We start from the raw sequence: 56,101 nt of genomic DNA, 5'->3' as shown, positions 1-56,101 counted from the left end.
GCGCGGCGAGGTCACACTTCGACAAGTCGAAGAGTGACGGGTCGTCGCAGTCGACGACGGTGCCCCGCACCGGAGTGAACGAGCAGGGTGCGTAGGGGCCTCGGTCGACCCAGTCCGTGGGCTCGACGAGTGGCGTGTACGTCCCGTCCCACGGCTCCGCGGGAGGAGGAGGCGGCTCCGTGGGCCCCGGCTTGTCAGAGCAGGCGAAGCACAGCCAGGCACAGCCAATGACAACACCACGGAGGGACGGTGAGCCGAGGGCCATGGCCAGTCTCCTGTCGCGAGGCGCGGTCCGGAAGGGACGGCGCATCCAAAGGGAGCGATTAGCGCAGGGTTTCGCTCCGGGCTTGTATGGCAATGCCCTTAGCCCCACGGGATGGGATTCACCGGACAAGGATTGTTTGCGCATTGGCAAGGTTGCCCGGGTTCATCGCCATCGGGCACGCAGTCGCAGCGAGCGCACCCTCCCACTTCAGGCCCCTGGCCACGTCAGGTGCGGCGCTTCGTCCCCGGATGACAGTCAGGCAGGGAAGCACCTCCAACCGACGCGCCGTGCCTCTCGGGGAGTGCCCCGAATCGTCTCGGCACTCCTCTGGGGATTCAGGTACGGTCGCCCCGTTTTTGGCAATGGCGTGGCCGTCGACGGACGGCCCGGAGGGCGGAACGCGATGGTGGTGCGAAGCCAGGGGGAAGCGACGGACTCAACCCGACAGGGGCGCCGGTTGCCGCCAGGGACGGGCCTGGTCTCGCTGGCCCTGCTCGCGGGCGGCATCGTGTTCGGTGCCATGCGCCTGACCTGGCCGTCAGCTCCCATCCCGCGGCTCGAGCGACACCTGCTCCAGACGAGCGACATGGTGCTCGCGCTCCTGGTGGCGGTGAGCACCTTCATGGTCGCCTGGTCCTTCAGCCAGGGCGCCCGACGGGAGGACCCGGTATCCATCCGCCATCGGTGGCGCCTCTTTCTCGGGTTGTGGGCCGTGCTCGCCACTCCCCTGCTGCTGTGGTGGGTGGGCGAGTGGCCCGGCCATTTCCACAGCGATGCACGCCAATCCCTGCTCGTCTCGTCCGAGCTCCGCGTGGAGCCCTGGCTGAGCACGCTGTGGGGCATCTGGGCGCATGCGATTCACCGCGCCACCGGCCAGTTCCCCTTCCTCTCCCTCTTCAATGTCGTGGTCCTCGCCGCGCTGCTCGCGGACTTCTTCTCCCTGCTGCTGCACCTGGGCTTGTCGCGCCGCGTGGGAGGCCTCTTCATCGCGCTCGTGGTGACGTCCGTCCCCCTGGGCCTCTTGGCCATCAACCTCTCCCACGACACCATCAACGCGCTGTTGCGGCTGGGCATCGCGCTCATCCTGCTGCGGGTCATGTCGCGGCGGGCGCTCACCGGGCAGCCCGGCCTCACACCCGTGACGCTGCCATCGCTGGTGCTCCTCACCGCCCTGGCCACGTTGCTGCGCGGCGACAGCCTCGCCCTGCTGCTCTATGTCCCCGCCGTGCTGCTGCTGACGCGGCAGGTGCGCGTCGGTGTCGCGGTGGCGGTGTTGCTGGGAACGATGGCCCTCAATCAGGGGGTCCGCCGCGGCATCGAGCCTCGGCTGGTGGAGCCCCAGCCCGAGAGGGCGGAGCGCTATGGGCTGTCACTGTTGCTCAACCCGCTCGGGTTCATGGTGGCCAACAACTACGTCACCGCCACCCCCGAGGAAGACAAGGCAACCATCCAGGCCCTGGTGGCCTACTCCTGCCTGCGGGAGCGCTACGTCCTCGAGGAGTCCCCCTGCTACTGGTTTGATTTGCAGCCCCCCATCACCGCCGAGAAGATGGCCCGTCTGCGCTCCCTCGTCTTCCGCATGGCGCGAGACAACCCGGCGCTGATGCTCTCCAACCGGCTCGTCACCTTCGCGGGCATCCTGGGCCTCAGCTCACGCGCCACCTTCCCCGTCATGGGCCAACGGGAGACGACCCCGCCCGAGCACGTCTACTCCGCCAACGGCGCGGAGCTGCTGCGGCGGCATGGGCTGGAGCCCTCTCGGGCGCCCCAGGCCCTGGCGCGTGTCACCCACTGGCTGCGTGAAGCGAGCATCCCCTACAAGCAGGGACGCTGGCTCTACTTCCCCTGGAATGGCCTGCCCGCGTTGCTGCTCACCGCGTGGCTGGTGTCGCGCTGGCGCACCCTGCCCCTGTCGGCGGTGGTGGCGGGCGCCATCCTGGCCCCCGCCGCGCTCGTCTTCGTCGCCGCGCCCGCCAGTCACCCCTCCTACGTCACGGACCTCTGGGTGTTTGGCTATCTCGCCGTGCCACTGGCCTGGTTCGAGGCCCGCGTCCTGCGCGCGCGGACCTCTTCCCGGAACTCCTCAGCGGGTGGGGAAGGCGGGAGCGCGGGTGCGGTCGACGCTGCCCCCGCTCACCTGAGCCACCACGGTTGAGGTGTACGGCCGTCCCGGACGGCTGCTCCAGTCCTTCGCGAGGAAGGCCTCCGGGCTCCTCGCGAACTCCAGCGCGATGCGGCCCGTCTGGAGCGACTGGCGCACCATCCGCACGTTGCTCACCTGGTCCTCCTCGCGCCAGCTCAGCGGAAAGAAGCCGAAGCGCGAGCGCCGGTGGATGCCCGCCAGCAGCATGTGGATGTTGAAGGTGAGGCTGTCCGGGAAGCCCAGGTAGAAGCGTGGCTCCAGATAGCGGGTCGAGTACAGGTTGAGACCCGAGCCCAGGTCATGGACGCGGTGGCGCGCCGCCGCGGAGAACAGCAGGTTGAAGACGTGGTTGCCCAGGGTGCGCACGTGGGAGTAGCCCTGGAGCCGCGAGCCGCGCATGAAGCGGCTGCCCAGCAGCGAGTCCTGCTCCCGGTACTCCCCCGCGTCCAGGTGGGGCAACAAGTCATTGATGTCCGCCTGGTCGTCGCCGTGGAGGACCACCACCTGGTCGAAGCCGTGCGCGAGCGCGTACTCGAAGGCCACCTTGTGGGAGCCGCCCAGGTTGTAGTTGTCGTCGTTGACGAGCACCTTGCCCGGCAGGTGGGCCAGCTTCGACAGCCCCGTCACGGCGGCCTCCACGCCGTTGTCGCGGCTGCCATTGTCCACCACGATGATTTCGGCGAAGCGGCGCTGGAGGGCTTCGCCGAAGCGGGCGAGCACCCGGGGAATCTGCCGCTCGCAGTTGTACATGGGGATGAAGACGAGCATGCGTTCGGCGGCCAAGAGAGTCTCCTTCGAGAGATGAGGTGCTGCGACGCGGGGACTCCTACCGAGCCCCTTCGCGCCATTCAAGGCACGGTGGGGCCCTGGGCCTCGTACTGGCGCAGCTCCTCCGGAGTGCCAAAGGAGGCATACCGGGAGACGCGCGCGGAGCGCACCGTGCCTCCCGCCTCCAGGAGCAGGTTGTAGAGCAATGACAGGTAATACTCCCGCATCCCCTCGGCGATGGGGCGCTCCATCAGGTGCTGGCCCACGGTGAGGAAGTGGCGCTCGGTGGCGAAGAAGTACGCGCCCATGATGGCCGCGTCGGAGATGACCACCTTCTCCGCCGTGCGCACCACCTGGCCCGCCTCGCTCTTCGCATAGCTGTAGCGGGGAAGCTGTGAGGGAAAGGTGAGCAGGCCCCCCGTCAACGTCGGGTCCTCCCCGGAGAGCGAGCCGCGCACCAGCTCGCGGTAGGCGGGGCTGTCGAACCACAAATCACAGTCCATCACCAGCAGGCCGCGCTCGCCCGTCATGCGCCCGGAGGCCGCGAGCGCCGTCTCCACCGCGCCTCGGGTCATCTCCTCCAGAATCACCACGTCCAGTCCAGGGACGGCCTCGCGCAGCAGCGTGGCCAACTGGAACTGCTCCTCGTGGGGCCTGCGCACCACGGCGGTGTGCACCACATCCAGCCCCCAGTCCGACAGGCTGGAGAGGGCCTTGAGCACCATGGGGATTCCGTCCACGGGGATGAGGGGCTTGGGCGTGGTGAAGCCCGCATCGGCGAAGCGAGAGCCGAGGCCCGCCATGGGCAGCAGGACGTGGAGCGGACGCATGGGGGCAGGGACCTTTCCGGAAAAGTGACTCAGGCCAGACGCTGACGCGAGGGGTCCTCGCCCTGGAGCGGCCTGGCGGACGGCTCCGACGCGTACTGGTCATTGAACTGGTTGAACAGACGCACGGCGGTGGCGAAGAAGGCGGGCAGGCTGCTCGGGTTGATGCGGGCCCGGTAGGTGAGCATGCGGCAGTAGTGCACGGCCTCGTGGAAGAGGACCGCGCGGCGCACCTCGGGCGGCAGCGTGGTCTCGAAGCGTCGCTGGAGGTGGAGATACAGCTCCGCGTAGCGCGACGACATGGACTCCTCGTACTCCACCACCGAGCCCTCCACCTTCGCGCGGGAGACCTGACAGAGGAACTCGTAGCCGGAGTGCAATGACTGGCACAGCTTGCCCAGGTCCACCACCGGGTCACTGATGGCGTTCTCGTTGTTGGGGTCCAACACCAGGAAGTCGCCGTCTTCCTTGCGGACGATGAGGTTGTCCACCGTCAGGTCGCCGTGGATGGGGGTCTGCCGCATGCTGGCCAGCTCCGCCAGGGCGCGCGGGTTGGCTCTCAACCGCGCGAGGGCCGGGCCTATGTTCTCGTAGCGCTGACCGTTGATGGAGAGCGTGTCGTGCGTGAGCAGCTCGGCCAGCGTCGGGCTCAGGGCCGCGGCGTCGTGCACCTTGGCCACGACCTTCTCCCGAAGGTAGCGGTCCAACATGTCCGGCTCGTCGCGGCGCTCGGCGTGCTCGTAGAGGTGCTGGTCCACGAAGTCGAGGACCCGGTCCAGCACCTGCTTGCTGCGCTCCACGTCCTCGGAGTGGATGAACTGGAAGAAGGGGACGTACTCCTTCCGGTACTCCAGGTCGAACGCGTAGTAGCCCTCCGTGCGCACCTCCCTCAGGGGGCGCGGCAGGTGGGGCAGGTGGCGACGGGACTCCAGCCAGTCGTGCTGCGCCTTCAGCTTCTCCAGGTGCTGGGGCAGCGTCACCTTGCGCACGCGCAGCCCTTCGCCGTCCCAGACCAGCAGGGTGCTCGCGTTGGAGCCACCCTTGAAGGTGTGCACCATGCGGAAGTCGCCGCGCAGCTCTCCGGTGGACAGCACGTGGCTGAGCGCCTGCCCGGAGAAGTACTCGTCCAGGAAGTGGCTGAACTCGCGGCTGATATCCGAGTCGCGGTGCAGCTTGTTCTTCAAGGGCTCCAGGGCGACGGGGACATCGGCGGCCTGCTCACGGCCGCGCCGCAGCAGGAAGTAGAGCCCCACCGCGGAGAAGGGGCCGATGAGCACCGCCCAGGACACCAGCGACAGGCCCAGCGGGACGCCGTCGATGCCCAGCATCCCGCGCGCCAGCTCGGAGAAGTAGTAGTGGAAGGTCCCCAGGAAGCCCGGCCCCGACGGCACGCCCACGGCGAGGTAGGCGGAGACGGCCGTGCCCAGGATGGCCAGGGGGCCGTGGCCCGGCGCGAAGCCATGGGCCAGCGCGGCCATGGAGCCCAGGTAGAGCACCCACATGCCCATGGACGTGACGACGAAGCGGCCCAGGCGCGCGGAGCGGAAGATGACGTGGGTGCCGTAGATGAGCGACCAGAGCACGAAGCGCGTCCGGTCCTTCAGTCTGTCATTGAGCAGCGCCGTGAAGGCGCCGACCGCGCGCAACATGCGGCGGTTCTGCGTATAGAGCAGCCAGGCGAGGACCGCGACCGCGAGGCTCGCCGCGCCCACGCCCAGCGCCAGGCGCAGCATCAGCGCCGCTGCTTCAGGCGCCTGCTCGCGCGCCGCGAGTCCGACACCCACCGCGCACAGCGCCAACACCAGGCCATCCACCGCGCGCTCGAAGAGGATGGTGAAGAACACCACCGCGCGGCTGATGCGCATCTGCCGGCCGATGAGGTGCGCGCGCACCAGCTCGCCGAGCCGGAAGGGGAGCAGGGCGTTGAAGAGGAAGCCCACGGAGAGGCCGGAGAAGAGGATGCGCCAGGTGGTGGGCCTCACCACGCGCAAGAGCCTCTGGGCGTTCTTCGCGCGCAGGACGTGGGCCAACCCCTGGCAGAGCACGGCGAGGGGAATGACCCACACCGCCATGCGGCTGTCGGGCACCCACCGGCCGGACTGGTGCGACCCGTCGACGAAGCGGGAGAGGAAGGCGGCGCTGACGAGCAGCCCCACCGCCACCAGGGCCAGGCCCCATCCACGCGCGTGCTTCAAGGGGCCTCCTGGACGCGGACCACGGAGATTCCCGCGGCCTCGGCCGCCGCCACGCCGCTGGCGCTGTCCTCGAAGGCGAGGCACTGCGCCGGAGGTACACCGAGCAGCCGCGCCGCGCGGAGGTAGCCCTCCGGATGGGGCTTGGGGTGCTCCACGTCCTCGCCGAAGACGGTGACGTCGAAGAGGTGGACCAGGTCGAAATGTTCAATCAGCGCGCGCGCGTTGGTGGTCGCCGCCGTCGTCACCAGCCCGGTGGCGTGGTGGGCGCGCGCCGAGCGCAGGAAGCCGATGAGCGGCAGGTTGGGGCGCACCTGGTCGAAGGACTCCGGATAGAAGCGGGCCTTGGCGTCGCGGACCCGCGCGGCCGACGGGGCGTCCAGCTTCGCGCCCACCTCGCGCACCATGGCGTCGAAGCGCAGGCCGAAGGCGCGCTGGTAGGCTGCTCGCTCCAGCGTGAAGCCTTCCTCCGCGAAGGCTCGCCGGTACGCGACGAAGTTGGCCTCCTCCGTGAAGAGGAGGGTCCCATCCATGTCGAACAGCATGCAGCGGATCATCGACTCCCCGGTTGCGGGGCCCTGGCCTTCGGGCACGCAATGCAAGGCCAGATACCGGGCCCCTGGCGTGAAGGCAAGGTTGGGCCCATGGACAGCGGGCGCCGGGGCGGGGCGCGAGTGGAGGAGGCGAGCGGACGTGTTCGTGCGAAGCGGGGTGCACGAGGGGCCCGGGGCAGGGTAGAGAGGGGGCTCGGAGGCGTGAACAGCGATGGACGCGAATGCAGTGGCGGAGCTGGAGAAGGCGGGCGTGAGGGTGGACGCTCCGGACCGGCTGTTTGTCGCCGTGGAGTGGGAAGAGCAGAAGCGCGTGATGCCCGTCGGCGCTCGCGCCCTGGTGCGGGCCGGCGAGGTGACGACGCACGTCAGCCTCCAGCCCGTCTCCAAGCTGTGGACCGGTGACAAGAAGCCCCCCAACCTCACCAAGGCCCCGCCTCCCGAGTACCACCCCTTCTTCATCCTCATCGAGGCGACCGCCGCCGGCTACTGCCGCGCCGTGCGCAACACGGAGACCGACCAGGAGTTCGAGCGGCTCTACCGCCACCTCGGCCGGCGCCCGGACGGCACGGACCGCAACCCCCTGTTCTCGTACCTCCAGGGCGCCGCGCGCCTCTACATGTCCCTGCGCGACGTGAGCCAGGCCGAGTTCGAGGCCGTCGTCGACCGGCTCCAACGGTCCGCCAAGCACCACCATACGCACACCGGAAGCATCAACTACTTCCAGGACGTGCTCCGCGGCGTGCTCGGGGCCTGAGCTGGAGGAGGGGCGCTCCTGGACGGACGTGGGGCGCCCTGGCGTGGCTCAATCGATGAAGCGGCGTTCCCAGCGGCGCAGCTCCTCGGCGTGCTCAGCGCCCGCGAGTTGCTGCTCGTGAAAGAGCCAGGGCTCCAGTGTCGTAGCGAGCCTCCGATACGCAGCCGGCACGGCGCCGTGCTCCGCGCCTCCTGCCTCGGGCTTTGGAGCGAGCACGATGGCGACTCGCTCGTTGCTCAGTTCCAACACGGTGCCTCCCATCGAGCGCAGCTGCTCACGGAGTTCCACCGCGCCTCCTGAGGCGCTCAGCACCGGCTCTCCCAGGAGTGTCATCCAGGAAACCGTGCTGACCTTTGTTCCGAGCTGAGATGCACGCCGGTCCATTCGAGGGAGGTCCATCCCCGGATACTTGCGACACCACTCCCAGACCTCGGCCTCGACTCCGACAAGGTCGAGGTCGCAGTTGAAGGCAAGCCCCGCGTGCCCGGAGTTGAAGGGGAGCGCCTCGGCCAGCCCCAGCACCAGCTTGCCCAGTGCTTCGGGGCCTTGTTCCTCCAGGTACTCCGTGGGAAGCCAGAAGCCCACCGCGCAGACCGTGTCCGACGTGACACGGGTTGCTGGGCGACGACCGCGATAGGCGAAGCGATACCGCTTCTCACCCGTGGCGTCCCGAAGGTCCAGGATTGCGCCATGGGGCTCGAGGAGTTCGTCTCGAATGCGGTTCCAGCCCGCCTGGTCAATGGGCTCCCAGTCTCCTGTCTCCTCGACGTAGCTGCTCAGCGCGTCCTCGGGAACCACGCGCCGATAGCACTCCAATGCACGCAGGACGGCGGGGGCCACCTCCGCGTGTGGATGGCGCATGTAGAAGTGGATGCAGAGCGAGTCCCGAATCAGGAGGGCACCGCTTGCCGCGCGAACGCGGATGCGGGGTGGATGCTCGGTCATCGGACGATTCCAAGTCGAGGGACGATGCGCAAGGCGGGCACTCCTAGCGCCTGCTCATACAGGTCCCCTTGGTGGAGGCCTTGGCTGCAGTGCCCCTTCGGATATTTGCGCCAGGGGGGAGCTTCATCGACATTGGCGCATGGGAACTTGAAGTCGTAGACGGCTTGCGCCTGGCCGGGCTGGCCCGCATGGATGACGACATCGGGAACGAGCGTCCCATGAAGCTCGCCGCCATTCCCAGACTGCTTCAGTGCCTGGACATCCGCCTCGGTGATCACCTTCGTCGCGCCGGTATCCGTGTCGTGGCGGTAGCAGGGCTCCAGGCTGAAGCCACCCGGGCGCAAATGCGTCAGCGCGCTCTCGGCACAGCGCAGCGCCGCTTCGTGCATCTCCACCCCAAGCAGCATGGCCCGGCTCAGACTCCTGCCCGAGGCGTCTCGCACCAGTTGCTTGCACTCCTCTCGCGTGGGTATCGGACCCGCGAAGTCCTCGCGATGCGCCAGAAGGACTTGCGAGCGTGACAAATCCGCACACCTCACGAGTGCCTCTTCAATGCGGGCCTTCGTTCCTCCGTCCAGAATCCGAAGCGCTTCATGAAGCGAGGCTCCCAGCGTGGCCGCGGCATGTCCTGGTGCCTGGACGAGGTCCTTCCCGACTGCGGTACAGGTCTCCATCCGTTGGCGGCAGGTGTTCGAGACCGTGTCGAAACGATAGCTGCTTGCTTGCCGCGCGGGGGGCGTCACACATCCCGCGAGGAGCAGGGAGAAGGATGCCACGAGCAGCCACCAGGAAGAGGGCGGCCCGAGGGTGGGGAGGACGCGGCTTGTCGAGGGCATGAGGCGTGAAGGAAACCTTGGACCGCGTGGCGAGGACTCCTGCACGGTGGGTGCGTGCGAAGGTAGCTCATGCCCAGCGTCGGTGGACGCGCCGCGGCGTGCTCGGGGCCTGAGCTTCACCTGTCTTCCGAGGTAGGTACGGGGGGCTGAAACTGGAATATCGTGCGCCGCCGCCCGTTCCTGGGCGTCTTCCTCTTCGACAGGAGCACGGATGTTCCGTCAGTCCCTCCTCTGGACATCGTGCCTGGCGCTGCTGGTGGCTCCCGCCGCCGATGCCCAGGCGCAAGGCAAGGCGGCCTCCAAGCCCGCCGCCACGTCCACCCAGAAGCTCGGCGCCAATGTCGAGACCCGAACCTTCAAGAACGGCCTCAAGGTCATCGTCTGGCCCGACCACGACATCCCCAACGTCGCCCTCTACAACTGGTTCCGCGTTGGCAGCCGCAACGAATACCCAGGCATCACCGGCCTGTCCCACTTCTTCGAACACATGATGTTCAACGGCGCCAAGAAGTTCGGCCCCGGTGAGTTCGACCGCGTCATGGAGGCCAACGGCGGCTCCAACAACGCCTTCACCTCCGAGGATGTCACCGTCTACCAGGACTGGTTCCCTCGCTCCGCGCTCGACATCATCTTCCAGCTCGAGGCCGACCGGCTCCAGCACCTCGCCTTCGACCCCAAGGTCATCGAGTCCGAGCGCGGTGTCGTCTACTCGGAGCGTCGCTCCGGCGTCGACAACAACAACATGGGCGCGCTCATCGAACAGGTCCAGGCCACCGCCTTCGTCGCCCACCCGTACCAGTTCCCCGTCATCGGCTGGCCCTCCGACATCGAGTCGTGGCGAATCGAAGACCTGCAGCGCTACTTCAAGACCTACTACGCCCCCAACAACGCCACGCTCATCTTCACCGGCGCCGTCACGCCCGCTGAAATCTTCACGCTCGTCGAGAAGCACCTCGAGCCCATCCCCGCCCAGCCCGCTCCCGAGCCCGTCCGCACCAAGGAGCCCGAGCAGCAGGGAGAGCGCCGCGTCGTCGTGAAGAAGATCTCCCAGTCCCCGCTGCTCCAAATCGCCTACCACGGCATGTCCGGCAAGGACGCCGACGTCGAGGCGCTCACCCTCCTGCTCAACATCCTGGGCGACGGTGACTCCTCCCGCCTCCACCGCCGCCTCGTCGAGGAAGAGCGCGTCGCCATCCGCGCCGGCACCATGTACACGCCCGGCTTCGACCCGGGCCTCGTCTGGTTCACCGCCGACCTGCCCACCGGCGGCGACCTGGCGCGCGCCGAAGCCCTCATCACCGAGGAGCTGGCCCGCGTCGTGAAGGACGGCGTCACCGACGCCGAGCTGCGCAAGGCCCGCAACATCACCCTCGCCAACTTCTGGCGCTCGCTGGAGACCATCAACGGCCGCGCCTACGCGCTCGGCTCGTCCGAGGTCTTCCGCGGCGACTACCGCCAGGTCTTCGACTCCCCCGCCCGCTTCGAGCGCGTCACCCGCGACGACATCCGCAAGGTCGCCGCTCGCATCTTCGTTCCCCAGCGGCGCACCGTCGGCTGGCTCGTCCCCACCGAGGCCGCTGACGCCGCCACCCCCGCCACCCGCAAGGAGGCCGCGCGATGATTGCCCCCCCTACCTGGAAGACCGTCCTCGCCGCCCTCCTGCTCTCCTCGGGCCCCGCCGCCGCCGAGAGCGCCACCCCATCCAAGCCCCCGTCCACCGCGCCGTCGGCGCCCCAGGGCGTCACGCTCCCCAAGCCCACCACCGTCACGCTGAAGAACGGCGCGCGCGTGCTGCTGGTGGAGCGCAAGGACGTGCCGCTCGTCGCCTTCAGCGCGTGGCTGCGCGGCGGCGCGCTCGCGGACCCCTCGGGCAAGGAGGGCCTGGCCGCCCTCACCGCGGAGCTGCTCCAGAAGGGCGCGGGCTCCCGTGACGCGCGCCAGTTCGCCGAGGCCGTGGATGGCGTCGGTGGCGTGCTGGAGACGCGCGCGGAGCTGGAGAACCTGGTCGTCAACGGCCAGTTCATGTCCCGCGACAGCGCGCTGATGGTGGAGCTGCTCGCGGACCTGCTCACCCGCCCGCGCTTCGCCCAGGAGGAGCTGGAGAAGACGCGCTCGCGCATGGCCTCCGAAATCACCGCCGCCAAGGACGGTGACCCGCGCGCCCTCATCAACACCTACTTCGAGGCCTTCCAGTTCGCCGGCCACCCCTACGGCACCCCCGTGGACGGCACCGAGGCCTCCCTGCCGGGCCTGTCCCGCGACGACGTGCTCGCCTACGCCAAGAGCCAGCTCGGCGGAGACAGGCTCATCCTCTCCGTCGTCGGTGACTTCGACAGCAAGGCGCTCGCCGCGAAGCTGGAGGCCGCGCTCGGCGGCTGGGCCCGCGCGGCCAGCCCTGCCCCGGAGGTCGCCGCCACCACCGTCTCCAAGGGCCGCCGCGTCCTGCTGGTGGACAAGCCCGACGCCACCCAGACGTACTTCTCCATCGGCAACACCGGCATCGCCCGGAACGACCCGGACCGCGTCACCGCCAGTCTGGCGAACACGGTGCTCGGCGGACGCTTCACCTCGCTGCTCAACACGGAGCTGCGCGTGAAGTCCGGCCTCACCTACGGCGCTCGCTCCGGCTTCTCCCCCAGCGCCCACCCCGGCCCGTTCGTCATCAGCTCCTTCACCCAGACGGACAAGACAGACAAGGCCATCGACATGGCGCTGGATGTCTTCACCCGCTACCGCAAGTCCAGTATGGATGACGCCATGCTGGCGTCCGCCAAGTCCTACGTGCTGGGCCAGTTCCCGCCCCGGCTGGAGACGGGCGCCCAGGTGGCCGAGAAGCTGGCGGAGCTGGCCTTCTATGGCCTGGACGCCACCGACGTGGACGGCTTCGCCACCGCCGTCACCGCCACCACCCGTGAGGGCGTGGGCACCGTCATCCAGCGCGTGCTGCCCGCTCCGGAGAACCTCACCTTCGTCCTCATCGGCAAGGCCTCCGCCATCCGGGAGCTGGCTCGCAAGTACGGCACCGTCACGGAGATGAAGATTTCAGACAAGCGCTTCTCCCCGCCGCCCGCGCCCGCCAAGCGCTGACTCTGGCTCCCACGTCCTCCGGGCCCGACACACTCCAACACCTGTCGGGCCCGGGTGACGCACATCGCGCGCAATACCTCACGCCGCAAGCACTTGAGCACCCCAGTGGGCCTCCCCGATGCCATCGGCTAGGGTTGACTGGCTTTTCTCTGACTGGGGGGCTTCACGTGAAGATGCTGCGTCTTTCTTTCCTGCTGGGCGCGACGTGTGTCGCGGCGCTGGCGGGGTGTGGCAGTGATTCGTCCGCGCCAGGGGGACTTCAGGAGGGCTTGTCCCCCGTGGACACGGACTCCAGCGCCTCGGGTGACGGGACGTGGATGGGCGAGCCCGTCGCGGAGGGCTGCGGGCCGGATGGCGGCTCGGCCGATGCTGGCTCGCCCGACGCCGGTGTGGATGGAGGGCCGGCGAATCAGGGCGTGGTGCTGGTGAAGCAGACCACCCGCTTCCACACGTCGGTGGGCGTCGCCGAGCGCGAGGAGGACCTGTCGGCGAATCCTCCCGAGTTGCTCGTGTTCAACGGGTCCACCTTCACGCTGTTCCTGGGCTCGCCGGCGAATGGCGGGTGGAGGTTCACGGGCGTGCCCCAGGGGCCGTTCTACCTGCGCACGGGGAGCACCTACTTCGTGACGTCCTCGCGCTACGTGGACCTCGGCCGCAATCGCCTGGGTCGGCCGGATGCCGAGTACGTGGACATCATCGACATGCCCCTTCAGCTCAACCTGCTGAACCTGGCGCCGTGGCAGCCCTGGTTGAGCAGCTACCAGCCAGGCACCGACCTTCAGCTCACCTCCGGGCAGGTGGACCTGTTCGCGACTCCCTTTCTCCATGAGACCCCTCCCGACGGAGCCACCTCCGTCGTCACCGCCGAGGCCTCGCTGGGCTCGAGCCTGGGCAACTTCCCCGTCTTCGAGGCGGACCGCGGGGACCGGCTGTACATCAATCAGCTCGGTTCGTTCAGCGCGGGCACTCTGCCCAATGGGCAGCCGCTGGGGTACAGCGCCGTGGAGCGCTCCGTGCAAGCGGGGGCGCTCGACTTCAGGCCCGACGGCGTCACGCCGATGCCCGTCACGGGATTGCTCCAGCCAGCGAGGATGCGGGAGTTCCCGCTGGAGTGGCGGCTGCCGGAATTCGCCCGGTTCGCCTCGGAGGCCCATCCCAACGCGCTGCCCGGTTTGCCCCGGCTGGATGTCGTCCCTGGCGCGCATGGGCTGAGTGACGGGTGGATTGGCTATACCGGTGAGCTGCTCACGCTGAGCCTGCCTCGCGGGTCCTCGTATGACTTCACGTCCCGCTTGAAGTTCGGCAATCCCTATCCTTCGAACTGGGGGCTGGTCGGCGTGGTGTCCTACTCCTTCCGGAACCAGGAACGGCTGCCGGATGGCTCGGGGCGGCTTGGCAGCCTGACGGCGAGCTACACCGCCTGGGACGAGTTCGACCGCCTCATCGCGGGGCCCGTGACGCCGCAGGTGTCGCCGCCCCGGTCCTTCACCATCGACGGCGTGCCCGCGAGCGTTCCGCGCAAGGTGGGCACCGCCAGTCCCGTGTTCGCCTGGGCACCGCCGACGCTCGGCACGCCCACGGCCTACCGGGTGACCATCTCGCGACTCGACCTGGACTTCGGCTTCTCGATGACGTGGAGGTCGCTCTACCTGCCCGGCTCGGCCACCCAGGTGCGGCTGCCTCCGGACATCCTGGAGCCGGGCACCACGTACCACGCCACGGTGAACGCCATCGACAGCCCCCAGCTCGATATCCAGACCTACCCCTTCAGGACCCTGGAGCGGTTGCCCTACCGCTCCGCAGGCACCGTGAGCTCGTACTTCACCACGCCGTGAATCGTGCGTGACGGTCGAGGGTGCTTCGCCCAAGGCCCCGGCGCTCCTCGTGACGCCGGGGCCTTCGTGTGTCTGGTGTTGCGAGAGCCACGCGTCCTGCTCGTGCTCAACGCACGGGCCCCTGGGGGGTATCGGAGGGGCCGTGAATGCTTGCGCGGTGAGGGCCTGTCAGCCGGCCTGGGGAGGGCGCCGTGGTAACGCTCCTGGCGCATCACTTCTCATGCGACCGGGAGTCTCTCATGAAGCCGCTGCGGATATCCGCCCTGCTGGGCACGACGTGTGTCGTGTGGCTTTCGGGGTGTGGAAGTGGAACGTCCTCCGGTGAGAGGGATTCCCAGGCGACGGGCCAGGCGTTGCTCGCCGAGGACACGGTGCTGGTGACGAAGACCACGCGCTTCTACACCTCGGTGGGCATGGCCGAGCGCGCCGAGGACCTGTCGGAGAACCCTCCTGAAATCCATGTGTACGACGGGGCCCGCTTCTCGCGCATCACCGGCTCCTCGGTGCCGGGAGGCTGGCGCTTCACGGGGGTGCCGCGAGGGGAGTACTACCTGCGCGCGGACGCCAGCGCCATGGTCGACATCCTCACGTCCGAGCGTCACGTGGACCTCGGCGTCGGAAGTCGGGGGCGGCTGGATGCCGTCTCCCCGGGAGTCGACGTGTCACCTGCCCACCTCGAGCTGCGAAACCTGTCGCCCTGGGTGCGGTGGACAGGCGACTACCAGCGGGGCTCCACCTTCCAGATGGTCTCCTCGCAGATGGAGCTGACGGGTGCGCTGTTCCCCTCCAACGACCCCCCCGATGGGGCGACCTCCGTCACCGATGACGCGCTGATGGTGAGCGTCACCCCGCGCGGGCTCCCCGTCTTCCAGTCGGACCGCGGGGACCGGCTGTACGTCAACCAGCTCAGTGAGCTCATCGCGAATGGGGCGCCCGATGGGACGCGGGTGGGGTACTCCGCCGTGGACCGCTCCGTGCAATTGGAGCCCTTCGACTTCGTGCCGGACTGGGAGACGCCCATGAGCATCACCGCGGAGCTCCAGCCGCTGGAGCTGCGGGAGGTCACCATCGATTGGCGCCTGTCCGAGCTCGCCCGTCTGGCCGTGGAGGCGCACCCGCGCGCCACGCCCTTCAGCCCCTATTTCGAGGTCCGCCCCGCTCCGCATCGCCCGGCGGATGGCTGGTCTGGCTATGCGGGTGAGCTGCTCTCGATGAGCCTGCCCGACGGGTTGACGACGGACTACACGAGCCGTTTGCGATTCGGCAATCCGTACCCGTCGGACTGGGGCGTGGTCGGTCGGTTGGCCCAGAGCTACGCCCTCGCGACACCCCTGCCGAGCAACCCGGCGCGTTCCGTCAATCTGACAGGGCACTATTTCGCCATCGACGTGCTCGAGAGGTTCCTCTCAGGCCCGGTGGTCCCGAAGCTGTCGCCGCCACGCTCCCTGCGCATCGACCAGAGGCACGCCAGTGAGCTGCACGCGGTGGGCTCGCTCCATCCCGTGATTTCCTGGGCCCCTCCGTCGGTCGGCAAGCCCACGGGCTATGAGGTGAGGGTGATGCGAATCCATCCGCAGGCGGGGAGCATGATGAACAGGGGGTCCATCTACGTGCCCGGCTCGGTCAGGGAGTTGCGGTTGCCGCCCGGCAAGCTGGTGCCGGGGTCTCTCAACTATGTGAGGGTGACCGCCATCGAGGCTCCCCACTGGGACCTGGAGCATGCTCCGCTTCGCACGCTGGAGACGGTGCCGTACCACTCCGCCACCGCCTTCAGTTCCGCCTTCTTCGCGCCGTGAGGCATGACGGCTGAGGGCGTGTCTGGGCCCCGGCGTTCGTCGTGACGCTGGGGCTGTCACTTGGGGCGGGCGGTGTCGCGGGGCGGGGCGGGCGGCTTCGTCAGCGCGCGGTAGCGGCCCTGGCACTTCTGGAAGCGGGCATCCACCGAGCGCGCGAACCACGCCGTGGTTCGCTCTCCCTTCAGCTTGGGACTCTGGAGCGTCACCTGCGGGAGATGGGCGTAGGCGGGAGACTCCCCCGTCTGGTTTGCGTACACGCGCTTCACCGCGCGGAAGGTCTCCGTGGACTCGAAGGCTTCTTCCTTCTCCTTCTTCACGTCGCGACGGACCTGTCGCTCGCTGAGCTCCGGGGCGTGGTCCCGACGGAAGGCGAGCAGTGCCGCCAGGGACTTGCTGTCTTCGGAGCGAGGGTCGCCGTTCTTGTCATAGAGTTGCAGGTCTCCGTCCAGGACGAGTGACACGCGGGTGAGCTGGCTCACCTGGGCCTGGAGCGCGGCGTTGCGCGAGGCGTAGATGCCCGCGTTGTAGTCGGCGAAGCGGAAGAGGGGCTGGGGATAGGCGGCCTCGAAGCCGAGCAGCCGCGCGGTGCCGAAGCGCACGCCTCCCGCGCGCGTGTACAGCGACTCGCGCACCTTCACCGGGTCCGCGTCCTCGCCTTGCTTCTCCACCGCGTACCGGACGCTCACCTGCATGGAGCCCGCGGTGGTGACGGGGTTGAGGTCCTCCAGACGCCGCGAGGAGAACAGGGCGCTGGCCAGGTTCATCGTCGCGAAGGTCGTGGGGTACTCGTCCTCGTAGTACGCGAGCATGTCGCGGAAGAGGCGGTCGAGGTCTCGTTCCGTGCGCACGGTGCGCAGCCTCTCGTCGAAGGTGCGCTTCTGGCCGGCTGTCTTGCCCGCGAGCACCGAGGCCAGCGCCTTGTGGCCCAGCGGGCCCAGCGTGTCCGCGTGCTCCTCCAGTCGCGTGCGGACCATGCGCGACAGGTTCGGGACCGCGGGGTCCGACTGGTAGCCGGACTCCTGCTCGATGGTGGCGAGCACGGCGCACACGGTCGAGGGCGACGGGGGCACGTCCTCCGCCTCCAGTGCGGAGAGGACGTCCCGTGCCCAGCCCTCACGCTCCTTCACGTGGGGCGGGAGGAGCTGGGTGACCTGTTGGACTGTGAGACGCGGAGGTGGCGGCACGGTGGGCTCGGGAGTGCCCACGCCTCGCGGGGTGCACGCGGCGAGAGCGCAGACCAGGGCCCAGGCGACGCGTCCACGTCCGCGCCGCCGCGTTCCGGTTCCACCTGGGCCTGGGTCATCCATCCGCTTTGCCTCCGGGCACGGCTCGAGGTTCCACCGGGGTTCGACGGTGGAACAGCCGGCGCGGCGACTTCGTCCCGCCGCCGTGTTCCTCGACGGCGGGGCAGCGGTGCCATTCAGTCCGCGACTCGGGGCGTCATCCTACCTTGCCCCGGGTGGCGGAGGGAGTGGGTTCCAGGCGGACTTCAACTCAGCGGCGGATGCGCACGTCGCGCGCCACGGAGCGCCCACCCATGAGGACGAAGCGCGCTCGCACAGGCGTGCCCTCCTGGAGCTGGCGCAGTGAGACGCGGCGTCCCTGGCGGACCCCTTGGCTGCGGTCGTCGAGCGTCAGGACGTAGTCACTGCCTTCGCTGTCGCGCACGGTGATGGTGTCCTTGCCCACGCGGGTGACCCTGCCGCTCACGGCGCTGGACGCGATGACCACGTCTTCGAGCGAGCGGTCCGAGGTGTTCTCCGGGAGCGCGGCTTGCGCTGCGCGCGCGGCACCCTTGAACCAGTCTTCATCGTCGCTCGCCTGCACCGCTTCGGTGCCGATCATCACCCTGCCGGCTTTGGGGGCCTGGGCCGCGGCGCTGCCCGTGGCGGTGTTGCCCGCCGGGGTACCGGATGCGGTGGTGCTGGTGCCCTCCGCGCTGCCCGTGGCGGTGTTGCCAGTGTTGTTGCTGGCTGCCGCGTTGCCGGTGCCCGGTGCATTGCCGGTGTTGCCCACCGCCGTGTTGCCTGGAGTCCGTGCGCTGCCCGTGTTCACTGCGTTGCGTTGCGCCGCGGCGGAGTCCCGCGTGGCGTCAGTCTGTCCCGCGACGCCTCCCGCCATGCTCGGCGGCGGTACCTCCTGCTCCGACTGTCCACTCGCGGACCGCGCGCTCGCCACGGGCTCCTGTCCTTGCCGCTCGGCACACCCGGACACCCACGCGCAGAGACCCAACATTCCCACCCACGCCCATCGCCTGCCCATCCAGTCACCTCGCGTTCCCATTCCGCGTTACGTGCCAGGAGAGCTGTGCAAGAGGCGTGCTCCTATCAACCGGGGCGTGGGCCTGAGCGCTCGTGAGGGCTCACCGCGACCGCACCCCACGCGGCCGAGGCGCCTTGGCGCTCGGTTGCCTGCTCGCGAGTCCGGAGGATGGGCGCGAGGTGTTTCCGGAGGAGGTTCGGTCCTTCTCGGCCTCGCGACGTGTCGATGCCAGGCGCGAGGCGCTTCCGGCGTGCGGCCCCCGCGTTACTCAGGCCGACAGCGCACGCGCCACGGCCTTCACATGCGAGCGCACCAGCTCACGCGAGGCCATCAGCTCCGTGGCGTTGGCGGGCGTGTACCCCAGGCACAGCACCACGTCGTCCTCGGGTGCCGCCCGCATGCCCAGCTTCATGTAGTCGAGCATTCGCGGCACCGGCTCACCCTCCGTGTCGCGCGTGAAGCGCCCGAAGACCGCCGCGTTCGGGTCTCTCCGGGGCGCCGTCTCCTTCAGCGCGAACAGCCGCCGCACCGCCGCGAGCACTTCCGGCTTCTCCACCATCCGCTCCGGCCGCGATGGCCCCGCGAGCTCCCACTCCAGCAGCCGCAGGCAGCCGCGCACGAACTCCACGTCGGTGATGACCAGTCCATACAGGTACCAGTCCGCGCACGCGGCCTGCACCAGCTTCGCCTGCGCGTCCGTGAGCCACCCGAAGGACGGACACGTGAAGGTCTCGCACACCGACGAGCGGTAGACGCCGCAGTCGCGCAGGTCCGCGCCGCCCGTCACCTTTGGATGCCCCAGGCACCCCACCTGCTTGCGCTCCCGGTCCAGGAAGCCCAGCAGCGGACACACCCGGACGGCGTTGAACATCGGCGCCGCGCGCCGCGCGTCCACCAGCTCCTTCGCCGCCGCGTGCCACGCCACCGGTTCCATGGGCGCTCGGCGCAGCCGCTCCGTCTGCATGGCGAGCTGCTCCGTCAGCGCGATGCGCGAGTGGTCCTTGAAGTTGTAGAGGCCACAGCAGGCGCCGCACGAGGCGCCTCCACCGGGCTGGCAGAGGTGGAAGGAAACCGTCACAAGGCACATCTTACGAGCACCAACGATTTATGCAGCGGAATCGTAGCGAGCAGGCGAGCAACCGACTCCAGGAGGGCAGGCGAGCAAGCGCCTCGACCTGCTTAGCGATTGGCTGTAGGGCCCGAACGACTGGGATGAACCCAACCAGCGGCTCGCTAGCGGGTCACCCTGCCTGCTCGCACTGAAGAGGGTGGAAACGGGCCACTGAACCGGTATCGCGCCACCCCTCTCCCTATGACAAATGCGCAATCCATCGGCTTTGCCGCGCTCGTCGCCGCGCTCTCCCTGCGATGTGCCACCGCTGGGGGGAGTTGCATGGACAGCGAGACGTGCTGCATCCAGGCCCACCCGGGTAACCCCGCCGCCTGTGGCCTTACGGCTGCGGAGGCGGCCACGCTCATGGCCGCTGGAGCCGCCGGCTCCGGCACGCACACCGGCTCCGACGTGGATGTGAATGACTACATTGAGGACCCGCGCTTGCCCGAGTGGAAGAACCGGTGCATCCAGAACTGGAACGCCTGCACGAACGGCCTGTTCTCCGGCCCCTGCACCGACTGCCTACGCAGATGTGAAGGCCAGCATGACTGGCCCCTTGACATGTGCCGCCCTTCCAAGCCGAAGAAGAGGTGAGGACTGAATGAGCACACCCAACTGGAGCCCATTCCGCGCCCTCGCGCGGCGCGTCCTGCGCGAAGATGCGCGGCTGATGCTCACGAGCGACGTGCGCGCCCTCCTGTTGCGCACCGCCGAGGAAGTCTCCATTCCCGACGCGGAGGCGGCCTTGAGCACCAGTGATGGTGCCCTGGCCTTGCTGCGCGAAGCAGAGCGCCGCATCGGCGAAGGGTCGAACCGCCTGACAGACGCCCTGCACCGGATGTGGAAGCTCCAGCGACAGGGCGACTACGACAGCGCGCGGCAGCAGATGCGCGAAGTGCTGGCCGTCGAAGTCGTCCGCTACTACCGCGAGCTTGCGATGGAGCAGCTTGACGGCATGGCCGACGAGCCGTGACGCCCAGGGCGGGGGCCGTGCTGGCGCCGCGCCCTGGCCATCACCGGGAACTCCGCCAGCCCAATGACAGTGGGCTCAGAACCACTCGGGCTTCATCCGCGCGTAGGAGTCCTCGCCGGTGTGGCACAGCTGAATCAGCAGCGGGATGCGCGGCAGCTCCACGGCGAACCAGTACTGCGCGGCGGCGAGCTTGCCCTCGTAGAAGTCCGCGTCGCCCGAGCCGCGTGCCAGCCCCTCCTTCGCGGCGGCAGCCTGCTCCAGCCAGCGCCACGCCACCGCGAGCACGCTGAACAGGTCCAGGAAGTCCGCGCTGTGGCGCAGCATCAGCTCCACCTCACCCGCCGCGCCCCGCGCCCCCAGCTCCGAGACGAGCTCCGCCACCTCGCCCGTGGTGCGCTCCAGCGCTTCACCCCACGCGGGGTCCACGCCCGCCTTCCGCGCGCGCTCCACCGTGCGGCCCACCTCGTCCGCGAAGGTCGCCAGCGCCGCGCCACCACCGGCCACCACCTTGCGACCCAGCAGGTCGAGCCCCTGGATGCCCGTGGTGCCCTCGTGGATGCTGTTGAGCTTCTGGTCTCTCAGCCACGCCTCCGGCAGGTACTCGCTGGAGTAGCCGTAGCCGCCGTGCACCTGCACCGCGAGCGCGTTGGCCTCGAAGCCGCGCTCCGCGGGGAAGGTCTTCGCCACCGGCGTCAACAAATCCACGAGCAGCCCCGCGCGCTGTCGCGTGTCCTCGTCCGTGGCATGCGACGCGAGGTCCGCCTGGTACGCCGCCGTCACCAGCAACGACAGGCCGCCTTCGACAATCGCCTTCTGGCGCAACAGCATGCGCCGCACGTCCGCGTGCTCGATGATGGGGTGCTGCGGGCGCGTGGCGTCCTTGGTCCCCACGGGTCGGCCCTGGGGACGCTCGCGCGCGTAGGCCACGGCCTCGTGGTACGCCACCGACGCGGTGGCCACGCCGTTGAGGCCCACCATGATGCGCGCCTCGTTCATCATCTGGAACATGCACGCCAGCCCGCGCCCGGGCTGCCCCACCATCCACCCCCGGCAGTCGCCTGACTCGCCGTAGTTGAGGACGAGGCTGGGGATGCCCTTCCAGCCAATCTTGTGGATGACGCCGGCCACGCGGACGTCGTTGTCCACCAGCGCATCACCCTCGCGCCGCCGCGCCGGCACCGCGAACAAGGAGATTCCGCGCGTGCCGCTCTCCACGCCCTCCGTGCGCGCCAGCGTGAGGTGCACGATGTTCTCGGTGAAGTCCTGGTCCCCACCGCTGATGAAAATCTTGGAGCCCTGGAGGCGCCACGTCCCATCCGCCGCCAGCGTCGCGCGCGTCCGCACGTCCGCGAGGCTGCTGCCGGCCTGCGGCTCGGTGAGGGCCATGGTGCCCGTCCACTCGCCCCGGTAGAGCGGCTCCATGAAGGCCGCCTTCACCTCCGGCGTGCCGAAGGCCTCCAGCAGGTGCGCGGCGCCGTGCGTCAGGCCCAGGTAGGCATACGCGCTCAGGTTGGCCGCCATGAGATAGGCGCTGGCGAGCGCGTGGACGGTGAGCGGGAGCTGCTGGCCTCCGACGTCCGGAGGTCGGGTGGCGGTGAGCATCCCCAGCTCCACCAGGCGCGGGTACAGCTCGCGCATCAGTGGATGGACGTGGACGCGGCCCTTGTCGAAGGTGGGCGGCTCCACATCGAACGTCCGATAGGTGGGGTAGAGCACCTCGCGCGCGAAGCGCCGGGCGCTGTCCAGCAGCAGGCCGAAGGTCTCTCGGGAGTGCTCCGCGAAGTCGGGCAGCTCGCACAGGGTGGCGACCCGCACCACCTCGTCGAGTTGGAAGTCCACGTCGCGGTCCGACAACAACGGATTGGGGCGGGGCGCGGTCATCCCCCGGTTGTTAGCAGGAGCGTTACCAGGAGGCGATGGCGTCTTCGAAGTCGACCGCCTCTTCGTCCCACGACTCGTCCACCGGGTCCGCGTGCGTTCGCAGAGCGGAACGCCGCCAGCGCTTTCCCGGTCCACGCGGCGACTGGTGTCGCTCGCCCAAGGCTTCCAACATGGCGAAGGTCATCGTCTCGGCTCCCAGTGTCCTGCCCCCATGGGGCCGCCGCAGCCGCCCCAGGATTCGTCGTCTCCGAGGTCCCTCGGCCCAGACCGAGGAAGATGTGCTCCACATGACAGGCTCCTGCTCCCTGGAGGCATCCGTTTCAGCTTGTACGTCTGGAGGCTGAAGTTGGGTCTGGACCTAGGTCCATGCCATGTGGGGAGGGCTCGCCCCCTCGCCGTCCGTATGCAGGGCGACGGATGGAGCGAGCGATTGTCTGCTCGTCTGCCATGACGGCCAGGTCTCTCATCGGGCGGTCCTCAACTTCTCGCGGGATGTTTTACGCGGTGCGGCGTCGGGCCCTGGCTGCGCACGCGCGTGACGGCGGCGCGTTCTCGTCCATCATCCCCGCATGATCCGCCCCGCGCTCGGAGCCGTCCTCGTGCCCGTCCTCTCGCTCCTCGTCGGCTGTGCCGGCGCCACGTCGAACGTCCGGCGCCCTCAGGAGGTGGATGCGCTCTTCGCGGACTACGACGCGCCCGAGCGGCCAGGGGCCAGCGTCGTCGTGCTCCATGAGGGAAAGGTCGTGCTCAGTCGTGCCTATGGACTGGCCGACGTGGGGACACGGACGAAGGCCACGACGGAGAGCCACTACCGGTTGGCCTCGCTCAGCAAGCAGTTCACCGCGATGGCCGTCCTGCTGCTGGTGGAGGAGGGCGGGCTCCGGTTGGAGGACCGCGTGGTGGACGTGCTCCCCGGGTTGCCTGCGTACCTGGGCGAGGTCCGGCTCCACCACCTGCTCCAGCACACCTCCGGCATCTGGGACTACGAGGCGTTCGTCCCGGCCACGCAGACCGAGCAGGTGAAGGACCGCGACGTGCTCGCGCTGCTCGCGCGCGCGGACCGCACGTACTTCCCGCCGGGGAGCGCGGTGCGCTACAGCAACTCCGCCTACGCGGTGCTCTCGCTCGTCGTGGAGCACGTGAGCGGCATGCCCTTCGCCCGCTTCCTGCGCGAGCGCGTCTTCACGCCTGGCGGCATGGCCTCGGCCGTCGCCCACGAGGAGGGCGTGTCCACCGTGCCCCAGCGCGCCTACGGCCATGCGAGCCGCGAGGAAGGCTTCGTGCCCAGGGACCAGAGCAACACCAGCGCGGTGCTGGGCGATGGCGGCATCTACGCCTCCGTCGTGGACCTGGCCGCGTGGGATGTCGCGCTGGACGCCGACACGCTGGTGGACGCGAAGGCGCGGGCGCGCGCGTGGACGCCGGTGAAGCTCCCGGACGGCGCCTCCGGACGTTATGGCTTTGGCTGGTTCGTCGACGAGGACCAGGGCCGCACGCGCATGTCACACCACGGCGAGACGTGTGGCTTCACCAACGCCATCGTGAAGTATCCGGACCAGCGCCTCACCGTCATCGTCCTGACGAACCGCGCGGGCGGCGCGCCGTGGACGCTCGCGCAGCACGTCGCCGATTCCTGGCTGGGGACGCCTGTCACGCCGCGTCCCTGGCCCTTCGAGAGCATGGCCAACGCGCACTGAAACAGCGCGGGCGAGCCTCAGTGGCTCAGCCGCTCCGTCAACCAGACACGCGCGTAGGCCCAGTCTCGTTTCATCGTGGCATGCGACACACCCAGCGCCGTCGCCGTCTCGTGGAGGCTCAGACCCGCGAAGTAGCGCAGCTCCACCAGCCGGGCGAGCCGGGGCTGGAAGGTCTCCAGCTCCGACAAGGCCCCCTCCAACTGGAGGACCTCCAGGTCGGGGCCCGGGTTCTCCACGTCCAGGTGGCGGATGCTCACCCACTCCCGCCGCGCGTCGCGCCGCTGATGGAGCTGGGCGCGGGCCCGGTCCACCAGCACCCGCCGCAGCGCCTGGACGGCGAGCCCGAAGAAGTGGCGACGGTCCTCGGGTTGGAGCGCGTCCGTCCCGAACAGCCGCGTCCAGGCATCCTGGAGCAGCACGGTGGGCTGTAGGGGATTGTGGGGAGTCACCTCGGGCTGGACCGCGCGGGCCATCCGCCGCAGCTCCCGATAGGTCGCCGCCGTCAGCGCGTCCCTCGCGCCCAGGTCTCCCTCGCGTGCTCCCTCCAACAAGACCGCCAGCTCCGTCGTGCTCATGGTGTCCCCCGCGGCCCGGCTCGGGCCGCCCCACGGACGCTTTCTCCGCGTTCCCTCTTAACGACGGACTCGTCGGAAATCCTTGAGAGGTCGGTAAATGACCCTCACGGGGAAACCATCGCCCGGTTTCCGGGAAAAGAGGTGGACGTCCGCGAAGCGGGCCCGGGGGAACAGGGACGTCGCGAGCGCTCGGCGGCACGCGCGATTCGATACATCCCGTTTGAAACATCGACGCGAAACAGGAACACGCGCTGGGTAGACAGGCGGGGCGGGGGGGACCCGTTTACATTCGTATCAAAGAAGCCCGAGCATCATGTTCATCCATGAGTCTGCTCCGCTGTTCGGGTCGCGCGTCGATGGGTTGTTTCGTCTCGGGTGTTTCATCGGGGGTCTTCACCTGGCTTCTCCTCATGGTGCTCGTGCTCGCTCCTTCGGCGCGGGCGGCGGGCTCGGGCGATGGAAGCGTGGTGTTGGAGAGCGGGTGGCGCTATCGCTGGGGTGACTCGCCGATGGGGCCGGATGGCGTGCCCACGTGGGTGCATGAGGCGGACCGGGAGGACTGGCTGCCGATGCTTGCCGCGCACGAGCCGCCGGGGCGCGCGTCCAACGACTTCCTGTGGGTGAGCATCCCCGTGCCGCAAGGCACGTGGGGGGAGCCCGCGCTCTTCCTGGCTACCGTGGCCAACGCGTTCGAGGTCTACGCCAGTGGCCGCCGCATCTACGTGAATGGGACGCTGCGTCCCTCGGGCGTCGAGTCGGTGGAGGCCATGGCGTGGAGCCTGGTGCCGCTGCCTCCCTCGGTCATCGGCTCGCGGGTGTTGCTGCGCATCCAGAGCAACGGGCCCATCATCGGCGTGGGCCAGGAGGCCCGGGTGGGGCCTCGGTACGCGCTGGCCGCCGGGGCGATGCGCGAGGGGCTGGCGCCCTTCATCATGGGCGTGCTGCTGCTCGTGGTCGCGAGTGTCTCAGTGGTGGCGGCGCTGGTGCGACGACAGCAGCGGATGCTGGTGGCGCTCACCGTCTTCTCCAGCGGCTCGGGCGTGCTGCTGCTGGGCTCCAGCGGGCTGTTGATGTCCCTGTGGGACGCGAAGCTGCTGACCAGCCAGCTCACGTTGCTGGGCGCGTACACCCTCCTGCCGGGCCTGGGGTGGTTCATCTCCGACAGCATCCTGGAGGGCAAGCTGCGCTGGTTCCGCTGGGGCGTGGTCGTGCTCTCCGTGCCCGCCGCGATTCAGAGCGTGCTGCTGTTCGTGGACCTGGGGCTGGTGTACCGGAACCTCTCGTACTTCACCTTCTATTCGCTGCCCTGCTTGTTCGTGTGCCTCATCGTCGCGGTCAGGGCCGCGTGGCGAGGCAACTCCGATGCGCGCATCTTCGTCGTGGGCCTGGGCGTGCTCACCTTCGTGTGCGTGCTCAGCACGTTGCCCGTGCTCGGGGTGATGGAGCAGTCAGGCTCGCAGATGCACTGGGGCTTCGTGGCGCTCACGGTGTCGCTGGTGTGCATCGTCGCGCGACGCTCCACGCTGGTGGTGCGCTCGCTGGAGTCCCACACGCGCCAACTGGAGGCGCGCCGCAAGGACGTGCGGGAGCTGGCTGAGGGCATGGGCACCGGCGCCGGAGAGCTGGCGACGGTGGTGCAGCAGCTGCGCACGTCCAGCGACGAGCAGACGGTGGGCATCGGCCGTCAGGCGACGGCGCTCAAGGAGCTGGAGCAGACGGTGCAGGAAATCCGTCAGGGCTCGCTGGTGACGGCGGACAAGACGCGGCTGTTGGCCAACTCCATCGTCATCGCGGAGGAGGCGGGCCGCGACGGTGGCGCGGCCATCGAGCGGACGCTGAACAACCTGGAGGCCATCCGCGCGGAGGTGTCGGAGATGGCCCGGCGCATCCTCGCGCTGGATGCGCGCACGCGAGAGATTTCCGGCATCGTCGACACGGTGAAGGGGCTGGCGGACCAGTCCAACATGCTGGCCGTCAACGCCGCGATTGAAGCGGCGCGCAGCGGTGAGCACGGCCGGGGCTTCGCCGTGGTGTCGCGCGAGGTCCGCAGCCTCGCGGACCAGTCCATCCTCGCCACGCAGCGCATCCGCGAGGTGCTGGAGGGCGTGAACACCAGCATGCGCGAGGCCGCGAAGATGAGCGAGCAGGGCGAGCAGCGGGTGAGGGTGAGCCTGGACGCGGTGCGCATCTCAGGCTCTCAGCTCCAGAAGCTGGCGGGCATCATCGGAGAGACGAGCGGCAGCGTGCGGCAGATCTCCATGGCCGTGTCCCAGCAGGACGCGGGCACGTCCCAGATTGCCGTGGCCATCCAGGACCTGTCCGGACAGATGCAGCAGACCCTGCGCGTCGTGGAGGAGACGCAGAAGGTGGCGCGCTCGGTGCAAACGCTGGCGGAGACCATGTCCGGCTCGGCCCGGAAGGCGGTCGAGTCGGGCTCGCTGGGCGCGTGAGGCGCGCCGTGGGTCAGGGAGACAGGGCGTCGCGGATGAGCGGCGCCAGGTCTCGTTCGAGCGTCACGCTGAAGCTGGCGACGCCGCCCTCGCCCGCGGTGGTGTTCAGCTCCATGCCCAGAATCGCGTAGTAGCCGCTGTCGCGGTCCAGCCAGGGCGTGAAGCCGAACGCGCCCGGGGAGCTGAGGCGCGTGCAGCCGAGCGCGGGCGTCAGGCACTCCAGCCACGCGGTGAGGCCATAGTGGAAGGGCAGGCCGAGCGCCGCCATGGGCGAGTTGCCGATGACGACGTTGGGGTACGGCTCGCGCGCCTGGGCGTCGAAGAGGGCGGGAGTGCCAATCGTCAGCGTCGGCGTCTGGCCCTTGTGGAAGGCGAGTGAGAGGAAGTCGGCGTACTCGGACATGGTGACGCGCAGGCCACCGGCGATGAGCGGGTTCTGCGTGCCGAGGCCCTGGCGCGGCAGCGTGTAGTAGGTGGCGGCCGTGGACTGGCCCAGCGGCGCGCGGAGGATGTCACTGAAGAGGGTGTTCCACGTCTTGCCCGTGACGACCTCCGCCATGCGCGCGGCCACGTGCAGGTGCGTGCTGCCGTAGTCGAAGCGCGTCCCCGGCGCGGCGACGGGCGCCAGCGTGGAGAGCGTATTCACACACGTGGCCAGGGTGATGCCCGGCGTGGTGGTGCAGGCGTGGTCCCTCACCATGCCGGAGGTGAAAGACAGCAGGTGCCGCAGGGTGATGCTGGCCTTGGGCCCCGTCCAGCCGAGCACCGTGCCCGTCGTCGAGTCCAGGCCGAGCTGCCCTCGCTTGATGAGCTCGAGCAGCACCATCCCGGAGACCATCTTGGAGGCCGAGGCTACCGCCACGCGCTGGGTGGGCGTGAAGGTGCCGACCATGTGCTGGAAGACGAGGGTGTCGTTGCTGTCGAACACCATCAGCCCCAGGTCCGGGACGCCCTCGGCCGCGGCCCGCTGGACGAGCAGCGCGCGCACGGCCGCCCAGCCCGCGAGCTGGGAGTCCTGCTCGGTGACCGTGGCGGTGGAGGGTGCCGATTCCTCCGGCGGGGTGGAGGGACCACAGGCGCACAGCCAGCAGGACAGCAGACACACGTAGAGATTTCGCATGGCCTGCCTGAACACGAGACCCCCGCGAAAGTCGCGGAGGTCTCTTTTTCGACGAGCGCGGCCGTGTGGCTCGGCTCAGGGCTGGGGCTGCCCCGGGCAGACGCCGCTCCAGTACCCGACATACGGCGTCGAGGTGTCACCCCAGGTGGAGATGGTGCCTCGGCACTTGCAGATGATTCCGCCCACCTGCTCGAAGTGGGAGGCATCGCTGTAGAAGTTGTATTCCCACAGCATCGTTCCATCGCAGGGGTCGAGCGCGCTCACCTGACTGCCGTCGGGTGCCTGCTCCTGCTCCGCCTCCGTGGTGACGCCGCAACCCGAGAGGACTCCGACCGCCAGCAGGGCTCCGATGTGGTGACGCAGCTTCATGTCGCGCTCCATGAGTGGGGGATGGATGCCACTGCATGGCGACAGTAATTCAAGTCAGGGGTCGACAGGGGCGGGGCAGAGGGGGAAGTGGGCGCCGCACGCGAAGCGCTGGGTGCAGTAGCCGCCCGCCTCCGTGGGCCAGGCGTAGGCCGTCCCGTAGGGGGCGCCCGGAGGACAGTCCAAGGAGTGCGTGCTGACGTGGCACCATTCGGCCGGGTCGCAGGTCCAGGCGCCGGAGAGGGACTGACCGACAGCGGACGGTGCTTCCTCCGAGAGCTGGGACTCCGTGCCTCCACCACAACCAGTCAGCAGCAAGGCCACCACGACGGCTCCGCTCCACGTCTGACGATTCATTGCACGCTCCCAGGGTTGAGGGAGCGTGAGTTCACTGCCAGTGGCGGCCGTCGCCAAGGAGAATCGAAGGGGTCGGCGGTTCTGGCCGGGCGCGTCACCTCGCGCACGGGTGGTTTCCTCCGTGGGCACGCCTGTTCCGGGTGGGGGCTCCGAGGGCGCCTGCTCGCTGGGGCATTTGCGTGATTGCCTCGCGAGTGTGGTCGAATCTCCCAAGAAACAGCGCCTCGGGACTTCTAGGGTGGCTCATGGAGGCCCGGGTAGAGGGAGCGGTCCGCATGCGGCGCATTCGTGTCATCGACAGTCATACGGGCGGTGAGCCCACGCGCGTGGTGATTGACGGAGGACCCGAGCTGGGGACGGGCGACGTGGCGAGCCAGCGCGAGCGCTTCCGCGAGAAGTTCGACGCCTTCCGCAAGGCCATCGTCTGCGAGCCCCGTGGCTCCGACGTCATGGTGGGGGCGCTGTTGTGTCCGCCCGTCCATGCGTCGAGCGTCGCCGGCATCATCTTCTTCAACAACGTCGGCTATCTCGGGATGTGTGGCCACGGGACCATCGGCGTGGTGAAGACGCTGGAGTACCTGGGCCGCATCGGTCCTGGTGTCCACTCGCTGGAGACGCCCGTGGGCGTGGTGAAGGCCACGCTGCATCCGGATGGCAGCGTCAGCATCGCCAACGTGCCGAGCTACCGACTGGCGCATGACGTGGCCGTGTCGGTGCCGGGGCATGGGGAGGTTCGCGGCGATATCGCCTGGGGCGGCAACTGGTTCTTCCTGGCTCGTGCGACGAACCCGCCGCTGGAGCTGGCGCGGGTCCCCTCGCTCCTCGCGTACACGTCCGCGCTCAAGCAGGCGCTCGTGGACCAGGGCATCACCGGCGCGGAGGGCGCTGAGATTGACCACGTGGAGCTGTATGCGCCGTCGCCGACGCCGGGGGTGAATGCTCGCAACTTCGTGCTGTGCCCCGGGCTGGCCTATGACCGGTCTCCGTGCGGCACCGGGACGAGCGCGAAGGTCGCGTGTCTCGCCGCCGAGGGTGCGCTGGCGGAGGGGGCGACGTGGGTGCAGGAGAGCATCATCGGCAGTCGCTTCGAGGCGCGCTACGTCCGCGACGGGGACCGCGTCCTTCCCACCATTACCGGCACCGCGTCCGTCAACGCGGAGGCGACGCTGCTGGTGGACCCGACGGACCCGTTCGCCTGGGGCATCGGATGAGCGCCTTCGACTGCGTCATCGTCGGCGGTGGCATCGTCGGCGCGGCGCTCGCGGATGTGCTCAGCGCGGAAGGGGTGTCGGTGGCGCTCGTGGAGGCGCGCTCCATTGGCACGGGGACCACCGCGTGCGGCATGGGGCACCTGGTGGCCATGGACGACAACGCGGCGGAGCTGGCGCTGACGGCGTGGTCCGTGGCGCTGTGGCGGGAGCTGGCGGACGGACTGCCTCGCACCGTGGAGTACGACGCTTGCGGCACGCTGTGGCTCGCCGCTGATGACGAGGAGATGGCCGCGGTCTCCGCGAAGGTCGCCAACTACCGCGCCGCGGGTGTGCGCGCGGAGGTGCTCGACAGCGCGGCGCTGTATGAGGCCGAGCCGGCTCTGGCTCCGGGGCTCGTCGGGGCGCTGCGTGTGCCGGAGGATGCCGTGCTCTATCCGCCGCTCGCCGCGCGGACCTTCGCGCTGCGTGCTCAGGCTCGTGGCGCGCGGTTGATGACGGGCTGTCCGGTTCAGGAGCTGCGCCCGGGCGGGGTCATGCTCGCGAATGGCGAGGTGCTGGCGGCGCGGCACATCGTGCTCGCGGCGGGGGTGGCGAGTCCCTTGCTATGTCCTGGGCTGCCCATCTCTCCGCGCAAGGGACACCTGCTCATCACCCGGCGCGGTGCTCCGGTGGTGCACCACCAGTTGGTGGAGCTGGGCTATCTCAAGAGCGCACACGGGACGGATGGGGCCTCCGTGGCCTTCAACGCGCAGCCTCGCGTCACGGGACAGTTGCTGCTGGGCTCGTCGCGGCAGCCAGGGGATGGGACTCGCGAGGTGGATGCGGCGCTGTTGGAGCGCATGTTGAAGCGCGCGGCCATGTTCCTTCCCGGGCTCGATGGGTTGCAGGCGCTGCGCGTGTGGACGGGGCTGCGTCCGGCGACACCGGATGGACTGCCCCTGCTGGGGCCACATCCGGACAAGCCGTGGCTCTGGCTGGCGTGTGGCCATGAGGGGCTCGGCATCACCACCGCCACGGGCAGCGCGCGACTGGTGGCGGACCAGTTGCTCGGGCGTGCGAGTGTCATTGATGCGCGTCCGTATTCACCCGCGCGCTTCCTGACGCCGGCGGGTCATGGGGTCGCTCATGCGTGAGCCCGCGCTGAAGAACGCCTCAGTGGTGACCCTGCGCATCAACGGACGTGCGGTCACCGTTCCGGTGGGGACGTCGGTCGCGGCCGCGCTGGCGATGACGGACAGCTTCGTCAGTCGCGCGGACCTGAGCGGACGGCCCCGTGGGCCCCTGTGCGGAATGGGCGTCTGCTTCGAGTGCCGCGCCACCATCGACGGTGTGCCCGAGGTCCTCATGTGTCTGACGCCGTGCCGCGAGGACCAGGAGGTGGTGACTGATGCGTGAGCGCCGCGACCTCTCTGTCCGTGCCGGACTCCAACGGCTCGTCGCGGCTTGCCGCACGGCCGAGGTGTGCTCCCATGCGTGAGGTCTGTGACCTCGTGGTCATCGGCGCAGGTCCAGGTGGGCTCGCCGCCGCGTGTCGCGCGGCCGAGGCGGGGCTGGATGTGCTCGTCCTCGATGCGCAGCCGGAGCCCGGTGGTCAGGTCTGGCGAGGCGAGGCTCGAAAGGGCTCGAATCGACTCGCGCGTCGCTGGCTCACCCGGTTCTCCGCGTCGGGCGCGCGCTTTCGTCCGGGCGCTCGGGTCGTCGCGGCGCCCGAGCCGGGCGTGCTCCTGGTCGAAGAAGGCCCGTCCTCGTTCGCGGTGCGCTACGGCCGCGCGGTGCTCGCCACTGGCGCGCGTGAGCGCTTCCTTCCGTTCCCCGGTTGGACACTGCCCGGAGTGCTGGGCGTCAGTGGACTCCAGGTGCTCGTGAAGGACGGCCTCCCCATTCGGGGCAAGCGCGTGGTGCTCGCGGGCACGGGCCCGCTGTTGCTCGCCGCCGCCGCGACGATTCACTCCTACGGTGGCGAGGTCCTCTACATCGCCGAGCAGGCCTCCGCCGCGAGTCACTGGGGCTTCGCGCTCCAGCTCTGGCGTCATCCGTCCAAGCTGCTCCAGGGCGCCTTGATGGCGACGAAGCTCGTCAGCGTGCCCACGTCCACGGACGCCTGGGTCACCGCCGCCGAAGGCGAGGGCCGCTTGGAGGCGGTCCGCCTGTCCGTTCGCGGTCGCGAAGAACACCTGCGATGCGACTACCTGGGCGCGGCCTACGGGTTGGTACCCAACCTGGAAGTGGCGCGGCTGCTGGGCTGTGAGACCGCGTCTGGCGCGGTGGTCGTCGACGACCGCTTGCGGACTCGCGTTCCCAAGGTCCACGCCGTGGGTGAGCTGCTCGGCATCGGTGGCGTGGACCAGGCGCTCGTCACAGGAGAGCTGGCCGGACTCGTCGCCGCCGAGCAGCCCATTCCCCTCGAGCTGGAGCGCTCCTGGCACCGCGTGCGGACCTTCGCCGCCCGGCTCGCGATGCACGACGCGCCGCGCGCGGAGCTGCGCCGATTGGCCACGCCGGACACGCTGCTGTGTCGCTGCGAGGACGTGCCCATGTCCGCGCTGGAGGGCTGTCAGAACCTGCGCGAGGCACGGCTGTACGCACGGCTGGGCATGGGCGCCTGTCAGGGCCGCACCTGCGGCACCGCGGCGCAGACCCTCTTCGGCTGGGAGGGCGAAGACGTGCGCCCACCGTGCCTCCCCGCGCGCATCGGCAGCCTGCGCCTTCCCTCGGACGTTTCCTCTACCCACACGAGAGAGTCATGAGCCTCTGGACTGGTGTCCTCCCCGCCATCACCACCCCCTTCAACACGGACCTGTCCGTCGACCACGGTACGGTGCGCTCGCACGTGCGCTGGCTGGTGTCGCAGGGCTGCACCGGCATCATCCCCTGCGGCTCCCTGGGCGAGGGCGCGACGCTGAGCCTGGAGGAGAAGGCCGCGGTGATGCGCACCGTCGTGGACGCGGTGAAGGTGCCCGTCATCCCGGGCATCGCCGCGCTGTCCACCGCGGAGGCCGTGCGGCTGGCTCGCGCCGCCGAGGAGGCGGGCTGCGCGGGGCTCATGGTGCTGCCCCCGTATGTCTATTCCAGCGACTGGCGCGAGATGAAGACGCACATGTCCGCCGTCCTTCGCGCCACCAAGCTGCCGTGCCTGCTCTACAACAACCCCGTCGCCTACAAGACGGACTTCACCCCCGCCCACCTCGCGGAGCTGGCCGCCGAGCACGACAATGCGGTCGCCGTGAAGGAGTCCTCCACCGATGCCCGTCGCGTCACCGCCATTCGCGCGCTCCTGGGAGACCGGCTGGCCCTGGGCGTCGGCGTGGATGACTGCCTCGTCGAGGGCGTCGACGCGGGCGCGCGCTTCTGGGTGGCCGGACTCGTCAACGCCTTCCCCGCCGAGTCCGTGCGGCTGCTCGAGCTGGCGCTCGCCGGAAAGAAGCAGGCCGCCTTCGAGCTGTACCGATGGTTCCTGCCGCTGTTGCGCCTGGACACCGTCACCAAGTTCGTCCAGCTCATCAAGCTGGTGCAGCAGGAGGTCGGCTGGGGCCACGAGCGGGTGCGCGGGCCTCGGCTGGAGCTGGCGGGAGCCGAGCGCGAGGAGTGCCTGCGCGTCCTGCGCGAGGCCCTGGCGAATCGTCCCGCCCTGTAGCGTGATGTGAAGTCTCTCGTATCGAAGCTGGAGGGGCGCCGCGCCCCTCCCGAAGTGAGGTCGTCGCATGAGCTGGATGGGACTGTCGTTGATTGGCGCCGAACGCGGCGAGCCCGGTGGGCCGACGTTCACCGGTTGGAATCCGGCCGAGGGCGTGGCGCTGGAGCCTCGCTTCCACGGCGCGCGGCCCCAGGAGGTGGAGCGCGCCTGCGTGCTCGCGGAGCAGGCCGCGCCCTCGCTCGCGGCCCTGTCCTCGCGCCAGCGCGCCGTCTTCCTGGAGCACATCGCGGAGGCGCTCCTCGCGGCGGAGGCGGACTTCCTCGCCGTGACGCCGAAGGAGACCGGCCTGCCTCCCGCGCGCATCCAGGGAGAGCTGGGCCGCGCGGCCGGACAGTTCCGTCAGTTCGCCCGGCTGCTGGAAGAGGGGAGCTGGGTGGATGCGCGCATCGACCGGGCCCTTCCCGAGCGCCGTCCGTTGCCCCGTCCGGACCTGCGCTCCCTGCTGCGTCCCGTGGGGCCGGTGGCCGTGTTCGGCGCGAGCAACTTCCCGCTCGCGTTCTCCGTCGCGGGAGGTGACACCGCGTCCGCGCTGGCCGCGGGCTGTCCCGTCGTCGCCAAGGCCCATCCCGCGCACCCCGCGACGTCCGAGCGCGCGGGGCTCGCCATCCGCGCGGCCGTGGCGGCGTGTGGACTGCACGAAGGCGTGTTCTCGCTCCTGTTCGACGCGGGCACCGAGGTGGGCGCGTCGCTGGTGCGTCACCCCGCCATCCGCGCCGTCGGCTTCACGGGCTCTCGCGGTGGAGGGCGCGCGCTGATGGCGCTGGCCGCCGCCCGGTCCGTTCCCATTCCCGTGTTCGCGGAGATGGGCTCCATCAACCCCATCTTCCTCCTGCCGGAAGCCCTGGCCGCCCGTCCGCAGGCGATGGCGGATGCGTTGGCCGCGTCCATCCTCCAGGGCGCGGGCCAGTTCTGCACCTCGCCCGGACTGCTCGTGGCGGTGGAGGGGCCGGGGTACGAGGCCTTCCGCACACGGCTCGCCGAGAAGCTGGGAGCCGCACCGGCCGCGCCCATGTTGACGCCCGCCATCGCCGAGCGCTTCCGCGAAGGCGTGAGCCGGCTCGCCGCCCGCGCGGACACGAAGACTCGTGCACGCGGCGAGTCGAAGGCCGCGCTCGGTGCGCCCGCGCTCTTCGAGGCGGAGGCGCAAGTCGTGCTCGCTCAGGGTGAACTCACGGAAGAGGTGTTCGGCAGCTGCGCGGTGCTGACCGTGGCGCGTGACGCGGCGGAGTTGGTGCGCGTGGCCTCACGGCTGGAAGGCCAGCTCACCGCCACGGTGATGATGGACCCGGGTGACACGGAGCTGGCCTCCGAGCTGCTCCCCACGTTGTCGGACCGCGTGGGGCGCGTGCTGATGAACGGTGTCCCCACGGGCGTGGAGGTCTGTCCGGCGATGGTGCATGGCGGTCCCTTTCCCGCCAGCTCGGATGGGCGCTTCACCGCCGTGGGCACGGGAGCCATCCGCCGCTTCGTGCGCCCGGTCTGCTTCCAGGACGTGCCGGACGTGCTGCTCCCGCCAGAGCTTCGCGAGGCGAACCCGCTGGGCCTGTGGCGCACGGTGGAGGGTGTGCTGAAGCGGGAGTGACTCCCAGGTGGCCCCGCCTCCACCCGGGAGCCACTCCCTTGTTTCACGGCGTCGTGTCGAAGCGGGACTCCAGCTTCACGTCCGCGAACGCCGCGCGACCCTTCACCATGAGGTAGTAGTAGCTGCCACCCAGCGGCGAGGGGATGTCCACCACCTCGTCGTTGCCGGACAGATACGGCCGCTGGTCATACGCCGTCGTCGAGGGCCACGTGCTGGCGCGGACGTAGAGGTCCGCGTTGCCCGTGCCGCCGCTCATCTGGAAGCGCAGGTTGCGCGCGCCGGCGGGCACCCACACGTAGAAGTACTGCAGCTCCTCGCCACCGGCCAGCGGGCCCCGGTAGCAGTTGTTGCCCAGCATCCGCGTGTCCGCCCCCGTGCATGGCGTGCTGGTGCCCGGGCCAGGACCCGGGCCGGGATTCACGCAGGTGCTCGGGTCGCTCGCGGTGGCGACGCAGGTCAGCCACTGGTGGAACTCCGTGTCGTTCGTCGTGCCCAGGGCGTCGAGCGACGTGCGATACGCGCTGTAGTTCCCCGCGCGGAACTGGGCGACGAAGCCGTCCACCTGGTCCGAGTGGCGCTCGAACATGAAGCGCACCGCGAGATAGCCCCAGGAGTACACGCGCTCCGTGCCGCTGTTGTAGTCGTTGCGCAGAATCTGGCTGAGCTGGAAGCTCTTGCTCGCGCCCCGCGCCACCGCGTCCGCGTTGACGTCCTTCTTGGACACGTACTCGGCCAGGCCCTCAATCCACCAGATGGTGGGCTGGCTGATGCTGGCGCCGAAGTCGCCCTTCAGGTTGAAGCGGCCATCCAGGTAGTGGACGTACTCGTGGCGCAGGTTCCAGATTTCGAACGCGGGCCGCAGCCACTCCGCCTCGTAGGCGATGAAGCGGGCCTGGTTGCCGGACGCCGCGGGGTTTCCTTCCAGGTACATGCCACCGTTGTTCGTGTCGATGCCGAACAGGGCGCCGGCATACGTCTGGTAGTCCAGGCTGCTGTCGAAGATGACCATCTCCAGCGACGTGTTGTTGTCACTGGCGACGGGGAGGCGGCCCGTCTTCAACTTGTCGTGGAAGTAGTTCTCCTGCGTGGCCAGCTGGCCGCAGCTCTGCGTGAGCTGCGTGGCCGTCATGTCCTGCGCGCGCATCTTCAGCGTGGCGCCGCAGTTGTGCGTCACGCGGAGCACCGCCTGCTCCAGGGTGCGGCGGAAGTCGCAGATGCCGTAATAGGCGCAGTTGGCGCCGTCGTAGTAGTCGGCCATCTCCGCCGTGCCCACCCAGACGCCCGCGGTGGGGCCCGTCATCGAGTGGCTGGTGATGAGCGTTCTCACCTTGGGGCGCGTCTTCGTCTGGAGCGTCCCCGCGTACTGGAGGAAGCGCGACAGCTCACGAGCGGCGTTGACCGGGAGGTACTGGTTGTCGGTGCCCAGCAGGTGCTCGGTGCGCGGGCCGAAGGAGTCCAGCGCGTCGATGATGGACGAGTCCGCCTGCACGGCCGTCACGAAGTCGCTGTTGTAGTGACCCCGGAACAGGCCGACGAAGACGTTGTTGGTGGCGCTGCGCATGTACCAGAAGGACGCGACCGTGTCGTTGAAGCGGTCCAGGAGCCCCTTGAAGGTGCCCAGGTGCCGCGCGTTCTCCCCCGAGCTGTCGATGAGCGTGACGAACTCACTCAGCACCGCGCCGTGCGCGTCGTTGACGTCCCGGAAGTGGCTGTTGGCGACGAAGGCGGCCAGGGCCGGGCGGATGGCGTTGGCCAGCGCCGTGCCGTAGCTGCCCACGACGTCCGGGGCGTAGTACTGGACGTAGTACCCCGCGCGCAGGAACAGGACGAGCTGGAGCGTCTGGCCGCTGTTGTTCCCCACGTAGGCCTGGGCATTCGTGGTGAGCGCGTTGGCGATGGTGACCATCTTGCTCTCGATGAACACCTGGCGGGCGAGCGTGCCCGTGACGCTGAACAGCGTGTTGATGCAATCCGCCGTGGAGCCCTTCACCAGCGTCACGAGCGCCGTGCCCGTGGCCGACCCGAAGGCCGCGGTGTCGCACGCCAGCAGGGCCTGCTTCGGCGCGGGAGGTGTGAGGGACTGGCGTAGCTGCTCCGGGGAGACGTCGGGCCGGCGCTCGTCGGGCTGGATGCGCTGGTGGGCATGCTCCAGGCCGTGGACGCGCGGGGCAGACTCGGCTGGCGGGGGACCTCCAGGGCGGGCGTCCGCTCCGGGCGTGAACAGGGTGAGACAGCAGATGGAGAGGACGATGTGACAGCGACACCAATCCGTGATTGGACCGCGCATGGCTTCGTGCTCCTCGGGTGGGGGCTTGATGCACGGTGTCGTCCGTTTCCGAGTGACACCGACGTAGGTTTCACGTGGTGTTCAAGGTATTCGTGAGCACGTCTGACGTTCTTGTGTCTTTCCCATGTGGGGACGAATGGAAACCACCAAAGCGCGTGAAACCTTGGAGCACTGGCGGATGGGCTTCATGGGGCGGGTGGCCAACCCGCTGTTCGCGGAGGAGCTGTTCGACCGGGTGCCGGACATCGTCTTCTCGGTGAAGGACATCCGGGGACGCTATGTGTGCATCAGCGAGGCGTGCGCGGAGCGCTGTGGCCTGAAGAGCAAGACGGCGGCGGTGGGGCGCACGGCGCACGAGCTGTTTCCCCAGCACATGGCGGACCGCTACGTGCGACAGGACGAGAAGGTGTTCCGGACGGGCCGCGCGCTGGTGGACAACCTGGACCTGACGTTGTTCAACAACCGCGAGCCGGGCTGGTGTCTGACGAGCAAGGTGCCGCTGTTCGATGCGACGGGTGAGGTGATGGGGCTGGCGTGTCTGTCCAAGGACGTGCACGAGCCGGGGCGCGCGGGGCTGGTGGACGAGCGCTTCGCGGGGACCATCGACCACATCCAGGCGAGCTATGGGGAGCGGCTGCGCATCGACTCCCTGGCGCGCCGGGCGGGCATGTCCGCGGCGCAGTTCGAGCGGCGGATGCGGCGCATCTTCCAGCTGTCGGCCGGGCAGTTCATCATGAAGACGCGCATCGACGCGGCGGCGGCGCGACTGGTGGAGGATGAGCAGCCCATCGCCGCCATCGCCCTCGCGGTGGGCTTCTGTGACCAGAGCGCGCTGTCGCGCCAGTTCAAGCAGGTGACGGGGTTGAGTCCCCGTCAGTACCGGCAGCTCGTCGTCGCCACGTCGGTGCCCATGGCCTCCCGGCGGCGGCGGGCCCGCTGAAGGGGAGGGGCCCTCCCCAAATCCTCACGGATGTGATGCGCTGGCGGGCACCGATGAAAGCGACCGCGCTCCCCGTGTCCACCGTCGCATTCCATGTCCTGGCGGTGGGGTTCTTCAGCGCCTGTGCGGTGTGGCTCGTCCAGGAGTCCCAGGCGCTCGGCGGGCGCCGGGGGATGCTGGCCCTGGCGGTGGCGGTGGCCTCCTGCGGACAGGCATTGCTGTCGCTCGTGGCGCTGGTGTCGCTCTTGCGAGCGCGCTCGCTCGTCGTGCTGGGCGCGCGGGCGCGGGTGGGGACGTACCTGCAAGTACTCGCGGGGATGGGGTTGCTGGTGCTGCTGGGCGTGCACCTCCTGTACTCCGAGGCGCGGCCGGCGCTGGGGAGCTTCTGTCTGGGGTTGGCGGTGTGGCTGGGCGCCATCGGCCTGCACCTGGTGCCGGGGTTGTTCCTCTCCGGGAAGGGCTTCATCGACCCCTTGGGGCGGTGCACTCGCTTCTCGGAACTGGAGTGGTTCTCGCTCCAGAAGGGCGACGGCGAGCCACCTCGCACGGTGCTGCGGGCGGGGCGGGGTGAGTCGCTTCGTCTGGAGGCGAGGCTGGCGCACGACGCTGTGGACGGCGTGCGAGGACGGCTGCTGAAGGTGGGGCTGTCGTCGCGCGTGCCCGGGCGCTGAGGCTCACTTCTTGGGCGGTGGCGCGGGGAACATGGCGGGGGTGGTGCGCTCCTTCCACGGGTCTCCTCCCACGCCGAAGTCGACGAGGTGGAAGGGATTCTCTCCGCCCATCCGCACCAGCCCGAGGCCGGGCACGGCGGCGGACCACTCGGCGGTGTTGCCTCCGGTGAAGGAGTACTCCATCACCTCGAGGACCTTGCCGGCGAGGGTCTCCGTCGACTTCTGGAGGAACTTCCCTTCACGTCTGGACTTGGGTTCGTTCTTGAAGGGCTCGGTGCTCTCGCGGGGCTTCTCCCCTGGAATCGTCGCGCGCATCAGGAGGATGTTGCTCGCGCCGAAGCGGTCTCCCTCGACGAGGAACTGGAGGGAGATGCGGCCCGCGGAGGGGACCTCGATTTCCAGGTCGAGCCAGCGACCGCGCTTCTGTTGATGGCGCCCCGGCGCGCCGACCTTGACCACGAAGCGCGCGGGGCCGTCCGTGGAGAGCGCCTCGTAGCGCGCCCAGCCACCCTCCTTCACCACGAGGGGGAGTTCGGGGAAGGACTGGGGAGACGTCACCTGTGCTTGTGCGAGCACGGCCAGCAGGGAGAACAGCGCGATACCCATCATCCACGTCCTTCCTATTCACCACCCGAAACCAAGACATGCATTGGATTGGGATGCGAGGCGGAACCCTATAGGATTGCACCATGTCCCGCATCCCGACGGCCTTGAGTGTGTCCTTCCTGCTGTTCGGTGCCTGCTCTGACTCCCGGCGTGGAGCGGAGGACGCGGGGCCGGGCCTGGCGCTGGTTCCCCTGACGCCGCCTCCCGTGGAGCAAGCGTCCGTCCTCGATGACGCGGGTGCCCCCTCGGTGGAGGCGCCGATGGTCGTGGACCCGGCCCGCCTCAAGGAGGCGCGGGCGCTGGTGCCGGCACCGTTGCTGTATGGCCAGTTCAAGCCGATGGTCGGCGCGTGGGTCGACTACGAGCTGCGTGCCAAGGAGGGCAAGAGCCGCGTCCGTGTCGCGGTGGTGGGGGAGACGACGCGCGAGGATGGCACGGTGCTGTACCAGCTCGAGCTGGACCATGAGACCAACCCACGCACGCTCGTGGTCCTCTGGGTCCGGGGAGGAGACAGGCCCTTCGTCGAGCGGCTCGCCGTCTCCGTCCCTCCCCATGCCCCGCTCTCCATCCCCGTGGACCTTCATGTGGACCAGCCCGAGCTGAGGGGCACGCTGGAGGCAGAGAAGGATGCGGTGGCGCAGGGCGCCTTCGCGGGCAAGGCGCGCGAGCGGACCTTCCGTCGCGAGGAGGGGCTCTCCGTAGGAGTGGTGAGCACGGAGCGTGTTCCGCTCTTCGGGGTGGAGTCCGTGCGCGACGCCGAGACGACCTGGGTGGCGCGCGCGACGGGAACGGGCGCGAAACCCGCGCTGGACACCGTCCCCATCGCAGTGCCCCGCGTGCCGGGGCAGTGAGTGCGCGGCCGGCTCACCCCAGCGGATAGCCGAGCACGACATAGAAGCCGCGCACGTAGATGGTGTACGCGGCGAGGATGTCCGGCGCGAAGGTGTACAGGCCCATCGTTCCGACGATGAGTCCCATCATCAGCAAGGACATCTCCGCCAGGGCCTGCCCTCGTGAGCGGGGGCGGCGCAGCCAGCGGTAGGTCGCGGTCATCCAGCCAGTCATGTGCGGCGCTCCTGAATCTAGCGAATCCGTTCGAGGACCACGGTGACGAGGGTTTCCTGTGCCGCCGGGTCACCCATGGGTGACAGAGAGAGCGACAGCCGCTCCCCGGGCTTCTGGAAGTCGAGCAGCTCCACGCCCTGGGGCTCGGAGCGTGCTTCCTTCTGCGCGTAGCCGCGCTGCTCCAGCTCTTGTCGGTAGAACTTCGCGAGGGTGGCGGGCGAGCCCTTCGCCACCTCGGTGACGGTGGTGTTGCCCTCGGTGGGCCCCCGGTTGCGGTCCTCGAGGCGCAGCATCGTCGTGGCGCCGGGAGGACGCGGCAGGGACGTCATCGCCTCCGCCTTGAGGTGCATGCCGTCGGGCGCGTCGGTGATGGAAGGGAAGACCTGGGTGCGAGGAGGCGTCCCGTCGATGCCCACGGCGGTGACGGCGACGAGCGCGCCCCGCTTCGCGTCGTAATAGCTGACGGCGCCACCGCCCGCGCCGTCCGGCTCGGTGGCGGTGCGATGGCCCTGCCGGCGGAACTCGCGGGCATAGAACTCCATCACGTCGCCCGCGGCGTCGGTCGTCTCGAAGTACGCCATCTCCATCGGATTGCCGTTGGCCTCCAGCCGTCCCATGGAGATGGCCTTGGCGCGGGGATAGGCGGGGATGAGTCCCTGGAGGCGCTTCGTCAGCGGCTCCGCGTGGCTCGGCGTGGGGACCAGCCCTCCGCTCGCGACCGGAGGCGGGGGCGGCGGAGGTGGCTCGGGCGGGGGCTCACGGAGCGTGGCCGCCGTGGCGACCAGCAGCAGCACGCCGCCCAATCCCACGACGCGTGTCACGGCGCCCGTGCGGTCCGCCAGTCTGGATGGCGAGGCGCTCACTCGTCCTCTCCACCCTGGTCCCGGTCGGGGTTCGACGAGCACGCGTAGTCGTCGTACGTGAAGTACTCCTTCCCCGTGCCCTCTCTCTGTCCGTACTTGGATTCGGGCGCCTCGGACTTCCGCGCGCCCTGGAAGTACTTGCCCCGGCAGTTGTAGGCGCGCATGGACCAGTTGAAGTGGCCGTCCTTGGATGACGGCTTGAGGCCGCGCTTCTCCTTGATTTCGGAGGGCTCGCAGCTGTCGAAGCACGCGTCCTTGTCATTATTCCAGTAGGCCGCCAGCAGCTTGTCTCCTGGGACCGTCCGGGTGTCGGGCGTGCGCGCGTTCTTGTTCCAGTTGTGACGGCCTCCCTCCTTCACATGCTTGATGAGCACGGTGTCGCGGAGGTAGTCGGACTTGAGGGGGAAGTCCAAGCCCAGCACGGAGAGCACCGCGCCAATGGCATCCAGGAGTCCCCCCTCCGAGGCGAGGCCCGCATAGGCAAGCTTCTTCACGCGGTCATGGGTGAGCTGCTGGACGCGGGGAATCGAGTCGGACGGACGGTCTCCAGGACCCCAGGCGCGCCAGGTGTCGTGGTACATGAAGAACGACTCCTTGAGGTTCAAGTCCAGCCGGTTGTCGTCGAGGCCTCGGGTGAGGAAGGCGAGCTGCGAGGGGATGACTCCGTTCTTGATATGGACATCCACCTGCGCGCGGACCGCGCCCTTCTTGGGGTCCAGGCCCATGGTCTTCGCGACGAGGCCCGCGGTGGAGCCGATGGCGCCCAGCACCGTGCCCAGCAGCTGGCCCACGCCGCCCTGGCCGCCGCGCTCGGAGAGCGACTCGTTCTGGAGCGGCGCGTCCGCGTTCTCCACGCTCACGGTGAGGGTGAGCCGGTTCTGGAAGCCCAGGCCCGTGGGCATGGCGCCCGTCTTGGTGGCGCCATCCAGGTCCTGGTAGCGCTCCTGGGCCTCGGTGGCGATTTGCCCCACGTCCGGTCGCACGGTGCGCTCGAAGGCGACATAGCGCGCGAGCTCCGCGGCCTTGAGGCGCACGTGCTGTACTTCCCAGAAGTAGGTGGACCCCAGGATGAGGAGGATGAGGACGGGGGCGAGGATGGCGAACTCCGTCGTCGCCGCGCCCCTCCGCGCCCGCCGTCCCAGGTGCCAGGAACCTCGCTTCAGGGTGGCTCGAGTCGTCATGGCGGTTCCCATCAGTAGTTGAGGGCGTCGGCGAAGTCGGACTCGGCTGCACCCCACTGGGGGATGATTTGATTCATGGCCGCGTGCTCCCAGTGGGTCTTCGCGGGGGCGAGGCGGGCCGTCCACAAGGGGTTGAAGAAGTTGGGCTCCTCCTCCCAGTGTCCGGGCCGGTGGTAGATGGCCCGTCCCACCGACATGGCCATCATGGCCCCGGCCGGCTCCGTGCGTGTCCCCGTGTCGCTGCCGATGCGCATCGTGTTCCACGAGAGGTCCACGAACCCGCCACGGATACCCGTGGTCTCATCATCGTGCTGGCCCGTGCTTGACTCCCGCATGAAGCCGTTCTTGCTCATGCCCTCCAGGTGGAAGGGCTTGGCGGCGCCACCGCCGGCCGTCATGTCCTTGGACACGATGCTGAGGTTGCAGGGGTAGCTGAAGTGGTTGAGCCACGGGTCCACGAAGCTGCTGTCCGACGTGTAGAAGGGAGTGATTCCCATCCAGTCGTGGTGGTCCTCCGACTTGTGCGTCCCGTAGCTCTGGTGGAAGCCGCCCTGGTTGTCCGCGGCGACGCGGAAGTTGACGGTGAGGATGTCCTTCCATCCCTTGTTCCTGCCGCCCAGGTAGGGGCAGGGCGTCCGCCATTGAATCTTGATGTCGTCGGAGGCGAAGAGCTGGTCCCTGCGGTTGTCCTCGAACTCCTCGTGGAAGCTCTTGATTTGACTGTCCGCCACCTTGGCGACGCGCAGCTGGAAGAGCGGGGGGACGCAGAGGTTCAGGGACCACTTGCGGCCGACGAGCGGGAGGGTCTTCCCCTCGGCGGTCCACTGGCGGCGCGCGCCGTTGACGAGGTTGCCCATGAGCAGCCGGTACTTGGCCATCTCCGGGTCGGACAGCTTGTTCTTGTTGCCCAGCAGCTTGGAGCGCTTGGTGAGGCCGGTGGGGTCGGTCAGGTCGAACTGGCCGCGCTTCGTCTTGCTGCTGGGGCCGTCGTCGACGACGTGCAGGAAGTTCTTCATGTTGGAGTAGTTGACGTTGTACTTGCCGGTGATGGCACCCAGCCCGGAGCCGGAGGACATGAGCACCCCGGGTCTGGCTTTCGGGTCCGTGCCGTGGATGGCGCCCGCTCCCGAGTTCACCAGCAGGTCCTTGAACGTCCCCAACATCATGGCCTCCTGGGCGAGCCAGAGGGCCACGTTGAGTATCGACAGGATGGGTATGAAGACCCTGGCGATTGTCTCCACGACTTTCTTCCAGGCTTTGATGACCTGTTTGACCGCCGCGAAGATGCCGCCGATGACGGGGATGTACTGCGCGATGGACGCGAGCTTCCCGATGGTCATGTCCAGGTACAGGGCATGGCTCACGTACGACATGAAGGTGAGCATGGCCGAGTAATGAACAATCATCGCGCGGTTGGTGTAGGCCAGGAAGTTGTAGGCCCGGGCCTCCTTCACCGCGAGGGAGTACGCCTGCGCGTCGGCGGCGTCCTGGAGCTTTATCTTTTCGTAGACGCCGTGACCGATGCTGACGGAGGTCATGACGGTGACGGCGAGCACCAGCATGGCGACGACGCCGACGACCAGCGCCTGGCCCCGCTCGTCCCCGCGCAACCTTCTAAGAAGCTTGAACATGGTCATCCCCCGGGAGCGGTGGTGGTGCTAGTCGTTGACGACGCACCGACCAGGTCCGTGCTGGTCATTGTTGAGGAGGTTGGACTGCATGCGCATGGACCAGGTGGCGACCAGGGGCATCACGTACTTGCGCTCCTGTTGCGCCAGCGTGACGACCTTCGCGTGGTCCGTGCTCAGGGTCCGTCCCCGGTCCTGGAGGTACTGGGTCGCGTTGCGGCCTCCCACGCGCTGGCGCTCGAACTGGATGCCCTTGAGTTGATCCAGATACTCGCGCCCCAGGTAGAAGCTGTGGAGCTGCCAGTTGGCGAAGGGGATTCGCAGCTCGTAGAAGTAGGTGAGCCGCACTGACAGGAGATTGGCTTCGATGACGCGCTCGTCCCGCACGTCGTCGTAGTCGATCTCCAGCTGGTCCAGGTGGGAGCCGTAGGTGCCGAAGAGCTCTGCCAGCTCGCTCTTCTTGGGATTGAGGACCTGCACGCGGAACAGGGGCAGCGCCGGCGCCCTCGCATAGAACCGCGCCAGCAATCCCTCGCCGAACAGCTTCCGGCTGAAGGCTTTGTGGACCGCCACGGCCTCGCGCACCGTGTCGACCCGGCCCGGCTTGCCGCCCAGCGGCGGCAGCGTGGGGAGCAGCGCGGTGAGCGCCGCCCGCTCCATCAGCCCGCAGTCACCATGATTGACGATGCCAGCCCGCACCGCGCGATAGGCGCCGTACTCCGTCATCAGTCTGGCGTTGTGCACCATGCCGAGCTGGATGATGCCCAGCACCATGAACACCAACATCGGCACGATGATGGCCGTCTCCACGGCGGCTTGCCCGGACTGTCCGGACGCGATTCTGGGTCTGTCTATCGAGCGCATGGCCCTCCCCGGGCACGACGTCACTGCACCCCCGGCCCACCCCACCCGCTGAACCCAGACTCTATGGAAGAACGCGCTACGATGGAAACGTATGGCTCTATTTGAAGTCGCGGCGATTCCGAATAACGCCACTTTGTGACTTTTGTGACGTCATTGCGGGGGTGTCAGGAATAACCAGGGCCAGCGATGTCAGGGTTTCCCGGCGGGTAGGCAGGACACCCCCGGCCCGGTGGGTCTCCCCCGCGCATCGGTCCGCACCTCTCGGTCAACTGTCCGGTGGTGGAAATCACGGGGTGCGGAAAGGGTGGCGCGAGTGCGGGCTGTTGAGGTGATGTGCGTCCCATGTTCCCGTCCCATCCCCGCCCGGAGAAGGCGGCCGAGGAGCCTGAGCCGCGGCAGGAGGATCTGTTCCAGGGAGCGCTCTCCCGGCAGGTGCTGGAGAGCCTGCCCCAGCTCGTGTGGATGACCCGCCCCGACGGGCACCACGTCTATTTCAACCGCCGCTGGTACGCGTACACCGGGTTGACGCCCGAGAAGTCGCTCGGCGATGGCTGGCGGCAGACCATCCACCCGGAGGACCTGCCGGAAGCCAGCAGGCGCTGGGCCCACTCCCTGCGCACCGGCGAGCCCTACGAGGCGGAGTTCCGCTGCCGTCGTCATGACGGGGCGTGGCGCTGGATGCTCGGCCGCGCCAGCCCCCTGCGGGGTTCCGACGGTCATATCCTCCAGTGGCTCGGCACGAAGACGGACATCGAGGAGCCCAAGCGCGCCTCGGAGTCCATGCGCTTCCTCGCCGAGGCCGGCGCGCTCTTGTCCTCCTCCGCGCTGGACTTGGAGGGCACGCTGTCCTCACTGGCGCGGCTCGTCGTGCCCCGCATGGCGGACTGGTGCGCGGTGGAGCTGCTGGAGGAGGACGGCCGCACGCGCCAGGTGGCGGTGGCCCACGTGGACCCCAGCAGGGTGCGGCTGGCCGAGGATCTCCGCGAGCGCTACCCACCGCGCGAGGATGACCCGCGAGGCGTGCTGACCGTCATCCGCACCGGCACCCCCGTGCTGCTGGAGTCCATCTCCGAGGAGGGGCTGGTCGGCGGCGCCCGGAGCCCCGAGCACCTGGGCTTCCTGCGGGAGCTGGGGCTGCGCTCGGCGGTGATTGTCCCGCTGCGGGCGCGCGGGCGCATCCTCGGCGCGCTCATGCTGGTGACGGCGGAGTCCGGCCGCCGCTTCGGCCCGGAGGACCTGGCGCTGGGCGAGCAGCTCGCCTCGCGCGCCGCGCAGTCGGTGGACACCGCGCGCCTGCACCGCGAGACGCAGGAGTCGCTGCGCCGCAGCCAGGAGGAGCGCCGCACCGCGGAGACGCTGCTGCGCATCGGCGCGTCGCTGTCCTCCGAGCTGGACGCGGGGGTGCTCGTCCAGCGCATCACCGACGAGACGGTGGCCCTCACCGGCGCGGGCTTCGGCGCCTTCTTCGAGAACCGCGTGGACGAGCGAGGCGAGTCGTATCTGCTCTACACGTTGTCCGGCGCGCCCCGGCAGGCCTTCGCCCACATGCCCATGCCGCGCAACACCGCCATCTTCGGCCCCACGTTCCGGGGCGAGGGCACGCGCCTCTATGACGACGTGACGCGCCAGCCGGACTACGGCAAGAGCGCGCCCTTCCACGGCATGCCGCCCGGGCACCTGCCGGTGCGCAGCTACCTCGCCGTGCCCGTGAAGGGCCGCTCCGGCGAAATCCTCGGCGGGCTGTTCTTCGGACACGAGGCGCCCGGGCGCTTCCGCGAGGAGCACGCGCGGCTGGTGGAGGGCGTGGCGTCGCAGGCCGCCGTGGCCCTGGACAACGCGCGCCTGTTCCGCGACGCGCGGCGGGCCGAGGAGCGCTTCCGCTCGCTCGTCACCGCCACCGCGCAGGCGGTGTGGGTGACGCGCCCGGATGGCTTCATCGAGGAGGACAGCCCCTCCTGGCGCGACTACACCGGACAGACGTACGCGCAGTGGCGGGGCCAGGGGTGGCTGGACGCCCTCCACCCGGAGGACCGCGAGGCGGCCGCCCGCGCGTGGCGGGCGGCGGTGACGGACGTGCGCCCCTATGAAGTGGAGTACCGCCTGCTGCGTCCGGACGGCACGTACTCGCCCACGATGGCCCGCGCGGTGCCCGTGCTCAACGCGGACGGCGCCGTGCGCGAGTGGGTGGGCACCAACACGGACATGACGGCCCAGCGCCACGTCGAGGAGGGCCTGCGCCGGCTGGACCGGGAGCAGGGCGCGCGCCGGCTGGAGGCCCTGCGCGCGGAGGTGAGCGGCGCGCTCGCGCGAGAGGGCACCGTGGGCGAGGTGCTCCAGGCCTGCGCGGAGGCGCTGGCCCGTCACCTGGATGCGCAGGTGGCGCGGCTGTGGATGTACTCGCGCGCCGCGGCGATGTTGGAATTGGTGGGCAACGCGGGGGCCGCCGCGCCGCCGCCCGACCGCTGGGGCCGCGTGTCCCTGCACGGCCAGAGCCTGGTGGCGGAGGTGGCCCGCAGGCGCGAGCAGATATGGGTGGCCCAGATGGACCAGGATGCCCGCGTCCTGGACCAGACCTGGGTGCGGGAGACGGGGGTGCGCTCGTTCGCCGGAATCCCCTTGCTGGTGCGCGGGCAGCTGGTGGGCGTCATGGGGCTCTACAGTCGCAACGTGCTGGGCGAGGACGCGATGGCGGTGCTGGCCACGGTGGCGGACGCGCTCGCGCAGGGCCTGGAGCGCCGCCGGGCGGAGGAGTCGCTCCGGCTGCGCGCTCGGGAGCTGTCGCGCTCCAACGAGGAGCTCCAGCAGTTCGCCTACGTGGCCTCGCATGACCTGCAGGAGCCGCTGCGCATGGTGGCCAGCTACACGCAGCTGCTCGCCCGGCGCTACCAGGGCAAGCTGGACGCGGACGCCGACACCTTCATCCACTACGCGGTGGACGGCGTCACCCGCATGCAGCAGCTCATCCAGGACCTGCTCGCCTATTCGCGCGTGGGGACGCAGGGCCGCGAGCCCAAGCCCGTGGACGCCAACCGCGCGCTGGAGCGGGCGAAGGCCAACCTCCGGGTGGCGCTGGAGGAGTCCGGCGCGGACTTCCGCGCGGGGCCGCTGCCCACGGTGCTCGCGGACGAGACGCAGCTGGCGCAGCTGTTCCAGAACCTCATCGGCAACGCGCTCAAGTTCCACGGCGACTCGCCGCCGCGCGTGGAGGTGACGGCGGAGGCGAAGGGCGCCGAGGTCCGCTTCTCCGTGCGGGACTGGGGCATCGGCATCGACGCGCAGGACTTCGAGCGCATCTTCGTCATCTTCCAGCGCCTGCACGGCAAGGAGGCGTTCGCCGGGACAGGCATCGGGCTGGCCATCTGCAAGAAAATCGTCGAGCGTCTGGGGGGACGCATCGGCGTCGAGTCCCGGCCAGGAGAGGGGAGTACGTTCTGGTTCACCCTGCCCTGGCCGCCGGCCGGAGCCACGGTGTCCGAGGCGTCGTCATGAGTGAGATTGGAACGAACGAGCGCCCCCTGCGCCTGCTGCTGGTGGAGGACAACCCCGGCGACGCGCGGCTGCTCCAGGAGGAGCTGCGCGAGGTGGGCACCACGCACTTCGAGGTGCTCCACGTCGAGCGACTGGCGGACGCGGTGCGCGTGGTGACGAGCGACACCCAGCTGGACGCGGTGCTGTTGGACCTGTCGCTGCCGGACGGGCACGGGCTGGGCAACATCCCGCCCCTGCTCCAGGCCGCGCCGTCCGTCCCCCTCGTCGTGCTCACCGGCACGGATGACGAGCGGCTGGCGGTGCGCGCGGTGCACGAGGGCGCGCAGGACTACCTGGTGAAGGGCCAGGTGTCGGGCCCGCTGCTGGTGCGCGCGCTGCGGTATGCGATTGAGCGCAAGCGCGTGGAGGAGGGCCTCAAGCGCGAGGAGGCCGCGCGGCGCACGGCGGTGTTCCGCGAGCAGTTCCTGGGCATCCTCGGCCATGACTTGCGCAACCCGCTCCAGGCCATCTCCGGCAACGCGTCCCTGCTGTTGCGCCACGGCGGCTTGAGCGAGCCCCAGCGCAAGGCCATCAACCGCATCTCCATCTCCGCGGACCGCATGGCGCGGATGATCAACGACTTGCTGGACTTCACCCGCACGCGCTTGGGCGCGGGCTACGTGCTGGAGCGCGCGCGGATGAACGTGCACGAGGTGCTGCGCCAGGTGGTGGAGGAGCTGGAGGTGGCGCACCCGAGGCGCCAGTTCGAGCTGAGCCTGACGGGCAACGGCTGGGGCGACTGGGACGGGGACCGCATCGCCCAGGCGGCGTCGAACCTGGTGGGCAACGCCGTGCAGTACTCGCCCGAGGACACCGCCGTGCGGGTGATGGTGGCGGACGCGGAGGGCGGCGTGCGGGTGGAGGTCCACAACTGGGGCCTGCCCATCCCCACCGAGCGGCTGGCCTCCATCTTCGACCCCTTCGTGCGCGCCCAGGACATGCGCAGCGCCCAGCGCAACGGCCTGGGCCTGGGCCTCTACATCACCCACGAAATCGTGCGCGCCCATGGCGGCCTGTTGGGCGTCTCCTCCTCCTCCGAGGAGGGCACCTGCTTCTGGCTCAGCCTGCCGCGCCAGTACGCGGGCGGCTGACCGACGGCGCCCCCTGCCTGCCTGCCCCCCGGCTTGAGCGGGCGAGCGGGGGCGGGAAGACGCGGTGCCCGTCGCGGCGCGCGGCGGGAAGCCCCACCCTTGGAAGGTACATTCTCACTTCCAGGAGGTCTGGCGATGCTCATGCTCGGTGCAGCCCTGTTCGGTACGCTCTTCTTCTTGGCGGCGCTCTTCGCCGTCGTCCTGTTCGGCGCCGCCGGCAACAAGTGGGAGAAGGACATCCGCGCGGTGACGGAGCACGAGCGCGCCAACGGCATTCTTGGCGACGTCGCCTTGAATGGCCCCGGTGTCGCCCGGGGGCCTCACGTCCACGCGCATGCCTGAGTTCAGCGGGGCCGCGGGCTGTAGTAGCGACGCAGCCAGCGGCTCAGCCCGTCCAGGCCGGGGAAGAGCACGCGCTCGGTGACGTTGGCCTGGTCCAGCTTGTCGCGCACCTCCCACTTGAGGGCCGCGGGGATGATGAGCTTGCGCACCCCGTGCTTCTGCTTCTCCAGGAAGGTGTCCAGGCGCAGGTCCGGCCCGTTCATCACCGAGAAGAGCGCGAACTGGTTGACGATGCGCGCGTCCAGGGAGGGCGGCTCGAAGTAGAGCACGAAGGGGTGCTGGGTCAGCTTGTCCAGGTCCGCCATGGAGCCGGCCGCCGCCGCCAGCATGTCCCCGGTGAAGACGTCGGCGCCCTCCTTGCGCAGCTGCGCCTTGAGGGCGCGGGGCAGCAGGCGGTTGGTCTCCCGGTAGTCCACGCACCACACCACGCCGTCCGCGCCCGCCAGCTCACTGTCCTCGGTCAGGAAGTGCAGCGCGACGTAGGGGCTGAACGTCCAGTCGAGCATCCGCGTGGGCAGGCCGTGGTGCTGGGCCAGGGCGAGCCAATCCCAGACGGAGTCCAGGGGCTCGCGAGGCGTGCCGCGCGCGTACTTGCGGAAGGCGCGCAGCAAGTCCCGCTCCTGTCGGATGAACATGCCCCGGCGGTTGAGCGCGGTGGACAGGTCGTGCTCGACGTGGGGCATGCCCCGGAAGACGAAGTTGGAGCGGTGACGCCCGAGCGTCTCGTTCCAGGAGTCGGAGAACAGCGAGTCCTGGAGCTCCAGCCACGTGGTGACGCGATGCTCTTGCATGACGAGGGCGGACAAGGCCTCGTGCCGGGCCCGCGGTCCTCGGAAGATGGGGCGTGCCGCGCGGGTGTGGAAGCGGGCGTCAGGCCACGCGTTGGGTGCGCGGCGCCAGGGTGGTGGGAGGCTGGCCCGGTTGGGTGAGGCTGTGCAGGATTCGCGACAGCTCGCCCGGGGCGACGGGCTTGCGCAACAGGCACACCGCGCCCTCGAAGCTGGGCAGCTCCAGGTCCAGCCCCGTCGTCAGGACGATGGGCAGCTCCGCCAGCGAGCGCTGCGCGTGCAGCATCCGGATGAGACCCTGGCCCTCGATGTCGGGCAGCAGCCAGTCCAGCACCAGCACGTCCACGTGGGGCTCGGCGAAGAAGGCCCTCAGCGCGGTGAAGCCGTTCTCGCAAGCGAGGACCCGGTAGCCCTCCAGCTCCATGGTCTCGGTCATTGCCTCTCTGAGGAGGCCATCATCCTCGGCCAGGACGACCACGGGGCGGTAAGGCATGCGCAAGGCTCGCGACGACCGGAGGAGAAGGGCTCAAGCGGCACGCGGGTCCGGACTCCCACCACCACCGTTGGGCAAGAACCCCCGGGGGCCCGTGCCTCGTCCCGGCCTCCACGCAGGGGTGGAGCGCCGGCACGTCGCCTGCTCTTCACACCGGGCTAGGGCCTGCCGGTGTCCGCGGGCTGGTTGAAGGCGTACTGGTCCGCGCCGGGCGCGGCGTCCTGCTGGAACATGGGGCACTTGGCGCAGGTGAAGCTGTCCCAGTCCTCGCGCACCGCCACGTCGATGCAGCCGCCGTAGAAGCGGCAGTGCACGTTGCGGTGGTCCTCGACGGAAAAGGACTCCGCGCGCATGGGCAGGCGGAACTCTGTGGGACGCGGTTGTGGACAGGACATGGTGACTCTCTTGCCCCCCTCGTGGGTGCGTTGAATCGGCTACCGCTGCTCTACCGGCTGTTGCGACGCGTCATTCCCGGGGCAAACCCACCGAGGCCCTCGCGATTCACGGCGAACCTCATAAAGCCCAGCAGCAGGGGTTGCCATTCGTGTCGGCTGGCCGCCCGTGGGGCGTGGGGCCGGGCCTGGAGCCACGCTCGCCTGGCCCGTTACGGGTGACGCCGACATTCGAACACTTCACCCGGTGCCTCCTTTCCCCGAAGATGCGAGGCGTGTTCGCCCCCCCTCGTCCCCTTCGTCCGGCGCCTGGCGCATCTCGTGGCGTGCTCGGCGCCCTGGCCCTGGCCTCGCTGCTCGTCCTGACGGCCTGTTCGGCCTTCTCCCGCGCCGTGAAGGAGGGCGACTCCGCCAGCCAGCAGCAGAAGTGGGCGGAGGCCGAGGCGGCCTACCTGCGCGCGCTCGCCGCGGACCCGGAGGCGTCCGAAATCACGGTGAAGCTGCGCGAGGTGCGCAAGGCGTGGAGCCAGGTGGTGCTGGAGGAGGCCCGGAGCGTGCACGGCTCTGGCGACCTGGACGGCGCCATGAAGCGGCTGGTGCGCGCGCTGGAGCTGGACGCGGAGAACACGGCGGCGCGGGAGCTCCTGAATACGACGCTGGATGAGCGCGTGGCCGTGGCGCTCGCGGCGCTCAAGGCGGACAAGCTCCAGGAGGCGCGCGTGGAGCTGGACGCGGTGCTGTCGGTGTCGCCGGAGCACGCGGGCGCGAAGAAGGCGGTGGACCAGGTGCAGGTGGCGTGGGCCAAGCGCTGGTTCACCACCGGGGACGGGCTGGAGAAGGCCGGCAAGCTGGGCAACGCGCTGGTGGCCTACGTGCGCGCGGACCAGGAGCGCGTGGGCGCGACGGCGGCCAGGGAGCGCGCGGAGGCGGTGCGGCAGAAGCTGCGTGACGAGGTGGCCTTCCTCGTGGTGGCGACGCCCGTGGAGGACCGCGCCGGCGCGCCGGACGTGGCGCAGCGGCTGGCGGCGGGGAGGCTCGCGGCCATGCTCCCCACCCAGCTCCCCCTGCGCGTGGTGACGGAGGCCCCCGAGGGCCGCGAGGGCGTGAAGCTGGACTTGTCGCTGGAGCGGGTGCTGCCCCTCAAGGCGGTGGAGGACTCGCAGCGCTCGCACCGCTACCTCGCCGGCAAGACGTCCGTGCCCAACCCGCGCCGCGCCGGCTTCGAGACGAAGCTGTTGCAAGCCGAGCGCTCCCAGGAGGAGGTGGACCGCAAGCAGGCCGCCGCCCTGCGCGAGTACCTGCGCATGCAGACGGAGATGAACCTGCTGCGCGCGGGCGCCGAGCGCTGCCGGGAGCGCGAGCGCCGCGAGTGTCTGGAGGCGCTGCAGGAGTGCGGCGAGGCCGCGCGCGAGGCGGAGAAGCCCGGCACGCTGCCCGGTGAGTGCAGTCCCGCGCGCTGCGCCAGCGGCCTGTGCTCCAAGGAGGAGCAGCTGCTCGCGCAGATGGTGGTGGCGGTGAAGGACCGGGAGACGAAGCTGGAGGCGGCCCTGGAGAAGTCGGAGGGGCAGCGCATCGAGGTGCAGCGCCACCGCGACACGACTTTCAGGGAGCCCGTCACCGTGGAGGAGAACATGTTCTCCGACTTCGTCTACGACGTGCAGCTGCACCGCCTCACCGTGACGGCCTCCGTCACCGCGGTGATGCGTGACTTGCTCAAGGACCAGGTCCCCGCGCCCCACACCGACGACTTCGCGGTGATGCACGAGGACATGTCGCACAAGGGCTACGACAGGTACGGCGTGCTGGCGGACCCGGTGCAACTGCGCAACGAGCTGGAGCTGCGCGTGGAGGTGGGGGACAAGGCCGTCTCCGATTTGGCTCGCCGCGTGAAGGAGCGCTTCGACGCGTACCGGGGCAAGCGCGTGGAGGACGCCCGCCGGGGCATGGTGCGTCCCGGCGCAGAGGACGTGGTGGAGACCGCCGTGCGCGCCCTGCTGCTCACCGCCGACGCGCCCCCGCCCGACGTGCTCCAGCCCCTGGCCCGCGCCCGCGGCCTCAACCGCCCCGAGACGCTCCTGGGTTTGTAGTCCGACCTGACCCGGGACACTTTACAACGGGAGTGTCCTTTTCTTGGACACTCCCGTTTTTGCGTTCCAACCCTTTGGAATCAAAGGGGTTTTGTTACGAATTGTTACGAGATTTTACAGCCTGGGCGTGAAACGTGGAGTCTTCGTGCTCCGTGAATCCCCGGTGTTTCCGTAAAAGCATGAGGGAAATCCACTAGTTGCGGGATTGGCATGGCGGCTGCTGTGTCGCCGGGCCCGAGCTGTCGGAGCTCTGGCAGTACCCCCTCTCGAAAAGGAAGTTCATGTCCAAGTCCAAGTTGATCGGTGCCCTCACGGGCCTGGCGCTGCTGTCCGGTTGTGGTGGCGGCGAAGGTTCCACCCCCGCTCCCGAGGCCGTTGGCCAGGGGATGTCGTGGGAGCAGTTCCTCTCGGTGGTCTACCAGGAGCCGGACACCGGCATCTTCATCGCGGACGGCGACACGACGTTCGCCAACGAGAAGCTGCTGCGCGAGTTCTACGAGAACAACGTTCGTGACGGGCAGCTCATCGTCCACCGGGCGGGCGGCGTGGATGCCGCGTGGAACGCGACGCAGAAGAAGAACATCACCTACTGCGTGAGCACGACGTTCGGCACCAACTACAACGCGGCCGTGCAGGCGATGGCGAACGCGGCGGCGGCGTGGGAGGCGGTGGCCAACATCGACTTCGTCTACGTCAGCGCGCAGGACGCCACCTGCACCGCGAGCAACCAGAACGTGGTGTTCGACGTGCGTCCGGTGAACTCGGGTGGCCAGTACCTGGCGCGCGCGTTCTTCCCGAACGACACCCGCGCCAACCGCAACGTCCTCATCGACAACACGGGCTTCGGCAACACGTCGCCCTGGACGCTGACGGGCATCATCCGTCACGAGCTGGGCCACACGCTCGGCTTCCGCCACGAGCACACCCGCCCCGAGTCGGGCACGTGCTTCGAGGACAGCAACTGGCGTCAGCTGACGGCGTATGACTCCAAGTCGGTCATGCACTACCCGCAGTGCAACGGCACGCAGACGGGCGACCTGGTCATCACCGCGCTGGACGCGCAGGGCGCCGTGGCGCTCTACGGCGCGCCGGGTGGCACGGACCCCGAGCCGCCGGGCCCGGGCACTGGCACCCCGACGACGGAGACCCGCACGGGCACCGTGGCGACGGGCTCCAACACCAGCTACGGCCCCTTCAACGTCGTGGCCGGCACCAGCTTCAGCGTGGCGATGACGGGCACGGGCGACCCGGACCTGTACGTCCGCTTTGGCGCCACCCCCACCACGACGACGTATGACTGCCGCCCCTACCTGAGCGGCGCGTCGGAGAGCTGCAACCTGACGGTGCCCGCCGGCACGACGACGGCGTACATCATGGTGCGTGGCTACGCGGCGGGTAACTTCAACCTGACCATCAACTACACCAAGCCGGGCACCGGCACCGGCGGCACGCCGACCACGGACAGCAAGACGGGCAGCGTCGCGGCGAACACCAACGTGAACTTCCCCGCGTACAACGTGGTGGCTGGCACCACGTTCCGCGTGGCGATGACGGGCACGGGCGACCCGGACCTGTACGTCAACTTCGGCTCGGCGCCCACCACCACCACGTACAACTGCCGTCCGTACCAGACGGGCGCCACGGAGACGTGCGACCTGACGGTGCCCGCCGGCGCGACGACGGCGCACGTCATGGTGCGCGGCTACACGGCGGCCACGTACAACCTGGCCATCAACTACACCCGGCCGTAGTCGCTTCAGGCTTCCGGTGTGGAACACGGGCGGTCTCCTTCGCGGGAGGCCGCCCGTTGTCTTTGGAGACGAGGCGCTTCAGTCGACGAGGGGGCTCAGGTCCGTGCGCGCCGCGCGCTCCGAGTCCAGCCTGCGGCGCCGGGCGCCCGCGATGGCCAGCTGCCAGACGGCGCAGACGAGCCCCAGCGCGAGACAGCCGAGCCACAGCGCCGACGTGCCGGCGCGACCGAGCACCCAGCC

The 56,101-nt window shown here is 69.4% G+C and carries 48 protein-coding genes (1 of these 48 cut by a window edge); 23 read left to right on the top strand and 25 right to left on the bottom strand.

Features of this window, described 5'->3' with window-relative positions; genetic code table 11:
* On the bottom strand, positions 1-265 hold the 5' portion of the coding sequence (locus ACN469_RS34065; protein ID WP_498774880.1) for an LVIVD repeat-containing protein. The gene continues 1,352 nt to the left of window position 1, outside the view; 265 of the gene's 1,617 nt are visible here — the first part of the coding sequence; the start codon lies at positions 263-265; the stop codon falls past the left edge of the window.
* A 403-nt stretch (positions 266-668) separates the two neighbouring features.
* On the opposite strand from ACN469_RS34065, the gene ACN469_RS34060 reads away from it, so the two are divergent.
* A complete protein-coding gene (locus ACN469_RS34060) occupies positions 669-2,420 on the top strand; it encodes a hypothetical protein (protein WP_498774878.1) in 1,752 nt (583 codons plus the stop codon).
* Here the strand turns inward: ACN469_RS34060 and ACN469_RS34055 are convergent.
* From ACN469_RS34055 to ACN469_RS34040, 4 genes are all read right to left on the bottom strand, one after another.
* Complete coding sequence (locus tag ACN469_RS34055; protein WP_498774876.1) at positions 2,349-3,191, bottom strand: glycosyltransferase family 2 protein; 843 nt, start codon at positions 3,189-3,191, stop codon at positions 2,349-2,351. The genes ACN469_RS34060 and ACN469_RS34055 overlap by 72 nt on opposite strands.
* A 65-nt stretch (positions 3,192-3,256) precedes the next feature.
* Positions 3,257-4,006 carry an NTP transferase domain-containing protein gene (locus ACN469_RS34050; protein ID WP_498774874.1) on the bottom strand — a complete coding sequence of 250 codons (750 nt, stop codon included), beginning with the start codon at positions 4,004-4,006 and terminating at the stop codon, positions 3,257-3,259.
* Between the two features lie 29 nt (positions 4,007-4,035).
* Positions 4,036-6,198, bottom strand: a complete 2,163-nt coding sequence (locus tag ACN469_RS34045) for a lysylphosphatidylglycerol synthase domain-containing protein (RefSeq protein ID WP_498774872.1) — start codon at positions 6,196-6,198, stop codon at positions 4,036-4,038.
* Positions 6,195-6,740 carry an HAD family hydrolase gene (locus ACN469_RS34040; RefSeq protein WP_498774870.1) on the bottom strand — a complete coding sequence of 182 codons (546 nt, stop codon included), beginning with the start codon at positions 6,738-6,740 and terminating at the stop codon, positions 6,195-6,197. The genes ACN469_RS34045 and ACN469_RS34040 overlap by 4 nt, the downstream gene beginning before the upstream one ends.
* Before the next feature lie 220 nt (positions 6,741-6,960).
* Here ACN469_RS34040 and ACN469_RS34035 point away from each other — a divergent pair, with 220 nt between their 5' ends.
* Positions 6,961-7,503: a hypothetical protein gene (locus tag ACN469_RS34035; protein ID WP_498774868.1), complete on the top strand. Its 543-nt coding sequence runs from the start codon at positions 6,961-6,963 to the stop codon at positions 7,501-7,503.
* A gap of 48 nt (positions 7,504-7,551) precedes the next feature.
* Here ACN469_RS34035 and ACN469_RS34030 read toward each other — a convergent pair whose 3' ends face one another.
* Positions 7,552-8,448, bottom strand: coding sequence for a type VI immunity family protein (locus ACN469_RS34030; protein ID WP_498774866.1), 897 nt, complete (start codon positions 8,446-8,448; stop codon positions 7,552-7,554).
* The gene (locus ACN469_RS34025) at positions 8,445-8,855 is read right to left on the bottom strand and encodes a hypothetical protein (RefSeq protein ID WP_498774864.1); all 411 of its coding nucleotides are present in this window, start codon (positions 8,853-8,855) and stop codon (positions 8,445-8,447) included. The genes ACN469_RS34030 and ACN469_RS34025 overlap by 4 nt, the downstream gene beginning before the upstream one ends.
* Before the next feature lie 640 nt (positions 8,856-9,495).
* Here ACN469_RS34025 and ACN469_RS34020 point away from each other — a divergent pair.
* The 4 genes from ACN469_RS34020 to ACN469_RS34005 all read left to right on the top strand — a co-directional run bounded on the left by ACN469_RS34020 (position 9,496) and on the right by ACN469_RS34005 (position 16,002).
* Entirely contained in the window at positions 9,496-10,905 is a 1,410-nt protein-coding gene (locus tag ACN469_RS34020) for a M16 family metallopeptidase (protein ID WP_498774862.1), read from the top strand.
* Positions 10,902-12,371 (top strand): M16 family metallopeptidase, encoded by a 1,470-nt coding sequence (locus ACN469_RS34015; protein WP_498774860.1) that lies wholly within the window; start codon positions 10,902-10,904, stop codon positions 12,369-12,371. Before ACN469_RS34020 ends, ACN469_RS34015 begins: the two co-directional genes overlap by 4 nt.
* Positions 12,372-12,544: 173 nt before the next feature.
* Positions 12,545-14,206, top strand: coding sequence for a hypothetical protein (locus ACN469_RS34010; protein ID WP_498774858.1), 1,662 nt, complete (start codon positions 12,545-12,547; stop codon positions 14,204-14,206).
* A gap of 239 nt (positions 14,207-14,445) precedes the next feature.
* The gene (locus tag ACN469_RS34005; RefSeq protein WP_498774856.1) at positions 14,446-16,002 is read left to right on the top strand and encodes a hypothetical protein; all 1,557 of its coding nucleotides are present in this window, start codon (positions 14,446-14,448) and stop codon (positions 16,000-16,002) included.
* A 56-nt stretch (positions 16,003-16,058) separates the two neighbouring features.
* Here ACN469_RS34005 and ACN469_RS34000 read toward each other — a convergent pair whose 3' ends face one another.
* The 3 genes from ACN469_RS34000 to ACN469_RS33990 form a co-directional block, all read right to left on the bottom strand.
* Positions 16,059-17,309 carry a DUF1615 family protein gene (locus tag ACN469_RS34000; RefSeq protein WP_498774854.1) on the bottom strand — a complete coding sequence of 417 codons (1,251 nt, stop codon included), beginning with the start codon at positions 17,307-17,309 and terminating at the stop codon, positions 16,059-16,061.
* Positions 17,310-17,496: 187 nt separating this feature from the next.
* On the bottom strand, positions 17,497-18,123 hold the full coding sequence (locus tag ACN469_RS33995) for a hypothetical protein (protein WP_498774852.1): 627 nt from the start codon (positions 18,121-18,123) through the stop codon (positions 17,497-17,499).
* Between the two features lie 409 nt (positions 18,124-18,532).
* Complete coding sequence (locus tag ACN469_RS33990; RefSeq protein ID WP_498774850.1) at positions 18,533-19,342, bottom strand: hypothetical protein; 810 nt, start codon at positions 19,340-19,342, stop codon at positions 18,533-18,535.
* Positions 19,343-19,979: 637 nt separating this feature from the next.
* Between ACN469_RS33990 and ACN469_RS33985 the strand changes: the two genes are divergently transcribed.
* Complete coding sequence (locus tag ACN469_RS33985) at positions 19,980-20,351, top strand: DUSAM domain-containing protein (RefSeq protein WP_498774848.1); 372 nt, start codon at positions 19,980-19,982, stop codon at positions 20,349-20,351.
* Positions 20,352-20,426: 75 nt separating this feature from the next.
* Here ACN469_RS33985 and ACN469_RS33980 read toward each other — a convergent pair whose 3' ends face one another.
* Positions 20,427-22,232, bottom strand: coding sequence for an acyl-CoA dehydrogenase (locus ACN469_RS33980; protein WP_498774846.1), 1,806 nt, complete (start codon positions 22,230-22,232; stop codon positions 20,427-20,429).
* A 599-nt stretch (positions 22,233-22,831) separates the two neighbouring features.
* On the opposite strand from ACN469_RS33980, the gene ACN469_RS33975 reads away from it, so the two are divergent.
* A complete protein-coding gene (locus tag ACN469_RS33975) occupies positions 22,832-23,929 on the top strand; it encodes a serine hydrolase domain-containing protein (protein ID WP_498774844.1) in 1,098 nt (365 codons plus the stop codon).
* 17 nt (positions 23,930-23,946) lie between these two features.
* Here the strand turns inward: ACN469_RS33975 and ACN469_RS33970 are convergent, their stop codons facing one another.
* Positions 23,947-24,504, bottom strand: coding sequence for an ECF-type sigma factor (locus ACN469_RS33970; RefSeq protein WP_498774842.1), 558 nt, complete (start codon positions 24,502-24,504; stop codon positions 23,947-23,949).
* Between the two features lie 410 nt (positions 24,505-24,914).
* Between ACN469_RS33970 and ACN469_RS33965 the strand changes: the two genes are divergently transcribed.
* Complete coding sequence (locus ACN469_RS33965) at positions 24,915-26,954, top strand: methyl-accepting chemotaxis protein (RefSeq protein WP_498774840.1); 2,040 nt, start codon at positions 24,915-24,917, stop codon at positions 26,952-26,954.
* A 13-nt stretch (positions 26,955-26,967) separates the two neighbouring features.
* Here ACN469_RS33965 and ACN469_RS33960 read toward each other — a convergent pair whose 3' ends face one another.
* The 3 genes from ACN469_RS33960 to ACN469_RS33950 form a co-directional block, all read right to left on the bottom strand.
* Entirely contained in the window at positions 26,968-28,074 is a 1,107-nt protein-coding gene (locus tag ACN469_RS33960) for a serine hydrolase domain-containing protein (RefSeq protein ID WP_498774838.1), read from the bottom strand.
* A gap of 75 nt (positions 28,075-28,149) precedes the next feature.
* Entirely contained in the window at positions 28,150-28,443 is a 294-nt protein-coding gene (locus tag ACN469_RS33955; RefSeq protein WP_498774836.1) for a DUF6289 family protein, read from the bottom strand.
* A 54-nt stretch (positions 28,444-28,497) separates the two neighbouring features.
* The gene (locus ACN469_RS33950; RefSeq protein ID WP_498774834.1) at positions 28,498-28,797 is read right to left on the bottom strand and encodes a hypothetical protein; all 300 of its coding nucleotides are present in this window, start codon (positions 28,795-28,797) and stop codon (positions 28,498-28,500) included.
* 275 nt (positions 28,798-29,072) lie between these two features.
* Between ACN469_RS33950 and ACN469_RS33945 the strand changes: the two genes are divergently transcribed.
* From ACN469_RS33945 to ACN469_RS33920, 6 genes are all read left to right on the top strand, one after another.
* On the top strand, positions 29,073-30,008 hold the full coding sequence (locus ACN469_RS33945) for a 4-hydroxyproline epimerase (RefSeq protein ID WP_498774832.1): 936 nt from the start codon (positions 29,073-29,075) through the stop codon (positions 30,006-30,008).
* The gene (locus ACN469_RS33940) at positions 30,005-31,141 is read left to right on the top strand and encodes an NAD(P)/FAD-dependent oxidoreductase (RefSeq protein ID WP_498774830.1); all 1,137 of its coding nucleotides are present in this window, start codon (positions 30,005-30,007) and stop codon (positions 31,139-31,141) included. The genes ACN469_RS33945 and ACN469_RS33940 overlap by 4 nt, the downstream gene beginning before the upstream one ends.
* Complete coding sequence (locus tag ACN469_RS33935) at positions 31,134-31,403, top strand: (2Fe-2S)-binding protein (RefSeq protein ID WP_498774828.1); 270 nt, start codon at positions 31,134-31,136, stop codon at positions 31,401-31,403. Before ACN469_RS33940 ends, ACN469_RS33935 begins: the two co-directional genes overlap by 8 nt.
* A 74-nt stretch (positions 31,404-31,477) precedes the next feature.
* Entirely contained in the window at positions 31,478-32,755 is a 1,278-nt protein-coding gene (locus tag ACN469_RS33930) for an FAD-dependent oxidoreductase (RefSeq protein WP_498774826.1), read from the top strand.
* Positions 32,752-33,642, top strand: coding sequence for a dihydrodipicolinate synthase family protein (locus ACN469_RS33925; protein ID WP_498774824.1), 891 nt, complete (start codon positions 32,752-32,754; stop codon positions 33,640-33,642). The genes ACN469_RS33930 and ACN469_RS33925 overlap by 4 nt, the downstream gene beginning before the upstream one ends.
* Positions 33,643-33,709: 67 nt before the next feature.
* Entirely contained in the window at positions 33,710-35,284 is a 1,575-nt protein-coding gene (locus ACN469_RS33920) for an aldehyde dehydrogenase (NADP(+)) (protein ID WP_498774822.1), read from the top strand.
* Between the two features lie 43 nt (positions 35,285-35,327).
* Here the strand turns inward: ACN469_RS33920 and ACN469_RS33915 are convergent, their stop codons facing one another.
* Positions 35,328-37,571 (bottom strand): M9 family metallopeptidase, encoded by a 2,244-nt coding sequence (locus tag ACN469_RS33915; protein WP_498774820.1) that lies wholly within the window; start codon positions 37,569-37,571, stop codon positions 35,328-35,330.
* Between the two features lie 136 nt (positions 37,572-37,707).
* Here ACN469_RS33915 and ACN469_RS33910 point away from each other — a divergent pair, with 136 nt between their 5' ends.
* A complete protein-coding gene (locus ACN469_RS33910; protein WP_498774818.1) occupies positions 37,708-38,511 on the top strand; it encodes a PAS domain-containing protein in 804 nt (267 codons plus the stop codon).
* 53 nt (positions 38,512-38,564) lie between these two features.
* The gene (locus ACN469_RS33905; protein WP_498774816.1) at positions 38,565-39,182 is read left to right on the top strand and encodes a hypothetical protein; all 618 of its coding nucleotides are present in this window, start codon (positions 38,565-38,567) and stop codon (positions 39,180-39,182) included.
* Positions 39,183-39,185: 3 nt separating this feature from the next.
* Here ACN469_RS33905 and ACN469_RS33900 read toward each other — a convergent pair whose 3' ends face one another.
* Positions 39,186-39,791, bottom strand: coding sequence for a hypothetical protein (locus tag ACN469_RS33900; RefSeq protein WP_498774815.1), 606 nt, complete (start codon positions 39,789-39,791; stop codon positions 39,186-39,188).
* An 80-nt stretch (positions 39,792-39,871) separates the two neighbouring features.
* Here ACN469_RS33900 and ACN469_RS33895 point away from each other — a divergent pair, with 80 nt between their 5' ends.
* Positions 39,872-40,639 (top strand): hypothetical protein, encoded by a 768-nt coding sequence (locus ACN469_RS33895; RefSeq protein ID WP_498774813.1) that lies wholly within the window; start codon positions 39,872-39,874, stop codon positions 40,637-40,639.
* Positions 40,640-40,652: 13 nt separating this feature from the next.
* Here the strand turns inward: ACN469_RS33895 and ACN469_RS33890 are convergent, their stop codons facing one another.
* From ACN469_RS33890 to ACN469_RS33870, 5 genes are read right to left on the bottom strand one after another with little or no spacing between them, the layout of a single operon-like run.
* Positions 40,653-40,853 (bottom strand): hypothetical protein, encoded by a 201-nt coding sequence (locus ACN469_RS33890; RefSeq protein ID WP_498774812.1) that lies wholly within the window; start codon positions 40,851-40,853, stop codon positions 40,653-40,655.
* Positions 40,854-40,870: 17 nt separating this feature from the next.
* On the bottom strand, positions 40,871-41,716 hold the full coding sequence (locus tag ACN469_RS33885; RefSeq protein WP_498774810.1) for a hypothetical protein: 846 nt from the start codon (positions 41,714-41,716) through the stop codon (positions 40,871-40,873).
* A complete protein-coding gene (locus tag ACN469_RS33880; protein WP_498774808.1) occupies positions 41,713-42,897 on the bottom strand; it encodes a TadE/TadG family type IV pilus assembly protein in 1,185 nt (394 codons plus the stop codon). The genes ACN469_RS33885 and ACN469_RS33880 overlap by 4 nt, the downstream gene beginning before the upstream one ends.
* Positions 42,898-42,908: 11 nt before the next feature.
* On the bottom strand, positions 42,909-44,528 hold the full coding sequence (locus ACN469_RS33875; RefSeq protein ID WP_498774806.1) for a TadE/TadG family type IV pilus assembly protein: 1,620 nt from the start codon (positions 44,526-44,528) through the stop codon (positions 42,909-42,911).
* A gap of 27 nt (positions 44,529-44,555) precedes the next feature.
* A complete protein-coding gene (locus ACN469_RS33870) occupies positions 44,556-45,389 on the bottom strand; it encodes a TadE/TadG family type IV pilus assembly protein (protein WP_498774804.1) in 834 nt (277 codons plus the stop codon).
* A gap of 342 nt (positions 45,390-45,731) precedes the next feature.
* Here ACN469_RS33870 and ACN469_RS33865 point away from each other — a divergent pair, with 342 nt between their 5' ends.
* The 3 genes from ACN469_RS33865 (at position 45,732) to ACN469_RS33855 (ending at position 50,350) form a co-directional block, all read left to right on the top strand.
* Positions 45,732-48,878 carry a GAF domain-containing protein gene (locus ACN469_RS33865; protein WP_498774802.1) on the top strand — a complete coding sequence of 1,049 codons (3,147 nt, stop codon included), beginning with the start codon at positions 45,732-45,734 and terminating at the stop codon, positions 48,876-48,878.
* The gene (locus ACN469_RS33860; protein WP_498774800.1) at positions 48,875-50,008 is read left to right on the top strand and encodes a sensor histidine kinase; all 1,134 of its coding nucleotides are present in this window, start codon (positions 48,875-48,877) and stop codon (positions 50,006-50,008) included. The genes ACN469_RS33865 and ACN469_RS33860 overlap by 4 nt, the downstream gene beginning before the upstream one ends.
* Positions 50,009-50,143: 135 nt before the next feature.
* The gene (locus tag ACN469_RS33855; protein ID WP_498774798.1) at positions 50,144-50,350 is read left to right on the top strand and encodes a hypothetical protein; all 207 of its coding nucleotides are present in this window, start codon (positions 50,144-50,146) and stop codon (positions 50,348-50,350) included.
* Positions 50,351-50,352: 2 nt separating this feature from the next.
* Here ACN469_RS33855 and ACN469_RS33850 read toward each other — a convergent pair whose 3' ends face one another.
* From ACN469_RS33850 to ACN469_RS33840, 3 genes are all read right to left on the bottom strand, one after another.
* Complete coding sequence (locus ACN469_RS33850; RefSeq protein ID WP_498774892.1) at positions 50,353-51,141, bottom strand: FRG domain-containing protein; 789 nt, start codon at positions 51,139-51,141, stop codon at positions 50,353-50,355.
* Between the two features lie 79 nt (positions 51,142-51,220).
* Positions 51,221-51,631, bottom strand: a complete 411-nt coding sequence (locus tag ACN469_RS33845) for a response regulator (protein WP_498774796.1) — start codon at positions 51,629-51,631, stop codon at positions 51,221-51,223.
* Positions 51,632-51,789: 158 nt separating this feature from the next.
* Entirely contained in the window at positions 51,790-52,026 is a 237-nt protein-coding gene (locus ACN469_RS33840; RefSeq protein WP_498774794.1) for a hypothetical protein, read from the bottom strand.
* A gap of 263 nt (positions 52,027-52,289) precedes the next feature.
* On the opposite strand from ACN469_RS33840, the gene traC reads away from it, so the two are divergent.
* Positions 52,290-54,110, top strand: coding sequence for an outer membrane exchange accessory lipoprotein TraC (traC, locus tag ACN469_RS33835; RefSeq protein ID WP_498774792.1), 1,821 nt, complete (start codon positions 52,290-52,292; stop codon positions 54,108-54,110).
* Between the two features lie 281 nt (positions 54,111-54,391).
* Entirely contained in the window at positions 54,392-55,861 is a 1,470-nt protein-coding gene (locus ACN469_RS33830) for a M57 family metalloprotease (protein ID WP_498774790.1), read from the top strand.
* Positions 55,862-56,101 lie beyond the last annotated feature (240 nt).

The organism is Corallococcus terminator (genome assembly GCF_049194865.1).
In the GTDB taxonomy this organism is placed as follows: domain Bacteria; phylum Myxococcota; class Myxococcia; order Myxococcales; family Myxococcaceae; genus Myxococcus; species Myxococcus terminator_A.
The sequence above is the reverse complement of the archived record's forward strand: the minus strand, read 5'-3'. Positions and strand labels throughout refer to the sequence as shown.

Coding starts and splice junctions, on each gene's coding strand:
- ACN469_RS33930 (WP_498774826.1), top strand. CDS start 31,478: ATGCGTGAGGTCTGTGACCTCGTGGTCATCGGCGCAGGTCCAGGTGGG.
- ACN469_RS33880 (WP_498774808.1), bottom strand. CDS start 42,897: ATGACGACTCGAGCCACCCTGAAGCGAGGTTCCTGGCACCTGGGACGG.
- ACN469_RS33955 (WP_498774836.1), bottom strand. CDS start 28,443: ATGAAGCTGCGTCACCACATCGGAGCCCTGCTGGCGGTCGGAGTCCTC.
- ACN469_RS33895 (WP_498774813.1), top strand. CDS start 39,872: ATGTCCCGCATCCCGACGGCCTTGAGTGTGTCCTTCCTGCTGTTCGGT.
- ACN469_RS34040 (WP_498774870.1), bottom strand. CDS start 6,740: ATGCTGTTCGACATGGATGGGACCCTCCTCTTCACGGAGGAGGCCAAC.
- ACN469_RS34035 (WP_498774868.1), top strand. CDS start 6,961: ATGGACGCGAATGCAGTGGCGGAGCTGGAGAAGGCGGGCGTGAGGGTG.
- ACN469_RS34050 (WP_498774874.1), bottom strand. CDS start 4,006: ATGCGTCCGCTCCACGTCCTGCTGCCCATGGCGGGCCTCGGCTCTCGC.
- ACN469_RS34060 (WP_498774878.1), top strand. CDS start 669: ATGGTGGTGCGAAGCCAGGGGGAAGCGACGGACTCAACCCGACAGGGG.
- traC (WP_498774792.1), top strand. CDS start 52,290: ATGCGAGGCGTGTTCGCCCCCCCTCGTCCCCTTCGTCCGGCGCCTGGC.
- ACN469_RS33900 (WP_498774815.1), bottom strand. CDS start 39,791: ATGATGGGTATCGCGCTGTTCTCCCTGCTGGCCGTGCTCGCACAAGCA.
- ACN469_RS34030 (WP_498774866.1), bottom strand. CDS start 8,448: ATGACCGAGCATCCACCCCGCATCCGCGTTCGCGCGGCAAGCGGTGCC.
- ACN469_RS33985 (WP_498774848.1), top strand. CDS start 19,980: ATGAGCACACCCAACTGGAGCCCATTCCGCGCCCTCGCGCGGCGCGTC.
- ACN469_RS34000 (WP_498774854.1), bottom strand. CDS start 17,309: ATGGATGACCCAGGCCCAGGTGGAACCGGAACGCGGCGGCGCGGACGT.
- ACN469_RS33840 (WP_498774794.1), bottom strand. CDS start 52,026: ATGTCCTGTCCACAACCGCGTCCCACAGAGTTCCGCCTGCCCATGCGC.
- ACN469_RS34020 (WP_498774862.1), top strand. CDS start 9,496: ATGTTCCGTCAGTCCCTCCTCTGGACATCGTGCCTGGCGCTGCTGGTG.
- ACN469_RS34025 (WP_498774864.1), bottom strand. CDS start 8,855: ATGCTGCTTGGGGTGGAGATGCACGAAGCGGCGCTGCGCTGTGCCGAG.
- ACN469_RS33855 (WP_498774798.1), top strand. CDS start 50,144: ATGCTCATGCTCGGTGCAGCCCTGTTCGGTACGCTCTTCTTCTTGGCG.
- ACN469_RS33960 (WP_498774838.1), bottom strand. CDS start 28,074: ATGCGAAATCTCTACGTGTGTCTGCTGTCCTGCTGGCTGTGCGCCTGT.
- ACN469_RS33905 (WP_498774816.1), top strand. CDS start 38,565: ATGAAAGCGACCGCGCTCCCCGTGTCCACCGTCGCATTCCATGTCCTG.
- ACN469_RS33860 (WP_498774800.1), top strand. CDS start 48,875: ATGAGTGAGATTGGAACGAACGAGCGCCCCCTGCGCCTGCTGCTGGTG.
- ACN469_RS33920 (WP_498774822.1), top strand. CDS start 33,710: ATGAGCTGGATGGGACTGTCGTTGATTGGCGCCGAACGCGGCGAGCCC.
- ACN469_RS33865 (WP_498774802.1), top strand. CDS start 45,732: ATGTTCCCGTCCCATCCCCGCCCGGAGAAGGCGGCCGAGGAGCCTGAG.
- ACN469_RS33970 (WP_498774842.1), bottom strand. CDS start 24,504: ATGAGCACGACGGAGCTGGCGGTCTTGTTGGAGGGAGCACGCGAGGGA.
- ACN469_RS34005 (WP_498774856.1), top strand. CDS start 14,446: ATGAAGCCGCTGCGGATATCCGCCCTGCTGGGCACGACGTGTGTCGTG.
- ACN469_RS33925 (WP_498774824.1), top strand. CDS start 32,752: ATGAGCCTCTGGACTGGTGTCCTCCCCGCCATCACCACCCCCTTCAAC.
- ACN469_RS33845 (WP_498774796.1), bottom strand. CDS start 51,631: ATGCCTTACCGCCCCGTGGTCGTCCTGGCCGAGGATGATGGCCTCCTC.
- ACN469_RS33980 (WP_498774846.1), bottom strand. CDS start 22,232: ATGACCGCGCCCCGCCCCAATCCGTTGTTGTCGGACCGCGACGTGGAC.
- ACN469_RS33995 (WP_498774852.1), bottom strand. CDS start 18,123: ATGGCGGGAGGCGTCGCGGGACAGACTGACGCCACGCGGGACTCCGCC.
- ACN469_RS34015 (WP_498774860.1), top strand. CDS start 10,902: ATGATTGCCCCCCCTACCTGGAAGACCGTCCTCGCCGCCCTCCTGCTC.
- ACN469_RS33950 (WP_498774834.1), bottom strand. CDS start 28,797: ATGAATCGTCAGACGTGGAGCGGAGCCGTCGTGGTGGCCTTGCTGCTG.
- ACN469_RS33965 (WP_498774840.1), top strand. CDS start 24,915: ATGGTGCTCGTGCTCGCTCCTTCGGCGCGGGCGGCGGGCTCGGGCGAT.
- ACN469_RS33875 (WP_498774806.1), bottom strand. CDS start 44,528: ATGTTCAAGCTTCTTAGAAGGTTGCGCGGGGACGAGCGGGGCCAGGCG.
- ACN469_RS33915 (WP_498774820.1), bottom strand. CDS start 37,571: ATGCGCGGTCCAATCACGGATTGGTGTCGCTGTCACATCGTCCTCTCC.
- ACN469_RS33945 (WP_498774832.1), top strand. CDS start 29,073: ATGCGGCGCATTCGTGTCATCGACAGTCATACGGGCGGTGAGCCCACG.
- ACN469_RS33940 (WP_498774830.1), top strand. CDS start 30,005: ATGAGCGCCTTCGACTGCGTCATCGTCGGCGGTGGCATCGTCGGCGCG.
- ACN469_RS33935 (WP_498774828.1), top strand. CDS start 31,134: ATGCGTGAGCCCGCGCTGAAGAACGCCTCAGTGGTGACCCTGCGCATC.
- ACN469_RS33890 (WP_498774812.1), bottom strand. CDS start 40,853: ATGACTGGCTGGATGACCGCGACCTACCGCTGGCTGCGCCGCCCCCGC.
- ACN469_RS34010 (WP_498774858.1), top strand. CDS start 12,545: ATGCTGCGTCTTTCTTTCCTGCTGGGCGCGACGTGTGTCGCGGCGCTG.
- ACN469_RS33850 (WP_498774892.1), bottom strand. CDS start 51,141: ATGCAAGAGCATCGCGTCACCACGTGGCTGGAGCTCCAGGACTCGCTG.
- ACN469_RS33870 (WP_498774804.1), bottom strand. CDS start 45,389: ATGCGCTCGATAGACAGACCCAGAATCGCGTCCGGACAGTCCGGGCAA.
- ACN469_RS33910 (WP_498774818.1), top strand. CDS start 37,708: ATGGAAACCACCAAAGCGCGTGAAACCTTGGAGCACTGGCGGATGGGC.
- ACN469_RS33830 (WP_498774790.1), top strand. CDS start 54,392: ATGTCCAAGTCCAAGTTGATCGGTGCCCTCACGGGCCTGGCGCTGCTG.